General features: G+C 40.7%; 58 protein-coding genes and 1 tRNA gene (1 of these 59 cut by a window edge). 38 read left to right on the top strand and 21 right to left on the bottom strand.

What is annotated here, in order from left to right:
• Positions 1-722, bottom strand: partial view of a tryptophan--tRNA ligase gene (gene trpS, locus ACQKL0_RS15865; protein ID WP_402867789.1) — the 5' portion only. The gene continues 265 nt to the left of window position 1, outside the view; only the first 722 of its 987 coding nucleotides appear in the window; it begins with the start codon at positions 720-722; its stop codon lies beyond the left edge, outside the window.
• A 453-nt stretch (positions 723-1,175) separates the two neighbouring features.
• On the opposite strand from trpS, the gene ACQKL0_RS15860 reads away from it, so the two are divergent.
• Positions 1,176-2,354, top strand: a complete 1,179-nt coding sequence (locus ACQKL0_RS15860; RefSeq protein ID WP_402867790.1) for a putative glycoside hydrolase — start codon at positions 1,176-1,178, stop codon at positions 2,352-2,354.
• A 51-nt stretch (positions 2,355-2,405) separates the two neighbouring features.
• Here ACQKL0_RS15860 and ACQKL0_RS15855 read toward each other — a convergent pair whose 3' ends face one another.
• Complete coding sequence (locus ACQKL0_RS15855) at positions 2,406-2,597, bottom strand: hypothetical protein (protein ID WP_427688544.1); 192 nt, start codon at positions 2,595-2,597, stop codon at positions 2,406-2,408.
• Between the two features lie 93 nt (positions 2,598-2,690).
• Here ACQKL0_RS15855 and ACQKL0_RS15850 point away from each other — a divergent pair, with 93 nt between their 5' ends.
• The 6 genes from ACQKL0_RS15850 to pepF all read left to right on the top strand — a co-directional run bounded on the left by ACQKL0_RS15850 (position 2,691) and on the right by pepF (position 10,224).
• Positions 2,691-3,257, top strand: coding sequence for a GNAT family N-acetyltransferase (locus tag ACQKL0_RS15850; protein WP_427688542.1), 567 nt, complete (start codon positions 2,691-2,693; stop codon positions 3,255-3,257).
• 563 nt (positions 3,258-3,820) lie between these two features.
• A complete protein-coding gene (gene spxA, locus ACQKL0_RS15845) occupies positions 3,821-4,216 on the top strand; it encodes a transcriptional regulator SpxA (RefSeq protein ID WP_402867793.1) in 396 nt (131 codons plus the stop codon).
• A 426-nt stretch (positions 4,217-4,642) separates the two neighbouring features.
• Positions 4,643-5,311 carry an adaptor protein MecA gene (gene mecA, locus ACQKL0_RS15840; RefSeq protein WP_402955874.1) on the top strand — a complete coding sequence of 223 codons (669 nt, stop codon included), beginning with the start codon at positions 4,643-4,645 and terminating at the stop codon, positions 5,309-5,311.
• Positions 5,312-5,421: 110 nt separating this feature from the next.
• Positions 5,422-6,927 (top strand): cardiolipin synthase, encoded by a 1,506-nt coding sequence (gene cls, locus ACQKL0_RS15835; protein WP_427688540.1) that lies wholly within the window; start codon positions 5,422-5,424, stop codon positions 6,925-6,927.
• 91 nt (positions 6,928-7,018) lie between these two features.
• Positions 7,019-8,230 (top strand): competence protein CoiA, encoded by a 1,212-nt coding sequence (locus ACQKL0_RS15830; RefSeq protein ID WP_427688539.1) that lies wholly within the window; start codon positions 7,019-7,021, stop codon positions 8,228-8,230.
• Positions 8,231-8,406: 176 nt separating this feature from the next.
• Entirely contained in the window at positions 8,407-10,224 is a 1,818-nt protein-coding gene (gene pepF, locus ACQKL0_RS15825) for an oligoendopeptidase F (RefSeq protein ID WP_427688537.1), read from the top strand.
• 1,309 nt (positions 10,225-11,533) lie between these two features.
• Here the strand turns inward: pepF and ACQKL0_RS15820 are convergent.
• The 4 genes from ACQKL0_RS15820 to ACQKL0_RS15805 all read right to left on the bottom strand — a co-directional run bounded on the left by ACQKL0_RS15820 (position 11,534) and on the right by ACQKL0_RS15805 (position 14,306).
• A complete protein-coding gene (locus ACQKL0_RS15820) occupies positions 11,534-12,430 on the bottom strand; it encodes a ClpXP adapter SpxH family protein (RefSeq protein ID WP_402867798.1) in 897 nt (298 codons plus the stop codon).
• Positions 12,427-12,831, bottom strand: a complete 405-nt coding sequence (locus tag ACQKL0_RS15815) for a globin (protein ID WP_402867799.1) — start codon at positions 12,829-12,831, stop codon at positions 12,427-12,429. The genes ACQKL0_RS15820 and ACQKL0_RS15815 overlap by 4 nt, the downstream gene beginning before the upstream one ends.
• A 209-nt stretch (positions 12,832-13,040) precedes the next feature.
• Complete coding sequence (locus tag ACQKL0_RS15810; protein ID WP_427688536.1) at positions 13,041-13,703, bottom strand: lytic transglycosylase domain-containing protein; 663 nt, start codon at positions 13,701-13,703, stop codon at positions 13,041-13,043.
• A 24-nt stretch (positions 13,704-13,727) separates the two neighbouring features.
• On the bottom strand, positions 13,728-14,306 hold the full coding sequence (locus ACQKL0_RS15805; protein ID WP_427688534.1) for a CYTH domain-containing protein: 579 nt from the start codon (positions 14,304-14,306) through the stop codon (positions 13,728-13,730).
• A 315-nt stretch (positions 14,307-14,621) separates the two neighbouring features.
• On the opposite strand from ACQKL0_RS15805, the gene ACQKL0_RS15800 reads away from it, so the two are divergent.
• From ACQKL0_RS15800 to ACQKL0_RS15790, 3 genes are read left to right on the top strand one after another with little or no spacing between them, the layout of a single operon-like run.
• Positions 14,622-15,242, top strand: coding sequence for a GTP pyrophosphokinase (locus ACQKL0_RS15800; RefSeq protein ID WP_402867801.1), 621 nt, complete (start codon positions 14,622-14,624; stop codon positions 15,240-15,242).
• A 51-nt stretch (positions 15,243-15,293) separates the two neighbouring features.
• Complete coding sequence (locus ACQKL0_RS15795) at positions 15,294-16,088, top strand: NAD kinase (RefSeq protein WP_402867802.1); 795 nt, start codon at positions 15,294-15,296, stop codon at positions 16,086-16,088.
• 17 nt (positions 16,089-16,105) lie between these two features.
• On the top strand, positions 16,106-17,005 hold the full coding sequence (locus ACQKL0_RS15790) for an RluA family pseudouridine synthase (RefSeq protein WP_427688532.1): 900 nt from the start codon (positions 16,106-16,108) through the stop codon (positions 17,003-17,005).
• A 53-nt stretch (positions 17,006-17,058) separates the two neighbouring features.
• Here the strand turns inward: ACQKL0_RS15790 and prpE are convergent, their stop codons facing one another.
• Positions 17,059-17,802, bottom strand: coding sequence for a bis(5'-nucleosyl)-tetraphosphatase PrpE (gene prpE, locus ACQKL0_RS15785; RefSeq protein ID WP_427688530.1), 744 nt, complete (start codon positions 17,800-17,802; stop codon positions 17,059-17,061).
• A gap of 120 nt (positions 17,803-17,922) precedes the next feature.
• On the opposite strand from prpE, the gene mgtE reads away from it, so the two are divergent.
• Both mgtE and fabI read left to right on the top strand, forming a co-directional pair.
• Positions 17,923-19,284 carry a magnesium transporter gene (gene mgtE / locus ACQKL0_RS15780; RefSeq protein ID WP_402868540.1) on the top strand — a complete coding sequence of 454 codons (1,362 nt, stop codon included), beginning with the start codon at positions 17,923-17,925 and terminating at the stop codon, positions 19,282-19,284.
• A 132-nt stretch (positions 19,285-19,416) separates the two neighbouring features.
• Positions 19,417-20,190, top strand: a complete 774-nt coding sequence (fabI, locus tag ACQKL0_RS15775; protein WP_402867805.1) for an enoyl-ACP reductase FabI — start codon at positions 19,417-19,419, stop codon at positions 20,188-20,190.
• Positions 20,191-20,307: 117 nt separating this feature from the next.
• On the opposite strand, the gene ACQKL0_RS15770 is transcribed toward fabI, so the two are convergent.
• The 3 genes from ACQKL0_RS15770 to ACQKL0_RS15760 are packed head-to-tail and all read right to left on the bottom strand — an operon-like array spanning position 20,308 to position 24,102.
• On the bottom strand, positions 20,308-21,489 hold the full coding sequence (locus ACQKL0_RS15770) for a Ger(x)C family spore germination protein (protein ID WP_427688528.1): 1,182 nt from the start codon (positions 21,487-21,489) through the stop codon (positions 20,308-20,310).
• Positions 21,486-23,009: a spore germination protein gene (locus ACQKL0_RS15765; protein WP_427688526.1), complete on the bottom strand. Its 1,524-nt coding sequence runs from the start codon at positions 23,007-23,009 to the stop codon at positions 21,486-21,488. Before ACQKL0_RS15765 ends, ACQKL0_RS15770 begins: the two co-directional genes overlap by 4 nt.
• Positions 22,969-24,102, bottom strand: coding sequence for a GerAB/ArcD/ProY family transporter (locus ACQKL0_RS15760; protein WP_427688524.1), 1,134 nt, complete (start codon positions 24,100-24,102; stop codon positions 22,969-22,971). The genes ACQKL0_RS15765 and ACQKL0_RS15760 overlap by 41 nt, the downstream gene beginning before the upstream one ends.
• Before the next feature lie 225 nt (positions 24,103-24,327).
• Here ACQKL0_RS15760 and ACQKL0_RS15755 point away from each other — a divergent pair, with 225 nt between their 5' ends.
• The 9 genes from ACQKL0_RS15755 (at position 24,328) to ACQKL0_RS15715 (ending at position 28,926) form a co-directional block, all read left to right on the top strand.
• Positions 24,328-24,639, top strand: a complete 312-nt coding sequence (locus ACQKL0_RS15755) for a hypothetical protein (protein WP_402987464.1) — start codon at positions 24,328-24,330, stop codon at positions 24,637-24,639.
• 10 nt (positions 24,640-24,649) lie between these two features.
• Entirely contained in the window at positions 24,650-25,225 is a 576-nt protein-coding gene (locus ACQKL0_RS15750) for a hypothetical protein (RefSeq protein ID WP_427688522.1), read from the top strand.
• Between the two features lie 18 nt (positions 25,226-25,243).
• Positions 25,244-25,609 (top strand): DUF1360 domain-containing protein, encoded by a 366-nt coding sequence (locus ACQKL0_RS15745; RefSeq protein ID WP_402987470.1) that lies wholly within the window; start codon positions 25,244-25,246, stop codon positions 25,607-25,609.
• A gap of 293 nt (positions 25,610-25,902) precedes the next feature.
• The gene (locus tag ACQKL0_RS15740) at positions 25,903-26,394 is read left to right on the top strand and encodes a YhcN/YlaJ family sporulation lipoprotein (RefSeq protein WP_427688519.1); all 492 of its coding nucleotides are present in this window, start codon (positions 25,903-25,905) and stop codon (positions 26,392-26,394) included.
• Positions 26,395-26,419: 25 nt separating this feature from the next.
• Positions 26,420-26,890 carry a stage V sporulation protein AC gene (gene spoVAC, locus ACQKL0_RS15735; RefSeq protein ID WP_402867813.1) on the top strand — a complete coding sequence of 157 codons (471 nt, stop codon included), beginning with the start codon at positions 26,420-26,422 and terminating at the stop codon, positions 26,888-26,890.
• A gap of 3 nt (positions 26,891-26,893) precedes the next feature.
• Complete coding sequence (gene spoVAD / locus ACQKL0_RS15730; RefSeq protein ID WP_402867814.1) at positions 26,894-27,919, top strand: stage V sporulation protein AD; 1,026 nt, start codon at positions 26,894-26,896, stop codon at positions 27,917-27,919.
• A gap of 16 nt (positions 27,920-27,935) precedes the next feature.
• Positions 27,936-28,292, top strand: a complete 357-nt coding sequence (spoVAE, locus tag ACQKL0_RS15725) for a stage V sporulation protein AE (RefSeq protein WP_402987473.1) — start codon at positions 27,936-27,938, stop codon at positions 28,290-28,292.
• A gap of 108 nt (positions 28,293-28,400) precedes the next feature.
• On the top strand, positions 28,401-28,559 hold the full coding sequence (locus tag ACQKL0_RS15720) for a YjcZ family sporulation protein (protein ID WP_427688517.1): 159 nt from the start codon (positions 28,401-28,403) through the stop codon (positions 28,557-28,559).
• Positions 28,560-28,671: 112 nt separating this feature from the next.
• Entirely contained in the window at positions 28,672-28,926 is a 255-nt protein-coding gene (locus ACQKL0_RS15715) for a stage VI sporulation protein F (RefSeq protein ID WP_402867817.1), read from the top strand.
• Between the two features lie 52 nt (positions 28,927-28,978).
• On the opposite strand, the gene ACQKL0_RS15710 is transcribed toward ACQKL0_RS15715, so the two are convergent.
• The gene (locus tag ACQKL0_RS15710; RefSeq protein ID WP_427688516.1) at positions 28,979-31,252 is read right to left on the bottom strand and encodes an ATP-dependent helicase; all 2,274 of its coding nucleotides are present in this window, start codon (positions 31,250-31,252) and stop codon (positions 28,979-28,981) included.
• Positions 31,253-31,402: 150 nt separating this feature from the next.
• On the opposite strand from ACQKL0_RS15710, the gene ACQKL0_RS15705 reads away from it, so the two are divergent.
• Entirely contained in the window at positions 31,403-31,699 is a 297-nt protein-coding gene (locus tag ACQKL0_RS15705; protein ID WP_427688514.1) for a hypothetical protein, read from the top strand.
• Between the two features lie 54 nt (positions 31,700-31,753).
• Here the strand turns inward: ACQKL0_RS15705 and ACQKL0_RS15700 are convergent, their stop codons facing one another.
• The 5 genes from ACQKL0_RS15700 to ACQKL0_RS15680 form a co-directional block, all read right to left on the bottom strand.
• On the bottom strand, positions 31,754-32,245 hold the full coding sequence (locus ACQKL0_RS15700) for a spore coat protein (RefSeq protein WP_427688512.1): 492 nt from the start codon (positions 32,243-32,245) through the stop codon (positions 31,754-31,756).
• A gap of 210 nt (positions 32,246-32,455) precedes the next feature.
• The gene (locus tag ACQKL0_RS15695) at positions 32,456-32,719 is read right to left on the bottom strand and encodes a hypothetical protein (RefSeq protein ID WP_427688510.1); all 264 of its coding nucleotides are present in this window, start codon (positions 32,717-32,719) and stop codon (positions 32,456-32,458) included.
• Between the two features lie 143 nt (positions 32,720-32,862).
• Positions 32,863-33,291 (bottom strand): GNAT family N-acetyltransferase, encoded by a 429-nt coding sequence (locus ACQKL0_RS15690; protein WP_427688508.1) that lies wholly within the window; start codon positions 33,289-33,291, stop codon positions 32,863-32,865.
• Positions 33,292-33,295: 4 nt separating this feature from the next.
• Positions 33,296-33,811, bottom strand: coding sequence for a YjcG family protein (locus tag ACQKL0_RS15685; RefSeq protein ID WP_427688507.1), 516 nt, complete (start codon positions 33,809-33,811; stop codon positions 33,296-33,298).
• Between the two features lie 79 nt (positions 33,812-33,890).
• On the bottom strand, positions 33,891-34,613 hold the full coding sequence (locus tag ACQKL0_RS15680; protein WP_427688505.1) for an alpha/beta hydrolase: 723 nt from the start codon (positions 34,611-34,613) through the stop codon (positions 33,891-33,893).
• Positions 34,614-34,789: 176 nt separating this feature from the next.
• Here ACQKL0_RS15680 and ACQKL0_RS15675 point away from each other — a divergent pair, with 176 nt between their 5' ends.
• On the top strand, positions 34,790-35,347 hold the full coding sequence (locus tag ACQKL0_RS15675; RefSeq protein WP_427688503.1) for a phosphatidylglycerophosphatase A family protein: 558 nt from the start codon (positions 34,790-34,792) through the stop codon (positions 35,345-35,347).
• A gap of 40 nt (positions 35,348-35,387) precedes the next feature.
• Here the strand turns inward: ACQKL0_RS15675 and ACQKL0_RS15670 are convergent, their stop codons facing one another.
• Positions 35,388-35,609, bottom strand: coding sequence for a hypothetical protein (locus ACQKL0_RS15670; RefSeq protein WP_402867826.1), 222 nt, complete (start codon positions 35,607-35,609; stop codon positions 35,388-35,390).
• 215 nt (positions 35,610-35,824) lie between these two features.
• Here ACQKL0_RS15670 and ACQKL0_RS15665 point away from each other — a divergent pair.
• From ACQKL0_RS15665 to ACQKL0_RS15655, 3 genes are all read left to right on the top strand, one after another.
• Positions 35,825-35,896 (top strand) — tRNA-Val (locus ACQKL0_RS15665).
• A 381-nt stretch (positions 35,897-36,277) separates the two neighbouring features.
• Positions 36,278-37,186, top strand: a complete 909-nt coding sequence (gene murB / locus ACQKL0_RS15660) for a UDP-N-acetylmuramate dehydrogenase (RefSeq protein ID WP_427688501.1) — start codon at positions 36,278-36,280, stop codon at positions 37,184-37,186.
• Between the two features lie 161 nt (positions 37,187-37,347).
• A complete protein-coding gene (locus ACQKL0_RS15655; protein ID WP_427688499.1) occupies positions 37,348-37,872 on the top strand; it encodes a type 1 glutamine amidotransferase domain-containing protein in 525 nt (174 codons plus the stop codon).
• A 56-nt stretch (positions 37,873-37,928) separates the two neighbouring features.
• Here the strand turns inward: ACQKL0_RS15655 and ACQKL0_RS15650 are convergent, their stop codons facing one another.
• Positions 37,929-39,095: an ROK family protein gene (locus tag ACQKL0_RS15650; RefSeq protein ID WP_427688497.1), complete on the bottom strand. Its 1,167-nt coding sequence runs from the start codon at positions 39,093-39,095 to the stop codon at positions 37,929-37,931.
• 170 nt (positions 39,096-39,265) lie between these two features.
• On the opposite strand from ACQKL0_RS15650, the gene xylA reads away from it, so the two are divergent.
• The 7 genes from xylA (at position 39,266) to ACQKL0_RS15615 (ending at position 48,946) form a co-directional block, all read left to right on the top strand.
• Positions 39,266-40,588 (top strand): xylose isomerase, encoded by a 1,323-nt coding sequence (gene xylA / locus ACQKL0_RS15645; RefSeq protein ID WP_427688496.1) that lies wholly within the window; start codon positions 39,266-39,268, stop codon positions 40,586-40,588.
• A gap of 169 nt (positions 40,589-40,757) precedes the next feature.
• Positions 40,758-42,146, top strand: a complete 1,389-nt coding sequence (xylE, locus tag ACQKL0_RS15640; RefSeq protein WP_427688494.1) for a D-xylose transporter XylE — start codon at positions 40,758-40,760, stop codon at positions 42,144-42,146.
• Between the two features lie 88 nt (positions 42,147-42,234).
• A complete protein-coding gene (gene xylB, locus ACQKL0_RS15635; RefSeq protein WP_427688492.1) occupies positions 42,235-43,737 on the top strand; it encodes a xylulokinase in 1,503 nt (500 codons plus the stop codon).
• 205 nt (positions 43,738-43,942) lie between these two features.
• Positions 43,943-46,045, top strand: coding sequence for a YhgE/Pip family protein (locus ACQKL0_RS15630; protein ID WP_427688491.1), 2,103 nt, complete (start codon positions 43,943-43,945; stop codon positions 46,043-46,045).
• 318 nt (positions 46,046-46,363) lie between these two features.
• Entirely contained in the window at positions 46,364-47,206 is an 843-nt protein-coding gene (locus tag ACQKL0_RS15625; RefSeq protein ID WP_427688489.1) for an ABC transporter ATP-binding protein, read from the top strand.
• Complete coding sequence (locus ACQKL0_RS15620) at positions 47,139-47,897, top strand: ABC transporter permease (RefSeq protein ID WP_402867835.1); 759 nt, start codon at positions 47,139-47,141, stop codon at positions 47,895-47,897. Before ACQKL0_RS15625 ends, ACQKL0_RS15620 begins: the two co-directional genes overlap by 68 nt.
• 35 nt (positions 47,898-47,932) lie before the next feature.
• Positions 47,933-48,946 (top strand): aliphatic sulfonate ABC transporter substrate-binding protein, encoded by a 1,014-nt coding sequence (locus tag ACQKL0_RS15615; RefSeq protein ID WP_427688488.1) that lies wholly within the window; start codon positions 47,933-47,935, stop codon positions 48,944-48,946.
• Between the two features lie 62 nt (positions 48,947-49,008).
• Here the strand turns inward: ACQKL0_RS15615 and ACQKL0_RS15610 are convergent, their stop codons facing one another.
• On the bottom strand, positions 49,009-49,947 hold the full coding sequence (locus ACQKL0_RS15610) for a DHH family phosphoesterase (RefSeq protein WP_427688486.1): 939 nt from the start codon (positions 49,945-49,947) through the stop codon (positions 49,009-49,011).
• A gap of 423 nt (positions 49,948-50,370) precedes the next feature.
• On the opposite strand from ACQKL0_RS15610, the gene ACQKL0_RS15605 reads away from it, so the two are divergent.
• From ACQKL0_RS15605 to ACQKL0_RS15595, 3 genes are read left to right on the top strand one after another with little or no spacing between them, the layout of a single operon-like run.
• Complete coding sequence (locus ACQKL0_RS15605) at positions 50,371-51,558, top strand: CaiB/BaiF CoA transferase family protein (RefSeq protein WP_427688484.1); 1,188 nt, start codon at positions 50,371-50,373, stop codon at positions 51,556-51,558.
• A gap of 14 nt (positions 51,559-51,572) precedes the next feature.
• Positions 51,573-52,778, top strand: coding sequence for an acyl-CoA dehydrogenase family protein (locus ACQKL0_RS15600; protein WP_427688575.1), 1,206 nt, complete (start codon positions 51,573-51,575; stop codon positions 52,776-52,778).
• Between the two features lie 22 nt (positions 52,779-52,800).
• A complete protein-coding gene (locus ACQKL0_RS15595) occupies positions 52,801-53,112 on the top strand; it encodes a DUF3870 domain-containing protein (protein ID WP_402867852.1) in 312 nt (103 codons plus the stop codon).
• Here ACQKL0_RS15595 and ACQKL0_RS15590 read toward each other — a convergent pair.
• Entirely contained in the window at positions 53,105-53,866 is a 762-nt protein-coding gene (locus ACQKL0_RS15590; RefSeq protein ID WP_427688577.1) for a hypothetical protein, read from the bottom strand. The two genes, ACQKL0_RS15595 and ACQKL0_RS15590, sit on opposite strands and share 8 nt — an antisense overlap.
• Before the next feature lie 213 nt (positions 53,867-54,079).
• Here ACQKL0_RS15590 and ACQKL0_RS15585 point away from each other — a divergent pair, with 213 nt between their 5' ends.
• Both ACQKL0_RS15585 and ACQKL0_RS15580 read left to right on the top strand, forming a co-directional pair.
• On the top strand, positions 54,080-55,171 hold the full coding sequence (locus ACQKL0_RS15585; protein WP_427688481.1) for a CotH kinase family protein: 1,092 nt from the start codon (positions 54,080-54,082) through the stop codon (positions 55,169-55,171).
• Between the two features lie 203 nt (positions 55,172-55,374).
• The gene (locus tag ACQKL0_RS15580; protein ID WP_427688479.1) at positions 55,375-56,328 is read left to right on the top strand and encodes a TRM11 family SAM-dependent methyltransferase; all 954 of its coding nucleotides are present in this window, start codon (positions 55,375-55,377) and stop codon (positions 56,326-56,328) included.
• A 231-nt stretch (positions 56,329-56,559) separates the two neighbouring features.
• Here ACQKL0_RS15580 and ACQKL0_RS15575 read toward each other — a convergent pair whose 3' ends face one another.
• Positions 56,560-57,531, bottom strand: coding sequence for an MBL fold metallo-hydrolase (locus tag ACQKL0_RS15575; RefSeq protein WP_427688477.1), 972 nt, complete (start codon positions 57,529-57,531; stop codon positions 56,560-56,562).
• Positions 57,532-57,671: the final 140 nt, after the last annotated feature.

The raw sequence follows: 57,671 nt of genomic DNA, 5'->3' as shown, positions 1-57,671 counted from the left end.
AAGTTCGATACGCCCGCTTTATTTTCTTTATCATAACGAACGATGCCTTCAGAATCAGTTACTGCACTCTTAATGTTTTTCTCGATTTGTTTAGGATCGTCAAGTAGAGCAATCGTAGCTTTTTTATTAGGGTCGGATTTACTCATTTTCTTAGTCGGTTCTTGAAGCGACATTATTCGCGCTCCTGCCTTTGGAAGGCTGATTTCTGGTATTTTAAAGATATCGTTGTACCTATTATTGAATCGCTCAGCTAAATCTCGCGTTAATTCCAAGTGTTGTCTTTGATCTTCCCCAACAGGAACAACATCTGTATTGTACAGGAGAATATCTGCAGCCATCAGTGGCGGGTAGGTAAGAAGTGCAGAAGAAACGCCTTCCTTGCCGGCTGATTTATCTTTAAATTGGGTCATTCTCTCAAGTTCGCCAATATAAGCGATGCTTTGCAAAATCCAGCCTGCCTGGGCATGCGCGGGAACCTCTGATTGAATGAAGATCGTATTCTTTTCAGGGTCAATGCCGATTGCCAAATATAAGGCAGCGAGTGTTTTAATGTTTTTTCTTAATTTAAGTCGATCCTGCGGAACTGTAATTGCATGTTGGTCAACGATACAAAAGAAACAGTCATATTCATCCTGTAAGTTAACAAATTGCTTCATTGCTCCGATATAATTTCCTAATGTAACAGAACCAGATGGCTGAATGCCAGAGAAAATCCTTTTCAACTGCTAGTCACTCCTCTAAATACGTTTAATTAACTAATTGGATATTCGCTCTTCATTATTGTAAGGATAAATAGGGAAGTAATCCACTTCCTGTACAGCAAGTGTAAGAGAGCTCATTTATGTCTTGCAAGGCAGTACTCGCCAGGGAATGTCTACCTAGAGATACGAATTTTCCACTATACCTGTATTTTAGCATTTATTCTTAAGAAATGTAATCCAAACAGCATGCCCTTATTACAACTAATATATACGATGGGGTAAAAAAAGAAGGATTCGTAACTTATTGATTTTTAACCATCAATGGGGAATCGATTTTAGGGTAGGATAATGATATAGGAGATTGTTACACACCATTTTTTTAAAAAAAGTTTATTTTATAGGAATAAAGTTTTGCTGTTGTGGTATTAAACAAAAGAGTCTGTTGTAGATTTGAAGGGCGAATGAGGTGAAGATGTGAAATCGTTAAGTAAATGTATAGTGGCAGGAATGTGTTTGTTTTTGGTTCAGCAACCGGTCCATGCTGAGGATTTGGAACAAGCAAGAACTGTGGCGCTTGAGCAGAAAGAACTACCAAAGTTGGCCCCTAGATTCGTATATGATTCTGGATTGAAGTTTGATTATCCTGATGCAGTACGAGGGCTTTATGTTACAGGGCATGTAGCTGGTGGAAATAAGTTAAATGAACTCATACAATATGTGGACGAAACCGATTTGAATGCAATGGTCATTGATATTAAGGATGACAGAGGGAATGTTACCTATAAACCGGAAGACAAGGATTCCCCTTATTCGAATATTGGAAAGGATTACATAAGGAAACCGGTGGACATGTTAAAAAAACTTGAGGATAAAAAGATTTATCCGATTGCCCGTGTCGTCGTTTTCAAGGATACCCTTCTTGCAAAGGAAAAACCACAATGGTCGTTTAAAGATGGCGATAAGGTCTGGAAGAATGGACGTGGTGAATCTTTCGTGAATCCATTCCTGAAAGAGGTATGGGATTATAACGTGGGGATTGCCATAGAAGCTGCGAAGATGGGATTCAAAGAAATTCAATTCGACTATGTCCGTTTTCCTGAAGGGTTCGAGAATAAAGAGGATGACTTAAAATATGATATGGGAGAGTATGAAAAAGGCAATAAGACCCATACTGAAAAACGGGTACAGGCCGTAACCGACTTTGTGGCCTACGCAAAAAAACAATTAGAGCCATATGGTGTGGAAGTATCAGTCGATATTTTCGGCTATGCCGCTACATTACCTGAAGCTCCTGGTATTGGGCAAAATTTCTCCAAGATCTCTGAAAATGTAGATGTCATCTCTTCGATGATTTATCCAAGTCACTGGACATCCTATTTCGGGATCGAAAAGCCGGATTTAAAACCGTATGAACTTGTTCGGGAATATGCAAAATTGGAGAACAAGAAATTGAAGGAACTAGAAACGCCGCCTACCTCTAGACCGTGGATTCAGGACTTCACTGCTTCATACTTGGGTGAGGGGAATTATCAAAAGTATGGTAAGGAACAAGTGGAAGCCCAAATTAAAGCGTTAAATGATAACGGAATTGATGAATATCTATTATGGAATGCTGCAAACCGCTATACAAAAGGGGTAGACTACACCCCATAAACCATCAGATGACCGATATGTACACAATCGGTCATCTGGACTCCCGAAGAATCATCGCTTATGTTTCTTCCCGCCGACTTGATTCCATCCCGACTGAATTCGTTTTGATTGATTGAAAATGTGGGAATGATTTTTACCACCAAACCACTTTTCCCCAATGGCATTCGTCAGGACACCATTTATGGCTGTGATCCCAATTACGCAGACAGCAACTAAAATTAAGTCTATAAGGTAAGTAAGCATGGATACCCCCTTGAGAATTTCAATTTATTTACAGTCTATTGTAAACGATAAGCAAAAGCGTGGAAAGATAAAATTTGAAGAGGAGATGAAATCGTGAATTGGTATGATAAACTAAATCAATATTTTCCAATTGAAGAAATGAAGTCAAAAGAACATATAGAAATTTTATTGAAGGATAAACAAGACATCTATAAAAAGGATGAAGGGCCTGACCATGTTCTACTATATGTGGAAGGTAAGGAATTTATTTTCGTCGATTATTTATTCGTCGGCAAAAATGCCCGGGGTCAAGGCCTTGGAAAGAAATTGATTCATCAATTGCAAGAAAAACAAAAGACCATTTTCCTTGAAGTCGAGCCAGTGCAGGAAAATGACGTGGACACGTCAAAACGATTAAGATTTTATCAAAGAGAAGGCTTTTTACATGCTTCTTCTATCGCCTATAATAGAAAATCGTTGGCTACTGAAGAAGATACGCCGATGGAAATCCTTTATTGGCCGGCACATGATGCTGTTAAAGAAGAAGATGTATTCAATTATATGAAAAAGATTTACTCTGAAATTCACACGCATAAAGATAAGCATCTATATGGAAAATCGTATCAATCAGTAGACGAAGTATTGAATATAGAAACAGAAGTGGGAAGTGATAGGGTTTAAAAAGATATGAAATGACACAGGAGCCGACTAAATTCGTCGGCTCTTTTATCTCGTGGTGCGGAATGCATATTTATTTTCCGTCCCTGTAAATGATCATTTGTATGGAGCATGCATTTAATTTAATTGATTTAAGCAGTCAAAAGGAGGGTTTTTAAGAAGGAAGAAGGAATTAAAGGATACTTAAAGAAATTATAAATGATAATCACTAGTTTATAGCTAAAAAAAGGGGGTAAATAAAAAGTAATGAGCAAATGAAAAGAATAAAGGGAAAATGAGGGGCAATTTGCTACTTAAATGAGAATAATAGGTGCGTATTTTCAATTAGAAAATAGCGTTGTAATGTATTACATAAAAAAACGAAGTGCCTATAGTACAGATGAAATAGGAAGTTATAAAGGATAGTTTCAATTTTGAAAAAGGGTATTCATTTTAAATGAATTAGTGTATAATTAATTAAAAGAAATGCTTATTTAAAATTATTTCAAATTAGAATCGTAGTTGTGAATGATAATAGATTTCCCCTCATAGATCACCGATTCTATATTTAGGGAGTGTGGGTAAACATGGTAACATTATATACATCCCCAAGTTGTACGTCATGCAGAAAAGCAAAAGCATGGTTAGAGGAACATGAGATTGGTTATACAGAAAGAAATATTTTCTCTGAACCTCTTTCAATAGAGGAAATCAAAGAAATTCTACGTATGACGGAAGATGGTACGGATGAAATCATCTCAACCAGATCAAAAACGTTTCAAAAGTTAAATGTTAACTTAGAGAGCTTGCCTCTACAAGAGTTATATAAATTGATTAAAGAAAACCCTGGTTTGCTAAGACGTCCGATTATTCTTGATGAGAAGCGCCTTCAAGTTGGGTATAACGAAGATGAGATTCGTCGTTTCTTACCACGGAAAGTACGTACGTTCCAATTATTAGAAGCACAACGTATGGTAAATTAATGAATAAGTGTTTTCCAAGCTCTGCTGAGAATAGTGCAGAGCTTTTTGTTTATACATATATCTTTTTCTCAGGCCACAAGGCTTTTATGACAATGGTCAGGGCGGGATTGGATAAATAAAGCATGTAATTAACCATTAACTGTATACAATATAGAATATGAATGAAATAAGGCACTGTCTTCGTGAAAGTTGCATATGAACGATTTTTTTTATAAAATGAATGGAATATTAGGCAAACAATTGTTTTTATGATATTGATGTTTTTTATTTCCCTTCTTCAAGGTTTTGTCATAAAATGAGGTAAAATAGTCTGTTTTAACGTAGCATGATTTATAGTATGAACTTTTGGGTAAAGAGCTTTTAAGAGCAATTTTCGCTTGGGGGTTATTATCCCTTCAAAATGAGAAAGGAAGGGAGAGGGGAATCATGGAAATCGAACGTATTAATGATGATACAGTAAAATTTTATATATCCTATATAGATATCGAGGAAAGAGGCTTCGACCGGGAAGAAATTTGGTATAGCCGTGAGAGAAGTGAAGAACTTTTTTGGGAAATGATGGATGAAGTGCATCAGGAAGAGGAATTCATGATTGAAGGTCCGTTATGGATTCAAGTTCAAGCATTGGAAAAAGGCTTGGAAGTCTTGGTCACAAAAGCCCAACTTGCCAAAGATGGTCAGAAACTTGAGTTGCCTCTATCGGATGATAAGTTAAAAGAGTTAAGTGTAACAGACAAAGTAGATACGCTTCTTGATCAACACTTTGAAGGTAAAGATGAAGAGAGCACCATGACATTTGAAGATGGGATGATTGAATTCATTACAATATTCGAGGATTTTGAAGATGTCATTTCTTTAAGCAAGCGTTCTGGTTTGGATACCTGGACAACGAAGCTTTATGCTTATCAAAATAAATATTATCTATATATTGAATTTTCCGAAGCTGAAATTGACGAGGAAGAAATTGATAATGTCTTAAGTCTATTGTTGGAATACAGCGAGGAATCCCCAATAACGGTACACATGCTTGAAGAATACGGAAAAGTAGTCATAGAAAATGATGTACTCTCCACAGTAGATAAATATTTCGCATAATATTTTTAGGCCGATTTCTTAGAAATCGGTTTTTTTTACCCTTGATAAGTCATGCACCTCAACAGAAGCTTTTACGTGCACCTGCGTTTTGTAATTGGAGGTAGTCATAAATGAACGGGAAGGTTGGTTTAAGTTTACTAGTACTTGTACTCATGTTAGGTAGCCCATGGTATCTCCTACTGGAAGAAGTGGGGGTTAGGGGGTATCTAAGTCTGTTGTTGGCCCTTTCGTTGGTAATCATTGGATTTAATATTTTCATCGAAAATCGTCATCCCATTCAAACGATCACATGGATCATTGCATTTGGGGCTTTTCCTGTTATCGGGTTCATCTTTTATTTGTTGTTTGGCGGGAATTTTCGAAAAGAGAGAAAGTTTCGTAGGAAGTATTTTTTGGATAAGCATGAGTTCCTTAAACGCGGCACGGAAGTAGATACCTGGGAAAAACGGGGAGTGAAGTTGCGTCATCGAAGGTTATTTTCCCTCGCTGAAAAGCTTGGAAACAGTTCCATTTCGTTTGCATCGAAAACCCGAATACTAACAAATGGAAAAGAGACGTATGCTAGTATCCTGAAGCAACTGAGGAAAGCTAAACACCATATTCATTTGGAATATTATATTGTACGGGATGATGACAGTGGTGGCACTTTGAAGGATATCTTGATCCAAAAGGCAAAAGAAGGGGTGCGGGTACGCTTTTTATATGATGCGGTGGGATGTTGGTCCCTGGCCCGCCCTTATATTGATGAATTGAGGGATTCAGGCGTAGAGATTGTTCCCTTTGGACCCATCCATCTTCCTTTCATAAATAGTACATTCAATTTTCGGAATCATCGAAAAATGATTATTGTCGATGGGACCATTGGTTTTATCGGTGGCCTTAATATTGGCGATGAATATTTGGGGCTTAATGCGAATTACGGGTCTTGGCGTGATACTCACCTTTTGGTAGAAGGTGAAGCGGTCCGAACGCTACAGCTCATCTTTTCACAGGATTGGTACTATAGTACAAACCAAAGCTATTTGTCGGATGCCTATATTGGTACAAGTCAGCCAGTTTTGCAGGACCTTGGTGGCGTACAAATGATAGCCGGTGGTCCTGATTGTGAATGGACGGTTATTAAGAACCTTTTTTTCACCATGATAAATTCGGCGGAAAAGTCCATCTGGATTGCATCTCCCTATTTCGTCCCTGATGAGGATATTTTTCAGGCATTGAAGGTGGCGGGCCTGAGTGGATTGGATGTGCGAATACTGGTCCCGAGGAACCCAGATAAGTGGATTGTATTCCATGCTTCAAGGACGTACTTTTCTGAGCTCTTGGAAGCAGGGGTCAGGATATTTCAATATAATGAGGGCTTCATGCATAGCAAGATTGTCATAGTGGATAACGAATTGGCTTCAATTGGCAGCGCTAATATCGATATGAGGAGCTTTCATTTGAATTTTGAAGTCAATGCCTTCCTTTACCGTACAGAGAGTACACAGACTCTAGTAGATGATTATTTGAAGGATCTAAAGGTATCACAGGAGATACAGTTGAAAGTATTTTCCAATCGCAACTTAGGTCTGAAAGTATTGGAATCCACTTGCAGACTATTGTCACCGCTTCTATGATGATTCATTTATGCCATCACGGCATTTTTTTTATTTTAAAGGAATTTTCCAGGCCAAGGGAGAATGGATATAGTAGGAGGGGAGGAGAAATATGCTTAGCGCAATGAAAGAGGATGGGACATGGATCACCCTTCCTGAAAAACTGACGGGAAACCAGCTCCTGGCAATGAAGGCATCAAAAGGTTATTTCTGTCCTTGCTGTAAAACAGAAGTGATGATCAAAGCCGGAATGATAAAAATCCCTCATTTTGCCCACAAGAATAATACTTCGTGCCATGCTTCATCGGAACCTGAATCCACTTATCATTTAATGGGAAAAAGAAACCTGTATCAATGGTTGGTATCACATAAGTTTCATGCGAAGTTAGAAGCCTATATTCCCGCAATCAAGAGAAGGACGGATATATTGCTGACAATCGATGATCAGCGCTACGCGATAGAATTCCAGTGCTCCGTCATTTCCGAGGCTGACTTCCATGAAAGGACTAGAGCCTATCAAAGTGTGAAAATCATACCCATTTGGATCATGGGCGCCAAGCAATTGAAACGAAAGAGTAAATATGAATTCAGCCTATCTACCTTTCAGTGGCTATTTGTCAGTGGTACCTATCAGCATCCATTTCTGTGGATGTATTGTCCTGAATCTCATCAACTATCCGCATTGAAAAACATGACCCCTTTCTCAAAAAGAAGCGTTTTGGCAGAACTGACCACAGCACCTTTAAACCTTCTATCCCCCAATCAAATGACACCTCGATATTGTGATGCCTTTCCTTTTTTGATGGCTTGGAGAAAGAAACGGAAAAGCTGGTGCCTCCACCGGGTAAGAACAGCAAAAAGGAGTGATCCATTCTTTTATGACCTCTATACCCATCACCTTTCTCCTGCAACGATTCCCATAGAAATCGGTGTTCCAATTCAAGGCATGCACCTAATCGAGACACCGGCAATCGAATGGCAAGCTTGGCTATACATGGATGTGTTTCAAAAGAAAAAAATCGGGGAAAAAATTGAAATGAATGAAGTGCTCGGTCATTTTAAAAAGCGAATCAAGCTGGGGAATATCAAGCAGCGCCCTTTACCACTTATCAAGGAGAAAGATATGGGAAACCCTGTAAGAAAATATGTTCAGTTATTAGAAAAGCTGGGATATTTAAAAGAGTGGAAAGAAGGAATCTTTACGGTTACCACTCCGTTTACTGTGCCGATTACAAGTGATCAAAGTGAGGCTTTAGAAAGAATTTTCTATCAACAGAGCAAGATTATGATAGAAAAGGCATATATCCATTATAATGGGTTATAACCACTCTATTCCTTTTGACTGGGTTGTAGCAGGATTATGATGGTGAACGCAGAATAGTATGGAGTAAGAGAAGTATCGTTTTGCATGGGAAATGCAAATGGTTCAGGAAGTAAATAAGTTGTACATGCCCTGGTAAAGATAAGGGTAAGTTTTATTAGAATGGAGAGGAATTTATTATGACACAGGAAACTAAAGTGAACACATTACCTTCAAGAAGTGAGATTCCGGCTGAAGATACATGGAGACTTGAGGATATATATGCGACGGAGGAAGATTGGGAAGCAGCCTTCAAAGATGTAAAAGAACAGCTGTTGAAAGCGGAAGCATATAAAGGAACATTGGGTGAAAGCGCTGAAAAGCTATTTGCGGCACTGCAATTCCAAGATGAAGTATTTGAAAAGATGGGTAAAGTGTATGCGTATTCACATATGCGCAACGACCAGGATACAACGAATCCCTTTTATCAAGGAATGGAAGACAGGGCGAAGGCTCTGTATGCTCAGGCTGCCGCAGCCTTCTCATATATCGTTCCAGAACTGTTAAGCATTGATGAAAACAAAGTCCAGGAATTTTTGGAGGAAAAAGAAGAACTAAAGTTATATAAACATTCTTTGGAGGAAATCAACCTACAGAGACCGCATATTTTAAATGCAGAACAGGAGTCATTACTGGCTCAGGCCTCCGAAGTACTCGATAATTCCGGCAATATCTTCAGCATGTTGAATAATGCGGATTTGAAGTTCCCCGTTATTAAAGATGAAGAGGGCAATGAAGTGGAAATCACTCACGGAAGGTATATTCGTTTCCTTGAGAGCGAAGACCGCCGTGTCCGTCAAGACGCATTTAAAGGCATATACAGCAAGTATGGAGAGTTCCGTAATACATTTGCTTCTACCTTATCAGGTGAAGTGAAGAATCATAACTTCAACGCAACAGTACGTAAATATGAATCCGCGCGCCAGGCGGCATTAAGCAATAATAATATTCCAGAAAGTGTATACGATAACCTCATTCAAACGGTCAATGACAATTTGCCATTGTTACATCGTTATCTCGACTTACGCAAAAAGGTTCTCGAGTTAGACGAGCTTCATATGTATGATTTATTCGCTCCGCTCGTAAAAGAAGTGAAGATGGAAGTGACGTATGATGAGGCGAAGGAATATGTACTTAAAGGACTTGCCCCACTTGGAGAAGACTATATAAATGTCTTAAAGGAAGGGTTTGAGAATCGCTGGGTGGATGTACAAGAGAATGTAGGGAAAAGAAGCGGGGCCTATTCCTCTGGAACATATGGAACCAATCCGTATATTTTAATGAATTGGCAGAATAACGTGAATAACCTATTCACCCTTGTTCATGAATTTGGTCATTCGGTCCATAGCTACTATACTCGTAAACACCAACCGTATCCTTATGGGAATTATTCGATTTTTGTAGCGGAGGTTGCTTCTACTTGTAACGAAAACCTGTTGAACGATTACTTGCTGAATACGATAGATGATGAAAAGAAACGTATTTATTTATTGAATCATTACTTAGAAGGCTTCCGTGGTACACTGTTCCGTCAAACGATGTTTGCCGAGTTCGAACATACCATCCATAAAAAGGCACAGAATGGGGAAGCGTTAACCGCTGATATGTTGACGAAGGAATATTATGAACTTAACAAGAAATATTTTGGAGAGAATGTAGTAATTGATGAGGAAATCGGTCTTGAATGGGCACGTATTCCACACTTCTACTATAATTACTATGTTTATCAATATGCGACAGGAATTAGTGCAGCTACTGCTCTAAGTAAACAGATTCTCACAGAAGGAGAACCAGCTGTCAAACGATATTTGGAATTCTTGAAATCAGGAAGTTCAGATTATCCGATTGAGGTATTAAAAAAGGCGGGCGTCGACATGACGAAGGCTGAACCTGTACAAGAAGCGTTAAACGTATTCGAAGAAAAGTTAAATGAATTGGAACAGCTTTTAACAAAATAAATGGCAAAAGAGCCAACCGCCTACAGAAAAAGTCGGTTGGCTCTTTTATGTATGTTGCTATAGACCTTTAAATCGATTTCTCTGATTGAAGCTATGAAGAATAATGAAAAAAACAAAAAACAAGATGGGGGAAGTGACATACAAAGGAATGAGCTGCATGATTCCAAGTAGTTGGATGAATAAGGAGCTGATCAGGAGGATAAGTAAAATCGTACTTCTCAAAACTAGCACCTCCGCTAAATGGAATGGAAAGATGTCGGTACACTTTCTTTAAATAATATGTTTTGAAGAAAGAGGTTATTCGGAGAATATGACAATAATGTGAAATGAAACACAATCTACTTGCACTGTTTAGATGAAATCTGATATAGTACAGATATAGAAGTTATCACATCCAACTTATACCCCTTTGTTGATTCGTGAAATTTCTCCCATCCCCTTATTCGTATAAATAGATAAAAGCCCGGCAAATTTCGCGATTTGCCGGGCTTTTATCTATTTATCAAACTCTAGAAAAGTGAGTAAGGAAAAATAAAAGAAAATGAACTTGACTATAGAATGAAGCGAGATTCATTCTCGAAAAATTTGAATTATTCACTTGTGAACAATTTGTGAAATAAGACACAAAGTAGTTGAAAGTGGGTCGCTCACCTGGTATATTACTGACATGAAGTAATTCACATCTAAACTTATACCCCTTTGTTTGATCGTGAAGATTTCTCCCATCCCCTATTGTTCGTATTAATAGATAAGAAAACCCGGTAAATTCCCCAATTTACCGGGTTTTCTTGTTGTTGGATGACTTCATCCGGTAATTTGGAAAATGGTGGATGAAAGACCAACGGAAAAAAAGTGAACAAAATGTGAATTTATGCACAAAGTGATTGAAATATGGTCTAGCTATCTGTTATATTACTAACATGAAGTAATCACACCAAACTTATACCCCTTTGTTTGATCGTGAAATTTCTCCATCCCCTTTGTTCGTATAAATATACAGAAAACCGGTGAATTCCCCAATTCACCGGTTTTCTTGTATTTAAATGGAGGAAGAAGCTATTTCTTCCGAATTCATAAAAGAAAAAGTGAACATATTGTGAACTTATACACAAATCAGTTGATGAAATGATGGGAAATCTGTTATAGTACTAAATGAAGTGAATCACATCTAAACTTATACCCCTTTGTTTGATCGTGTAAATTTCCCATCCCCTTTTGTTCAAATATATGAATAAAAAGAAAAAGCCCGGCAAATTCCCCAATTTGCCGGGCTTTTTGTGTAGATGAGAGGGGGCGTTCGATAAGACCGTCATTTCGTCGGCTTTTCGGTGTACCTCCAAAATGTTCCGTACTTAGCAGGTATTTTTTCTGCCACTTGTTTTAAAACGAGCTTTTTCATTTCCAGCTCCACGGTACTTTTACTCATATTATAGACCGTTTCAATTTCTTTGGTGGCCACTAGTTTAAAACAACGTATAAACTCCTCAAGAGAAGGTGGCTCAGCTGGGTCTGGGAGACCATTTAAGATGTCCCTCAATATCTGAACGTATACCTCATAGGAATATACCCCAGAAACCTTAATTCCTTCTTCCTCAATATTTTGATTGAAGAATACGAGTGAAGGAATTTCAGTGACCTCCATTTCACTTGTGATTTTCAAGTCACATTGAAAGCCTTTGGATGCACTGGAGGAGTTTATGTCATGAAGAAATTCTTCTACATCCAACCCTACGCTTTGAGCACATTCGGTCAGTACCTTGATATTGGAAATATCCTTTTTTCCAATGAATACGTATTCTTGAAGCTGCCTTAAGAAACGAATGGCTAGTTTTCTACCCTGTAATTCGGCCGCTTTAATGGCTATGGATGCAGCGTAGGGAGAGGAAATGGGATTTTCGGTCCATAAGCTTCCATCACAAGACATTCCAGAACGGCTGGCTGTCTTTTCCCAAACTTGGGCGATGTTTTCAAAGTTTTTATGATTGCCGATATTTAGTGAATTAATCTTTCCACTTAAAACATGACGTAGGCTGAATAACTGGCCATATTCCACCTGCAATTTTCTTATGATTGGTTCAAGGCCCCAGCATTCAGGGCAAAGTGGATCAACAAAAACATAGATTTCTAATGGTTTCTTTCCTACATCATAACAATGTTGTGTTTTTATCCAATCGGAAATATTGAAAACTGGTTTTTGTGTGCTCAACTGTCTTCTCCTTTCCCGTCTATACCGGATGTATTGATCATATGCTGTGCTGTCAAATAGAGGCGATGGTAGAAAAATTCGCGAATTTCACCTTCAAGACCAATTTCGTCCATAGCGTGATACATGCAGGAAAGCCATGCTTTTGCACGATCTGGTGTAATTTCAAAAGGTATATGTCGAGCCCGCAACATAGGGTGACCGTGTTCCGAGGTGTATAAGGATGGCCCACCTAAATATTGCGTCATGAATTGTTTTTGTTTACGGACTGTCTCTGATAAATCGTCAGGAAAAATCGGTTTCAGTTCCGGATGTTGACTAACGTTGGAGTAAAATGCATCAATTAACTTGTGTAATTGTCCCTCTCCAATTAATTCATATGGTGTAGGGTTCTCTTTCGTCATGTTGATTACTCCTTTAAAAGAAAGATGTTTGATATTTAATCATATTTTAACAATCGCTTACTCATATAACAAATATCTAGCTTCAATAATACTTCCCCATAATGTTTTTTCACAAATGGAGGAGGGGAATTTTGTAGTCGTTCAAGCTGTTTTCGAAAAGATATCAACGATAAAAATAGCCGACCCAGAAGAAGGGTCGGCTAATGATTTCAGCTCATAAAGTTATTGAACACTTTCTGAACATAATTTTGCGTTTCGGAAAAAGGCGGTATGCCGTTGTATTTATCGACGTTACCAGGTCCGGCATTATAGGCTGCAAGGGCCATTCGGACATCCCCGTTATAACGGGAGAGCATCTGGCTTAAGTATTTACTCCCACCCATGATATTTTGCTTGGGATCGGTTATGTCTTCTACTCCCAGACTTCTTGCGGTCGCAGGCATCAACTGCATGAGCCCTGCTGCCCCAGCGTAGCTTGTCGCTGATGGGTTAAAATTGGATTCCTGTTTTATCACTGACTTAATCAATTTTTCCGGAAGGTTATATAGAGTCGCGGCCTCGCTGATCATATCATCAAAGTTCGTGACCGTCTCGCTTGTCTTTTTTTCTGGGAGAGCGGTTGTCAACGGGTTGTTGAGTGAATGTATCGTGTTGGATTGAAGGATGGACTTTGCCTCAGTTTCTACGTTAGACAGAAGGGACCCCAATGATTGCGATGTGTTTTCCAAAGTATCGCTTGACATGAGTCCCGTCAGCATTTCCTGAAACATTGATCGCGACGAGGATGTATTCGTGATAGTGCCTGTCGAGAATTGTTGTATGGCTTGCAAATCCATCAATGTCCTAAAGTCCTGAACTTTCAAATGTACCACCTCCATATCTATTTTTGGTCGGATTTAATCACTGAATTTCGCCCGATAGAATCTCTTTACTTTATTTTCGGTTTTCCGTACCGGAATTTGAAGTGATTCTAGAAGTTTAAAAAACTTTTTTTGCCCATCGGCCCGATCCGTCACTTCATATTCGAGCTCGTAATCCTCATGTCCCAAATATGAGCTATGATCTAAAACAAGCAAACCTCCCTGGAATGGGAATTCTGAACGGTCCGTTTGTAAAGTGCCAAAACATGTGAAATCCTCTGGAATTAGATTATTTTCTATAATCAGGTCATGAACAGGGCCTTCAGGGAAAATTCCTTCTTTTAAGAAGGAATTTGCGATATCCTTCGTGATCGCTTGATTGGTTTCCAATAGACCCTCGCTTGCGGGTTGCTTCAAGGTTAACTCGTACTGGCCATTTTTCTCCCGTATACGGAGGGCTGAGTTCTGACTTTTCAACTGAAATTTCGCTGTATCAAAATAGTGATTTTGCTGAGTTTTGAAGGTTGATGAATGTACTTGAAAATGGTCCAAAAGCTGTTTGAATTCTTTTTCATTCAAAAGGTTCTTAAATTCAATTTCGATATGTTGATCCATGATTTATCCCTCTCTAAGCTGTTATTTTAGTTTAATCATATAAGAACCATTCGAGCTGTCAAATCGAATGAATATTTTTTCATTATCATACTTGAATATTTAGGAATCAATTGCCGAATATGATAAAATATAAACATTGAGCATATAAATTAGTTCAGTATACAGCAACATCAAAATTATACATATTTTTCACTATACATATCCTTGGGGAGAAGCAGTGGTAAGAACTGCTGGAGGAACTCATACAGATGATTCGAATCGTTCTGCCCATACCAGATTTGAACAGGCGTTTCGAAAGAAGTGGGTGGTGTGGCAATGGAAAGTTGGGATGATTTCTTAGCACCTTATATACAGGCCGTTGAGGAATTAAAAGTTAAATTAAAAGGCTTAAGAAAACAATTTGAGAGAGAGAATATTCATTCTCCCATAGAGTTCGTAACGGGTAGGGTGAAGCCGATTGACAGCATCTTGAACAAGGCTAGTCAGAAGGGTATTCCCATCGATAAGTTTGGGGCTGAGATACAAGATATCGCCGGACTTCGGATGATGTGTCAGTTCGTCGATGATATTGAACAGGTCGTAGGACTCCTGAGGAGCCGGAATGATTTTGAGATTGTAGAGGAAAGAAATTATATTTCCCATAAAAAAGCAAGTGGCTACCGTTCCTATCATGTTGTCATTCGCTATCCTGTCCAGACCATTCATGGTGAGAAAAACATATTGGCCGAGATTCAAATCAGAACCTTGGCTATGAACTTTTGGGCAACCATTGAACACTCTTTAAATTATAAATATCAAGGGGCTTTCCCCGAAGATATCCAATTACGATTGAAACGTGCTGCAGAGGCTGCGTTCCTGCTTGATGCGGAAATGTCACAAATCCGTACTGAAATACAGGAGGCACAGCGTCTTTTTTCAAGGAAAAAGGATTCCTGAAAGTGGTAAGGATAAAGACGGAAGAATTCAAACAGAGTTAGGTGGTATTGTATGAAATTTGCGATTACTTCAAAGGGAGATGCAAAATCGAATACGTTAATGCAAAGGATGAGGACGTATCTCCAAGACTTTCAATTGGAATATGATGAAGATCAGCCGGATATCGTCATTTCGGTCGGCGGTGACGGTACGCTGTTATATGCTTTTCATCGATATAAGAATCGGCTCGATAAGACGGCCTTTGTCGGTGTGCATACGGGGCACCTCGGATTTTATGCGGATTGGACTCCCGATGAAATAGAGAAACTAGTGATTGCTTTAGCAAAGACTCCTTTTCAAGTCGTCGAATATCCTCTGTTGGAAACGATTGTGCGCTATCAGCATGGTGGACGGGAAGCAAGATTCTTATCATTAAATGAATCAACGGTCAAAAGCGTCGAAGGGACATTGGTCATGGATGTAGAGATACGTGGTCAGCACTTCGAAACATTCCGTGGGGATGGACTATGCATTGCCACTCCTTCTGGAAGCACCGCTTATAATAAAGCGCTGGGAGGGGCCATCGTCCACCCTTCGATAGATGCAATTCAAATAACGGAATTGGCGTCGATTAATAACCGGGTGTTCAGGACGGTTGGATCTCCACTTTTACTGCCTGCGCATCATACGTGCATGTTCAGGCCAGTCAATGCTGTCAATTTTCAAATCACGATCGATCATCTGACTCTACTACAAGAAGATGTGAAATCCATTCAATGTCGGGTGGCGGATGAAAAGATTCGTTTTGCAAGATTCCGGCCGTTTCCTTTCTGGAAAAGGGTCCATGATTCATTCATTGCCAATTAAGGAGATTATATTACCTCATGTCTAATCAAAAATTTTCTTTAAGTTGGGCGGTTTCTGAAGAGGATTCTGGCTCTTTATTGAGAGATTTTCTCGGCAAATGCGATATCTCAAAACGGGCGTTAACGGATATTAAATTTAAAGGCGGTTCCATCATGGTCAATGGTCTTGAGGTGACAGTGAGGGAGCGCATAAAAACTGGTGATGGCATCACCGTCATTTTTCCACCGGAAGAGGGAAGCGAGGGGCTATTACCTGAAGATATTCCCCTTCAAATCCGTTATGAAGACGATTATGTATTAGTCGTAGTCAAGCCTCAATCCATGAACACCATCCCTTCCCGTGAACATCCGAATGGGAGCCTTGCAAATGGATTAGCTGGTTACTATAAAAAGAGGGATATACAGGCAACGATCCATATCGTTACTAGACTTGACCGCGATACCTCGGGATTGGTCTTGATTGCGAAGCATAGGCATATCCACCATCTTTTAAGTGAACAGCAAAAGTTGGGGCAAGTTAAACGGCGCTATCAAGCGGTAGCTGAGGGTCAAATCGAGGGCCCCGTTGGAAAAGTAGAGGTACCCATCGGTCGGAAATCGACAAGTATTATTGAACGTGAAGTACGGGAAGACGGCCGTTATGCTTGTACACTCTTTGAAGTACAAGCCCACACTGAAGATCATACGTTCCTTAAGCTGGAACTTCTGACAGGCAGGACACATCAAATAAGGGTGCACATGGCCCATATTGGACACCCGCTTGCAGGAGATGATCTATATGGCGGCCACAGGGATAGGATTGACCGTCAGGCTCTCCATTGCTATGAATTGAAGTTCCTGCATCCCTTTACAAAAAAGGCGTTGAAGTTCCAGGAAAACCTACCCCTGGATATGTTGGTTCTTTTAGAAAAGAATTAGTATGAAAAAACTCAAACCCAAAAAAACTCACCAAAACCGGCGAGTTTTTTTGGTTATTTAGAAGAGGACCTGAATTTATCTGCTACATAGGGTAAAGAAGAGGGAACGCTCTGCAATTCCATTTCCGGGTAGCGAAGGGCAGTGAGCTTCCCACCGAAAACGCACCCGGTATCAATGTTGTAGGTGCGATTGACACAGATGGCTTCAGGAACGGGAGTATGGCCATACACAATCCACGCTTTCCCTTTATAGGATTGGGCCCAGTCCCTTCTGACAGGGGAACCGTCTGGATGCTTGGCCCCATTGATATCGCCATAAAGGACAAAGGTTTTTGCCTTGCTGCCATATTGACCGATTAAATCGTGACGGATGCCTGCATGAGCTATAATTAAACGGCCTTCATTGATTAATTGATATAGGGGAGATTGTTCATATAAATCCATGAACTGTTTACGGATTTTCTTCTGTTCACGGTTATTCAATGCCTGGTACTCCGCTAGAGTTGTCTCCAGTCCGTGAGATACCTGTACCTTATTTCCTGAAAAATACCGATACAGTTTATTGCAGTGATTTCCTGGTGCATAAAGCGCAATTTTTTTGTTGATGACCAATTCGTAAACGACTTCAATAACACGGAGTGATTCTGGACCACGGTCAGTCAAATCACCCACAAAGCCTAAGATTCTCCCGTGGGGATGGACTGGAATTCCGCTTTCCCAGCCATAGCCCATATTCAACGTCAATTCCTTAAATTCAGTGAAGCAACCGTGTATGTCTCCGATGATATCAATCTTCATACTACACGTCCTTTGTTTGTTTTATTTATATTTATGGTATTAGTATAGTATTATTTCAAAAAATAATATATTAAGTACAAAATAAAAAAATGTTTGGGAGGTGTAACCTTGGAAGAGAAGATGGAAAGAGAAATCAATAAACAGAATAGAGACCTTTTGGTTAATGCACTTAAACATGAAAATCTGGATCAGTTCCGTATAGAGTTCCTTGATATGCATCCTTATGATCAGGCCCAATTTTATACGAGTTTAAAGGAAGAGTACCGGCCAGTATTGTATCGCTACTTATCACCGGAAGAAATGGCGGACCTTTTTGAAAATATAGAAATAGATGAAGAAGAATACGAAAACCTTCTAGCTGAAATGGATCCTTCGTATGCAGCCGATATGCTTTCCCATATGTACGCAGATGATGCGGCCGATGTCCTGAACGAAATCAACGATGAGCAAGCCGTTAGCTATTTGACGATCATGGATGATGAAGCGGCCAGTGAGATTCAAGAACTGCTGCATTATGAAGAGTCGACTGCCGGAAGTATAATGACCACCGAGTTCATTGCAATTGAAGCAAACGAAACGGCGCGTTCGGCCATGCAGATTTTAAAACGGGAAGCCCCGCAAGCAGAGACGATTTATTATGTGTTTGTTACGGACCAAGATAAAAAGTTACTTGGCGTGTTATCACTGCGGACATTAATCATTGCGGATGAAGATGCTTTGATTGGTGATTTGATGGATGAACGGGTCGTTTCCGTCCCTGTCTCAGAGGACCAGGAAGAAGTGGCGCGTAAAATTAGGGATTATAATTTTCTAGCCGTGCCGGTTGTGGATTTTCAGAACCATCTATTAGGGATCATAACCGTCGATGATATCATTGATGTCATGGACGAAGAAGCATCGGATGATTACTCCAAATTAGCAGGTGTATCCGACCTTGACCATGTAGATAAAAGTGCTTTTTCAGCTGCGAAAAAGCGATTGCCGTGGTTGGTCATCCTTTTATTTCTAGGTTTATTGACTGCGAGTCTGATCGGGAGGTTTGAAGAGACGCTTAGCCAAAAAGCCATCCTTGCCGTTTTCATCCCCTTGATTGGCGGGATGGCCGGAAATACGGGGACACAGGCTCTTGCTGTCGCGATTCGAGGAATTGCGACAGGTGATTTGGAAGAGGAAAGTAAATGGAAACTGATCATCCGAGAGGCTGGGACGGGGTTTATTACCGGTTTGACTTGTGGAATCGTTATAACGGGTATTGTCTACTTTTGGAAACACGATTTCATGTTAGGGTTATTGGTCGGCATTTCGATCTTCATTACCTTGATTGTGGCGACGCTAGCCGGATCGTTGGTCCCGTTGCTCATGCATAAAATGAAAATTGACCCTGCCGTTGCATCTGGTCCTTTCATTACAACCATTAATGATATCATCAGTATTCTCATCTATTTCGGATTGGCCACTTTATTGATGGGGTATTTATTGTAAGCGAAGGATTCGACTTTCGCTTACATTTTCAGTAGGTTAGAAAACGGTATTTTTCTTTCTTATTATTTGTTATAATGGAAATTAGTATCAGGTACTAATAACTTGTATTGATTTTAGGAGGATCATATACACATGACTTTTTCATTAGAAGGAAAAACGTTCGTCATCATGGGTGTCGCCAACAAAAGAAGCATCGCTTGGGGAGTGGCCCGTTCCTTACATAAAGCGGGTGCCAAGCTGATTTTTACATATGGAAAAGAACGTACAGAAAAAAGTGTCAAGGAGTTGTCTTCCACTTTGGAGGGCGAACCTTCAATCATCCTGCAATGCGATGTAACAAAGGATGAAGATATCGAGAAGTGCTTTGCTTCCATTAAGGAGAAGGTGGGAGTCATTCATGGTGTCGCTCATTGTGTGGCATTTGCTAATAAAGAAGAGCTAGATGGTGATTTTGTCAACACTAGCCGTGAAGGATTCTTGCTTGCACACAACATTAGTTCCTTCTCATTAACGGCTGTGGCTAAGGCGGCGAAAGAAATCATGCCAGAAGGTGGAAGCATTGTCACCATGACCTATCTTGGTGGCGAAAGAGTCATGCCGAATTATAATGTGATGGGTGTGGCTAAGGCGTCACTTGAAGCCAACGTACGGTATTTATCAAGTGATCTTGGTAAGGATAATATTCGTGTCAATGCCATATCTGCAGGGCCAATTCGCACCCTTTCCGCCAAAGGCGTTCGTGACTTCAACACCATCTTGAAGAAAATCGAAGAAGAAGCACCGCTCCGTCGTACAACTACTCCGGAGGAAGTCGGGGATACTGCCGTTTTCCTTTTCAGTGACATGTCACGCGGAATCACAGGGGAAAATATCCATGTGGATTCAGGTTACCATATTATTGGATGAGGAATAGGGGGCTTCAATAGACAATCTCGTCATTGATGCCCCCCATATTGCCAGGATGCTTTCATGTATAAGCATTCTGGCTTTTTATTTTCTTATGTTTTCGACAACGATAACCTTTTATCGGTCCATATGCCCCTTATCCTTTTGGTCTTCAAAAATTGGAGTCAATTTATCCTTCCCGGTATTTTGTAGGTTCACTTCGATCTTTATCGATTTAATCGTGTCATCTTCTAATGGAATTTCTCCGTCTTTTTGAATTTCCTTCCACTTTTTAATGTCTTTTCGATAAAGGGTTTCAGAAAGTCTGAATAGATCGACTTTCTTTTCTTTTGCATATTTATAGGTGTATTTGATTTCCTTTTTGAGAATACGCTTTAATTCTCTTTCATATTCCTTAGGTGATGAATCCACCTTCATCGTCTCGATGCTCGATTTCAGTTTCATCTTGATGTGAAACCGTACCTTTCCATCCTTCTCTATAACCGGTTTCATTTTAACCTTTTTTTCGTAAACAATGACAGAAGTGTCCTGCCTGGTCCCCGGGAAAAGTGTAACACTATCGCGAACAAAGTTCTTATTTACCAGTCTTGCCCCTTTCATTGCACGAGTAGGAAAAATGGTTTTAATCTTATTTTCTGAAATGACTGCAATGCTATCCAACAGCAAGTCTTTCTTTTTTTCTTTCTGGCCGCTCCATTGTTTTGTCACTTTCATTCGGGGAATGGAAACAAAATAAGCTGGTTCGTCCATTTCAATGATAAGTTCCCTCAAGTTTATGGGTGGTATAAATGAGCTTTGCTTATAGTTCCCCTCGGGATCGCTTAATTTAGAAAAAGCCAGGGGAATATTTTCGATAGGACCAACCAGCATTGCTTCTTTAACTGATTCCTTGGTCATATAAAAGAAAATGCGGTAACGCGTTTCACGATAGCGGTCCAGAAAATCCACTGTCTTTTTGAATCCCCCTGCATTAAGGGCTTCATCAGAAAAAATGACAAACGAAAGATGACCCCAATAAATGCGACGATCTGACGTATGATATAAATCGAAAATGGCTTCTTCCAGTGTATCCCCGGTTCCAGTTCCAACATCACTCGCATTTTGTGAACTTGGATCGCCACCCGCTTCGGTTTTAGCCAATCCCTGTAAGTTGATGATTTGAAGGTAAACGACGACCTTGCCGTCCTTATAATCGACTCCAACCCCATGGGCATATACAAGCCGTTCCGGTTCATTCGAATCCCAACACCCAGAAAGAAAGATGATAAGCACCAGTAATGGGATGAACTTGTACTTCATTTTTTTTCATCATCCCCTTTCCTCGTGGAGTCTTTTGGCGCAATGACGGTAGGCCTTCTTTTATCGAAAGTGGGGGGAACTCTAAAAAGGGTTTTAAATATATTGGTTGGACTTAAGTTAGCGGTCACTTCCAAGTAAGGGACCCCTAATATTCGGATATTACTCACGTATGCACATAAAAATAGAGCAAGAAGGAAAAAAGCGAACAGACCTAAAAAGGACGCAGAAGCAATCGAGAGAAGCCGGACCAAACTGATGACCCCTATGATGGATTGGTTAACGAGCGTGAAGGTAGCTACCGCTGAGCCTGCAATCACGACCAGCATGGCGGGGCTTGTCAATCCAGATCGGATTGCAGCATCTCCGATAATTAAGGCGCCGAGGACACTTAATGTTGGACCAATCGAACTTGGAAGGCGCATGCCGGCTTCCTTGAAGATTTCAAATACGATGACCATGGTTATGGCTTCGAGTGCAGTGGGAAGCGGTAATCCCCGCCTCGATTCAACGACAGTGGCAAGAAGGATCAAGGGAAGCTGATCTTGATGAAACGTAGTTAAGGCAACCCAAAAACCCGGTAAAAGCGCAGCAACAAAGATTCCGAAGATACGAAGTCCTCTTTCAAAGGTGGCGTAGGTTGATGTATATTCATTATCTTCTGAGGTCTTTAAGATAATAAAAAGGTTGATAGGAGTGATCATGGTATAAGCAATCCCATCGATGAGCAACAATATCCTCCCCTTTAATAGGCACTGTACCGCAAAATCAGGCTTTCCTGAGTAGTGATGCCTCGGAAAAAGGATAGCAGGTTTTTCCTCGATTAATTCCATGAATTGATTCCCACTATAAATTCCGTCGACATCAAGTGATTCGATTTTCTTGGAAAGTTGATCCACCATCTCGGGATTTGAAATATCATCCATATATAAAAGAGCTACTTTGGTCAAGGTACGTCTGCCTACTTCAAAATGCTTCACACTTAAGGAATTGGTGCGCATCCGCTTCCTGATCAAAGCGACATTGACTGATAAATCTTCTATGAAATTATCCCGAGGTCCTTTAATTGTAACTTCAGCTGATGTCTCCTCGGGACTACGTTGTGGACGGTTCGCTATATTGGAAGATAATAATCGATTCGTACCTAATACATGGATGATCAATTTCCCTGAGTATATCTCGGCAAATAGTTGTTCCGTTGTTGTCAGTTCTGTTAACTGTGGGAGGTGAAGGGAGGATTTTAAGTCCTCGACCGTAATCTTTCCTTTTTTATATTTCTGGAAAAAAAGAGTTAACCTCTCGAACACAAGATTATTCAATAATTCATTGTCGATCAACCCTTCACAGCCAATTAATGTGACTTTAACAGGGGCATCATCACGATAGAAAGCGTTTTGAAAAAAAACATCCTCAGAATTTCGGAAAACCTCTTTCAAATATTCTTCATCTGTACGAAGAGGCTCTTTGGAAATCGAGTCGTGCTTAATCGGTTTGGATGCTTGCTTTTCCTTTTTGTTGAACATCGCATTTGGTCCTCCTTTTTCGGCGATTTTTGAAAAAAACGAAAAGGCTCAATAGAATGGATACCGCTAAGAAGTAATAGAAAGTTCCAGGCATAATAAATGTTTTAATGATGAAATATAAATCGATATCACTGATTCTATATAAATTAGAAATGATTAAGACTAGGGAAAAGATGATGAGTAGAATCGTCTTATTCCGCTTCTTTTTTATGGAAAGGACTTCAAGGGATAGAAACAATAAAAAGGAGACCCTTATAAAAGCACCGGTTAACCATTGATAAATCGACAGAAAGTCAAGGTGCTCGATGAAGCGGCCCAATGTGACCAACCCCCATTGCTCAAATGCAGGATACTTTTGTCTGGCAGCTTCCTTCGGTCCAAACTCAGTAATGGAACCGATGAGCGGTCCCAGTATGAGTAAAGTAAGGATTAAGGCATTGAAGAAAAACACCTTATATTTTAACGGTCCATGAACTTTTTGCTGCATGAACAGAAGCGCCATCAATTCTATCAATCCGGATAAAGGATAGATGATACCGGAAAAAACGGGTTTCCACCCATGTTCCAGCACCGGTCTCAAAAGTGTATAGTCCTTGAATTGAATATTGGTGAAGGCGACAAACAATCCGAATGCAATGACTGCAGTCAATACGAAGGTATTCACGATGGCGATCGTTTGTATGTTTGTATTTGCGAGAAAAAAACATAATCCCGTGAATAGTATGATTTCAATGAAGGGAGGGGTAACCGGTAAGTAGGATACCTTGGTCCATACCACCATCTCTTTCAATGAGACTGCCGCTAATATGACGAAGAGCATGCTTAGGGAAATCGCTAGTACCTTCCCAGGCAGCTTGCCAATGTTCATTTCGACCCATTTGAAAACATTTTCATGTGCCGTGGCTTTGTGAATAAAGTACAAAAGCACACACCAACCCACAATGAGAAAAAAGGAAATAAGGACAGTGATCCACCCATCCCGTTTTGCAGCCGGTAATAAATGAGGGAGGATTGTCACATGATTCTTTAAACCGACAGCAGTCATTATGATCAAAGATAGTTGTACAGTTGAAATTTTCCCGTTTTTTCTCATCTTTGTTTACTCCTTTACTATCATTCTTCGTTTAGTTATCTCCATTTCATTCCGGAATATCCAATAGTGGACGTTTCTCCTTTTTTGGAAGAAGGTTACTTACCGAGCATAAAAAACGGAGTGCTTCATATAGATGATACATAGAGCAGATAAAAGCCTGTAGTGTGAAAAATCGGTGGGAACCCCTTTGAAATCCATTGTTGAATGAGTGAAGGAGGGAAAGTTATGGACGTGAAAAAGCGTCTGTCTTTTACCAATGGGGTGCAAACAGTATGTGAGCATCCGGTCAAACAGATAAACCCTACCAGTAAGAGACTAGATGGTTCCTATAATACGGAGGAATTGCTGGAATTATTGGGGAGACTGCCTGCTTTTGCACCTAAACCTGTTTGTAAGTTCACCATTAATGGCCGCACTCTATTCGGAAAGTTGGAACAAAAACAGGAATCCAGTCTTTTTATCAGGCATCATTTTGGTAAAAAGGTCGTCAAATACCATATAGAGCAGCTTCAATCCGTGGTTATCTTGAAATATTAGGAGGATTTGCATGTCAGAAAATAAAAATGATAAAAAATCAAAACCTTTACTATATGTCGATCAAGTAGAAGTGAAGGCCCAAAGAGGGAACATGCAAAGTGATTACCGGACAAAAAGAAAAAAGAAAGAAGTGTCAGCAGAGCCTGAAGTAGTCGAAGATGACCGAAAGACTCAAAAAATAGAAAAGATAAAACAGGAGTTCGGTGTGTACGAGGCAATGAAGGAAATTGAATCGGAACTGAGTGAAATAAAAAAAATAACGGACCAATACGTACCTGAACCAGAACAAGAACATGCGCCCGTAGAAACTAATGAGGAAATTCCTATAGATCTTGAACCAGAAAAGAAAAAAACCAAAAGGAAGAAAAGGGTGGAGAAGGTTTCGACAACTGACCTCATAACACGCCTTTCCCAACATAAAGGATACCCAAAACCAGTTTGTGAAGCAGTTATCCATGGTGAAACGGTTAGGTTTCAAGTCATGGGGATGAGGGGGGAGTCGGTAAAGATCAAAAGGGGGAACCATATCCGGTTCGTCAGATTGTCGGATATAATGAATGCTACTATTATCGAAGAGTCCAATTAGTGAAGGAGCAAAATATACATGTTTCTCTCGCAGTCTGATTTGACAATCGTGCTTCTATTAGGTCTGGCTTCATTTAGGCTTACTCGATTAATCGTTTTTGATAAAATAACCGAACCTTTGCGTCGTCCATTCTTTAAAGAAATTGAAGAAAAAGGTGAAGATGGGACGGCTGAAGTTTACCTAGTTCCAAAAGAAAAGGGATTGAGAGGTTGGATTGGCCAATTGCTTAGTTGTTTTTGGTGTGTAGGTGTGTGGTCCAGCCTCTTTCTGGTCATCCTTTATCTTGAGCATGTGTTCATGGGGCAAGTATTGATCTTGGTCCTTGCCGTTGCTGCAGTCGGTTCCATAATTGAAGTGATTATCAGTAAAATTATGGATATTTGATGGAGTACAACTTGTCTTTTTTATCATATAGTATGGTATAGATGATAAAGGAGGGTCACAAATGAATTATAAACAGAATCCTTGGCAGTATGCTGCGAAACCAATCAAAAAAGATCAGCCTGTCAAAATTAAAAAAGATTGTGGCTGTAATAAAAGCAAAAAAAACAAAGCCTATTAAATAAACGGAACCCTTCCTCTTTGGAAGGGTTTCTTTTATTTCCTAATCCTACCATTCATAAAAAATGGGATAAACAAGAAGATAATAATAGAACGTTAAATTAGGATGTGATTCTATGTTCAGAAAACGGAGAATTTTATATGTTAGCTGGATGTCTCTAGCAGTCATTATGCTCCTATTAACTGGCTGCAGCAGTAAAGATGATGGGAAAACAGAAGGATTGGCTTTAATCAAGCGAACGAATCCGGAACCGATGGATATCATTCACGGAGAAGATGAAGAAGATGAAAAAGGACTCATTACGAAAGTTAAGGAGATGGTAAGTGATGAAGACGAAATTTATGATGTGATCGTTGTGAAAAATGGTAAGAAAATCCTCGTGGCCTATAAAGTAAAGCATCTACAGCGTTTTCATATGAAAAAAATCGATAAAAACGTGACAAAAAAATTGGAAGACAAGTATCCAAAGTATAAATTTATCATTTCCAGCGATTATAAAATCTTTTTGGAGTCAGTAAGGTTGGATGAATTGCTTAAGGAAAAAGATGTACCAGAAAAGAAAGCGAAAAAGAAATTCAAAGAAATAGTTGAGCTTCATAAGGAATAAATATAAGAAGGCGAGGTTTCAAAGTATGAGCGGAAAGGAAAAGACGACCCCACAGCAAGATGAATATAAACAGCTTCAAGGCAAGCACGAGATTAAAAGGCCTGTCTTGACCAATTGTCTAAAGGCTTTTTTGGTAGGCGGTATTTTCTGCATAGTGGGACAAGCCATTTCTTATTTCTATATTTACTTCTTTAATTTCACGGAGCAGACGGCCGGGAGCCCAACCACTGCAACCATGGTATTTCTTGCTCTTTTAATGACGGGCTTCGGATTTTATGACCGGATTGGGCAATTTGCTGGAGCTGGTAGTGCCGTACCTGTTACTGGCTTCGGTAACGCGGTCATCTCAGCGGCCATCGAGCATCGTACGGAAGGATTCGTCCTTGGTGTGGGTTCCAATATGTTTAAATTGGCGGGATCGGTCATTCTATTTGGTGTATTTTCCGCTTTCGTCGTGGCTTTAATCAAAACGATTATTCAGATGATAGGGGGTTAATCGATGCTAAAGGGGAGACAAACTTGGACGTTCGCTAATAAACCAATCATTTTAAGTACGGGTGTAACGGGTGGCCCTTTTGAAGCAAATGGTGAAATTCCGGGTGACTTTGACATTCTGTACAGCGACCTGTGGATGGAGCAGGATTCGTATGAAAAGGCCCATCGTCATTTGATGGAAAAATCAGTGGAGATTGCCCTGCAAAAAGGGGGAATTGAAAAGGAACAAGTGCAATTTTTTCTGGCAGGGGATTTAATCAACCAGATTACACCCACCAGTCTGGCAGCTAGAACCAATGGGATTCCGTACTTCGGTTTGTTCGGTGCTTGTTCAACATCGATGGAAGGTCTTGCCCTGGCAGCCTTCATCACCAATTACGGTGGGGCTAACTATGTGCTGACAGGGGCGTCCAGTCATAATGCAGCCGTCGAAAAACAATTCCGTTATCCAACAGAGTATGGGGGACAGAAACCACCTACTGCTCAGTGGACGATAACCGGTGCGGGGGTAGCTTTGGTGACTCCAAATGGTACGAGGCAGGAGGCATACCCTCATGTTGTTTCCGCTACCATTGGAAGAGTCATTGACATGGGGTTGAAGGATCCTTTCAATATGGGGGGGGCAATGGCACCCGCTGCCGTAGATACGATTATCGCTCATTTCAGAGACACGGGTCTTACCCCTGACCATTATGACTTGATTGTCACTGGTGATTTAGGGCAGATAGGAAGGTCCACGGCGTTGGATCTTTTGAAGGAAAAAGGATGTAGGATCAACCAGGAAAAATTCAAAGACTGTGGATTGATCATTTATAAAAAGGATCAGCCTGTTTTAGCTGGTGGAAGTGGTGCCGGTTGTTCCGCAGCCGTGTTATACGGTCATTTATTAAATGAAATGAGTCAGGGGAAATATAAACGGATATTATTGATTGCAACAGGGGCATTATTGTCACCGTTAACGTATCAGCAAAAAGAATCGATTCCGTGTATTGCCCATGCGGTGGCCATTGAGTATGGGACAAATACATGAAAAAGGAGAGATCAGGATGTTAGCAATGTTTTTTTGGGCCTTTGTCATCGGAGGCTTGATTTGTGTAATCGGCCAGCTTTTATTCGACTTGGCTAAGCTAACCCCGGCACATACACTAAGCTTATTCGTTGTAATAGGAGCCATACTGGGAGGCTTCGAATTATATGAACCGCTTATAGACTTTGCAGGAGCAGGAGCAACCATTCCCATTGTTTCCTTTGGGAATTCCTTGGTGAACGGAGCCATGTTAGAAGCAGAAAAGCATGGGATTGTCGGCGTCCTTACCGGCATGTTTGAAATCACGAGTTCAGGAATCTCTGCAGCTATCATCTTTGGATTTATCGGAGCTTTGGTCTTCAGACCGAAAGGATGATCCATACATAGCGGAAATGGGCATGATGTTTAGGGCATGGCCTATACATATTGTCCCATCCTACATATATTATCAGTGAGCTCAATTTGAGAGCGAGGTGATTGTAATATGTTTGGTTATGGTGGCTACGGATGTGGCGGTTGCAATGAAGGCTATGGCTATGGAGGCGAAGCATACGGTGGCGGCGGATTTGGCGCTGGATCCACGTTCGTCTTGATCGTAGTATTGTTTATCCTATTAGTGATTGTCGGGGCTTCTTTCTGTTAGTGTAATTGGAATAGGCTGTATGAGCCTATTCCTTTTTTTATTGATTTTTATGGTCCTTGCACATATCCTACATCCTTCCATAAGATAGATACAGAAAAGGAGGGGCTTAGGCATGGATAACAATTTATTTAAAAACATAGAAGGAAAAACGGGTGTGAATATGAAAGATGTGATGGAATTGGCAAATTCACTTCAGGGTGCGAATTTCAAAGATGAAACGACTGTAAGGAACGTGATCAAAAGGGTATCTCAAATAGCCAATAAACCAGTCAACAAGGAAATGGAAGACAAAATCGTACATTCTATCGTTGCTGAGGGAAATAAACTGGATTTCGGGACGATTTCCAATATGATGAATAAAAAATAGTAAGCGAAACAGGAGTCTGCAGCATTGCAGGCTCCTGTTTCCATGGATATTCTTAAAGATTAAGGAACCGTGATGGATGGGCCGTCCTTCCACGCCTGGTTTGCGGGATAGAGATATAAAGATCCTTTTTGGCCCGGGTCGCAGCCACATAAAGCAATCTCCTTTCCTCTTCGAGCGGGCCTAGTTCACCCTTACGATACGAATCCAATGCAAAATCATGGGGAAGGCTGCCATCAACCGCCGCCAGGATATAAACAGATTGATATTCAAGGCCTTTAGAGCGGTGAATCGTCGTGAGCTGTATGGCATCTTTAAAGTGCTTGGACAGCTGTTTTACTTCCTGCACCATGGCAGTCATATGATCGACATGGTCGAGGAAGGAAGCAACTGTAGGAAACCGGTTAGCAGCCACTTTCAAATCACGGATATCGTCCGAACCCTTTTCCAGGTTGGCCTCATTTCCCCTCTTCTTTACATACTCTTGATAACCCAAATCCTTCTCGATGATTTCTAAAGCCACGAGCGGGGACATGGTCTTTATAGAACGGATTTGACCCGGTATTGCTTTTAATTTACGTTCTTGAAACGCATGTCCCGTTTTTACAAAGGCAAATGCATCAATAAAGTCACAATCTTGCAGGATCGTCTGGGCCTTTAGCTCTTGTAGGACGCTCTGCTTTAAAAATAAAGAAGAAAGGACGTCGGAAGCTGCTTTGCTATCATGAGGGTGCAGGCTCAAGCGCATGAATGCAAGCATGCCATGGATGACTCGCCGTTGATAAAACGAATCCGCATCCTTTTCGATCACGAAGGGAAGGTTAGAAGATGCCAGTCTTTCAAAAATGGCCCGCGACATCGTATGGGTCCTGTAAAGGATGGCGAAGTCACCAGGATTGGCACCTTTGGATATCTTCTCTTGTATGTCGGTCACGATCATCGTCGCTTCGAGCTCTTCATCATGCGGATAGAATAATACAGCCGGATTCCCTTGATCATGTTGTGCCCGCATCGTTTTATCCATCCGATGCTGATTTCGTTTTATCATTCTGTTTGCCGTAGCGACAATCTCATGGGAGGAGCGGTAATTTTCGGTCAACTTCACGACTTGGGAACCAGGGAAATCCCGGTTAAAATTCAGGATATACTTTGGATCACTCCCTCGGAATGAATAGATGGCTTGATCGTCATCACCAACAGCACAAACATTTTTTGTATCCGCTGAAAGGAGTTTTATCAACTCATATTGAACTTTATTAATATCCTGAAACTCGTCCACTAAGAAATAGCGGAACCGTCGTTGATATTTCAGTAACAATTCAGGATGGTTCTTCAAAAACACGTAACAACCTACCAGCATATCATCGAAATCATATTTACTTGTTTGCTCTTTATACGCTTCATACTTTTTATATAAGAATAAACAGGATTTCTCCCAATCATCATTCGGTTTGACATCGTCAGGAAAAATCAACGAGTTTTTCCATAGGCCAATTTGCTGAAGTGCCTGATCGTAGGCGAATTCCTTTTCATCAAGCTCTAACTCCCGACCGGCCTGCTTCAATATTTTTTCTTTTTCCCAATTCCACTTCAACAGGAAGTCCCGTTGCCATTTTTCCGGCTCATGAAAAATCAGGATTTTATAAAAGATGCTGTGGAAGGTACCACTAACAATTTGAGAGACGAGGGAAGGGGACATATAAGGATAGCTGATTAGCCGTTGCTGCATCTCCTTAGCGGATTTCGCTGTAAAGGTTACAAGCATGATGCTTTTAGGATCTACTTTTTCTACAGTGAGCATATAGGCAGTCCTGACCGTCAATACTCTCGTTTTACCGCTTCCAGCTCCGGATAAAACAAGGACGGGACCTTCTATCGTTTTAACTGCCTTTAACTGTTCGGCATCAAGCATGATCCCTTTTTCAGATAGTTCCTGAAAGTAAGGGTCCAAAAGTTCAGTGCGGACGGATGGTTTATCCAAATAGGGAGGATTGCCTGTAATGGTCCGGCTTTTCAAAAATGGTTCGATAACTGGCTTCGTTTCGGTAATGGTGCGGGATTTAGGAATTCTGAATCCGTTTTGTTCCATGTATTCTAAAGGTTTAGTTTCTGGTTTTGATATAGGATTTGGCATTTCACAAGCAGGTCGTGAAGGGTCACTGTGATAAAAATAGGGTGTTTCATGAATGCCAATGAATAATTTCACTGGCTTATCACATATGACACAAGAGAGCTGATCACGTTTTCCTTTTTCAAAGAGTGTCTGCAGCTCACTAGCCGAAACAGTAAGTAGATGTATGATTTCATTTCCCGATTTGGCTTGATTCATATAAATGGATACCTCAAATCTATTAAAAATATCGGCAATCTCCATTTTACCAGAGAAATAGAAAAAAAGAATCCGGGAAAAGATGTTTCGTTTCATTTTGATTTGGGTATGTAAATGACAAGAGAAACTATATAGTGAGGAGGGTTAATGATGGGATACATAGCGCCAGTAACGCAATTCGAATACATTCAATACGCAAACCGGACAATAGAAGCGGAGAGAAAACCAAGAATCGTTGATGGAACGACACCCATTCAGCCAATTCGTTTTGACCAAGTACTGGAAGACGAAACGAAGCGGTCGGAAAAATTTGACCATGTCACGAATATGAATCAAGACCGATCACCAAGAGCAGGTGCGTATAAGAACCATTTACTAATGAGGGCTCATGAGGAAATCACGGCTGAAATGACAGGGAAAGGCGGATATGTAAACGAAATGGTCTGAACATTCGGTAGAAATACAAAAGGACACATTTATGTGTCCTTTTTGTGTTCACTCTTAAAGAACGTCTAATTCTACAATTAGAGCTAATAGCAATTGAAGTAACAATTGGATGTTAACCGCAATTTGAGCATCGGTTGTAGTAATTTCGATATCACGGCTATTTTCAACAATTGTTTTTTGACGTGTAATTTGTTTAACATTAGAAGATTGGATCAATTCTTGAGTTATGCGGTCGGCTTGGTCAGTGTCTGCAATGGAAATGCTGACGATGACAGCGATGGCTGCTTGGATGGCCGTCTGTAAAGAAAGGGCCGCTTTAACATCTGTAGAGATTACTCTTACATTACAAGAATCTTTAATGTAAACAAGTTCTTCAGAAAGTTGGAGTTGCGAGTTTTCCTGTTTAGCTTCTTGTTCAATTTCGTTTGCAGATTCTTCACAGAATGATGTTAGGGGATGGTTGGTATTATTGTCTAGAGCCGACCATGATCTTTCAGAATGCTTGGTTGTATTGCAATTGTTGCTATGATATACATTTTGGTTCATGTCGTTTTTTCCTCCTTAGGGTTTAATTCCCTATTAAAATATGCTATGCATGTAAATTTGGTTGGACGAATAAATCAATTCATTCGTTTATTTTTAAATATTTTTTTGAAGAGAGTTTGTGCGAACGGATATGAAGCATCATAGAATGCCTTGTAAGCAAGGTCTACGCTTCATACCGAAAAAAGTGTAATTGAATAGGAGGAATGTTAGTTATTTGTCTTTTGTATCGGAATAACTAGTGTGGTGAGAATTTGTGACGGGATTCACATCGTTTTCTGTAATGCTTTTTTCTTGATTGATAAGCATTTCAGATTGTTTCTGTAAAAACTGTATGGTCTCTTTTAAGTGATTTCTTTCTTTCTCACTCAAATCAACTTTATCCTTTTTGACACCATGCTTTCTCAAGGTCCTTGAAACGAGTAGTTCCATTAATCTTTTTTGAGATTCATCCATGTTAAATTCATTGTTACTCATGAAATTTCCCTCCTTCTTGCTTTCTATATATAGACTATGTTTATTTGTAGAATTTGACATAGAATGGGAAGGGATTTTTATGAGAATGGTATATAGAAAAAAACGCTGTCCCCTGTGGAAAACCCAAGGGAACAGCGTTTTTATTAGGAAATCTTTTTTTTCATCGTTTTATGGGGAATGCCTGCATCCATAAATTCTTCGGAAATGATTTCATACCCTAACTTCGAGTAAAAGGGGATGGCGTGCAATTGAGCATCAAGCTTCAATTGAGTGACGTCATGAGAAACCGCAAACTCTTCAATGGCATTCATGATCATGGCCCCAGCCCCAGTCTTACGGGAGTCAGAGAGTACACAGATGCGCTGGACCTTACCAATCCCATCAATGATTCGAAATCTCCCCGCGCCAATAGGCTGATCTTCATCGTTATATAAGACAAAGTGTGTGGAATCTTCTTCATATTGGTCAATCTCTTCTTCAAGTGGGACATGTTGTTCCTCTACAAACACTTTTTTTCTTATGGTGTAGGCATATCCACGTTCTTGCTCGTTCTCAACAATTTTTACAAACACGAAATTATTCAGCTCCTAAACGAAATGTTTCATATACAGTCCAAGTTCCATCTTCTAATTGATACAATAAATGAATTCTTTTGACTTCTTCTTCGTGGCTTACATCAAGCATGCTTAATTGGCCTAACACATCTGAATGTTCGTTATCAGATAAATCTTGTGCAATCGTTATATGTGGCACAAAAGCATGTTCTGTTTCGTTTTTGAAGAAGTTCTCATCATGAAGCATTTCGTGTAAGTCTTCCAATTCCTTTGACAGCTCCACTTTAAAATAAATGGTGTTGCTGACGGGTTGGAAGGATTTCGCTTTCGTCACATTTAAGGAGAAAGGCTGGAACTTCCGTGCAATGTCTTTCAAGCGTTCTGCAACTGCTGAAATTTCCGTTTCAGTCGCTTCAAACGGTTGTTTAAGTGTAAGATGTGGTGGAATGAATGCGTACTTTGTATCATACCGTTTCCGGTAGGAGTTAGCTAAATCTTGAAGTTTTTTTGAAGGGAAAATTGCAACACCATATTTCATATTGTTACCTCCTAAGATTATAATTTAATTTTGCGAAAACTCTAATCCAAATGCATCATTTCTACCATTCCAATCGAGATTAAAACATTTCAAGAAGGGCCCTTTTTAAATCTGCCTGCCAAAACTTCCATGTATGATTCCCTTCAAATTCTTCATAGAAGCAAGGGAATCCTTTTTGTGTTAACAATTGATGAAGTTCCCGATTGGGTTCTATGAAATTTGCCCGGTTCCCGTCTGTAGTGGGTACATCGGTCTCTTCCGTTCCAATCACATGATACAGTTCGAGGAGATGAGGATTCTCAAAACTACGGACAGCATCCATCACTTCTTCATTGGCAAGCGGAGATTGCATGATACATTTACCGAATGTATGTGGATATTTAAGTGCAGCGAGCAGGGAGACCGTGCCACCAAGGGAATCCCCCATTAACGCCCGGCCATGTCCCATTTGATAGGTCGGGAATTCCTCATCTAAAAATGGAACGAGTTCATGGGCCAGAAATCGTATGTAGGCTTCGTGCTGTTCACCATCAGGATGATATTTCCGTCTGCGGTCAAACCGATCTTTATATGGAATGCCGACGATTATAATATTCTCTATCTCGCCATTTCCCAGAAGTTCATCAGTCACACGGCCTATTCGACCCATTTGGAAATAATCTCGACCATCTTGAGCTATGACAAGCGTATATTTATAAAGTGGTGAAAAATTAGCCGGTAAATATACAAGTAGCTCTAATTCCTCAGATAATGCCTCACTTTTAAACATATATTCTTTTATCGTGCCTTTGCGTAAACTCATTTACCCGCACCTCTATGAATTTATAATGAAAATAATGTTCTTAGTTATTTTAGCATAGCCATCCTTCTTTTTCCTGTCTGAAGGATACAGAAAAGTAATTTTTCTATTATTTTCTAAATATTTAGAATACTTAATGGTATAATGGAAAGATATCAATAAAAGGGGAGGCAGATAAAATGGCAGATGTACGCGTCCATAGTAGGGAAGTCACAAGAGCGGCTAAACAAGCATTACTAGATCGTGGTGTAAGTGTGGAAGATATTGCTGAGATTGTCTTTGAATTACAATTCCCTTATAAAGCTGATTTGAAAGTAGAGGAATGCATTAGAAGTGTTGAAAGGGTGCTTTTAAAGAGAGAAATCCAACATGCCATTTTAGTTGGCGTTGAACTTGATCGACTTGCAGAACAAAAGAAGCTATCGGAACCGCTCCAATCCATTGTCGAATCGGATGAAGGTCTGTTTGGAGTGGATGAAACGATTGCCTTTGGTGCCGTACTTGGTTATGGAAGCATTGCCGTGACAACCTTTGGGCATTTGGATAAAAATAAAATAGGCGTCATTCACGAATTGGATAAGAAGCAAGAGGGAGTCGTACACACCTTCCTTGATGATATTGTTGCAAGCATTGCAGCAAGCGCTGCCTCAAGATTGGCACACCGTCTAAGAGATGATGAAGAATCCTTGACGGAACAAGAAAAGGATATACAGGAGGAAGAGGAGATAATCGGATAAGTTTGGATCTTTTAAACGATGCGTTAGGCACTCATCGGCATTATCCTGACCTATCATACCTGGACTTAATAAGGCGGGCCGAGAGGATGTTTTCTATTTTGAACGTTCGCTTTGTCCGCCGAAGAAAACAAAAGGCACGGATGTAACCTGAATATACTTCAAGAACTTCAATTCTCCGCTGTGTAATCTTTCCATTTTCAGATAGGTAAATGATTTCTAAAGGAACCTTTTCATCCATATGTTTCCTAATGATATATTTCATTCCGGTGGCCTCCGTTTCTATCTTTATTGGTTATATTATATGCGAACATTTGTTTGTTATGCAAGAAAATAAAGAACATTTGTTCTGAATTTGTTCATGCCCTTTATTTAAAAGCTAACAGTAAACTTTTTTTAAAATAATTCGTTGACTTTTGTCGAAAAAAACTTATAATAAATTATGTACTTAAGTAACAGAGCAAGCCAACTTTTACATACGACTTGTTAGCTCAGTGGGAGAGCACTTCCTTGACAGGGAAGGGGTCGTGGGTTCGAATCCCTCACAGGTCATCCAACGGCGTAAGCATTGTACAATCAATGTTTTCGCCGTTTTTTATTATGGTTTTACTGGATTTGATCCTAAGAAACATATAGGATTACTCCATTTTGATCATTTATCATTAACCCCTTTCATTGATATCCACCCTTTTTTCTTTTTTGGGGTAATGGTTTTTGCCGTAGAACAAAAAAGACTTCCTTATAGAGTCGGACCGTAGGCATCACTAAATATTGAAAATGTGGGTAATGGAATAAATGGCAGGTCATAATTAAGTGTAAATCGTTGTTTTTCACTTATATCAAGCATAGAATGAAACATCTAACGATTAATGTGTACAAAAAGAAATGAAATGTTTGTTCTTTTTCTAAAATATTTAATGGGAGTTTGTATAAATGAGTAAACAAATTTTTTTAGATCTTCAGGGAATTGTACATCCAAGTAATGTAAGAATGAATGAACCGCTACACCAATATACGTTTACGAAAACAGGCGGCAAGGCAGATTTCTTCGTAATGCCTAAAAATTATCAAGAAGTCCAAGCGATATATATTTATGCGCTCAACAATCATTTACCCTTAACGATCGTGGGGAATGGTTCTAACATGATTATTAAAGATGGGGGCATACGTGGTATCGTCATGACCCTTATTGATATAGCAAGCATGGAATTGGACGGTAACAAGCTCACCGTACAAAGTGGTGCCGCTATCATTCAAGCCTCTCGATTCGCGTTACAAAATAGTCTGACTGGCTTAGAGTTTGCTTGCGGGATCCCCGGCTCTGTTGGAGGGGCTTTATATATGAATGCAGGGGCATATGGTGGAGAAGTTTCAGATGTACTACAGGAAGCCCTTGTCATCACCCGTTCAGGAGAATTACAGACTTTGAAGAAGGATGAATTAGATCTGGGCTATCGTTCTAGCCGTTTTTCAAAAGAAAAACTATTGGTATTAGAAGCTACCTTCTTATTAAGAAAGGGAGAATACGAAGAAATCAAAAGTAAGATGGATGATTTTACTTTCCAGAGGGAATCTAAACAACCGCTTGAGTTCCCGTCTTGTGGAAGTGTCTTCAAACGTCCCCCTGGACATTTTGCAGGTAAACTAATCCAGGATAGCGGCTTACAAGGGAAGCAAATCGGTGGAGCTCAAGTTTCCACTAAACATGCCGGATTTATCGTAAATGTTGATTCCGCGACGGCCACCGATTATTTGGAACTCATTCAATATGTTCAAGATACCGTTAAAAGGAAATTTGACGTGGAGCTTGAAACCGAAGTGAAAATAATTGGAGAAGACTAATATCCTACAAAAGAGACTTTCGTTCATTAGAAAGTCTTTTTTTTTATCAGATTGCGGATGAAATTTGAATATGGCACGTAAAGATAAAAGTGTACGTGTTACCAAAACGGGGAAGTATACCTTTAAGTTACGGGGAACAAGTGATAGAAGGAGAGGGATATATGCGCTTAGAAGGAAAGAAAATAATCAGTCTTGTGCATCATGATTTCGAAGATTTGGAGCTTTGGTATCCAATTTTAAGATTGAGGGAAGAAGGGGCCATCGTTCATCTTGCCGGAGAAAAGGAAAATGAGACGTATATTGGTAAATATGGTGTGCCAGCCGTTTCAGATTTTGATTATGGCAGCATCAAAGCGGAAGACTATGATGCGATCCTAGTTCCGGGAGGTTGGGCACCCGATAAGATTCGCCGGTTTCCTGAAGTGATTTCTCTGATTCAGGGCATGGACGAAAACAAGAAGCCGATTGGCCAAATATGTCATGCGGGTTGGGTCCTGGTTTCAGCAGGGATTTTGCAAGGTAAGAATGTGACAAGTACGCCTGGCATCAAAGATGATATGGAGAATGCCGGGGCACATTGGATGGATGAGCCTGTTGTGGTGGACGGAAACTTGGTATCGAGCAGACGTCCACCGGATCTTCCCGATTATCTACGGGAATTGATTCGGGTGATTGAACAGAAATGAACACAAAAAAAGTGGTTTTTCCAAACGGAGAAATCACTTTTTTTGTTTCCTGTTCCCTATTGAATTTTTTTCTCTAAATTGTTCTTCAGGAAGTTTTCGATTACATGAGCCGAGACCCCTAAGGAAGGGGAATAGGAAGATAAATCAGAAAAGCTGATATGCAATTTTTCTTGGTTGAACGGGAGGGCATGGCTTTCAACAGTCTTGACGATGGGGTCCCTTAACCATTCCTTGGCCAAGGCCAAACGATTTCCAATGATAATCTGCTGCGGGTTGAAGGTATTGGAAATATTGCTAATGCCAATGCCTAGATAATGCCCGATATCTTTGAAAAGCTCACGGATTTCTTCTCTATGGCTTGCCTGGTCAACTAGGGATTTGAGCGTGATTTCTTTTGGCTGGAAAAGTACTGATGCCCGTTCAATCAAAGCTTTTTCGGATGCGTATAATTCCCAACACCCCTTGCTTCCACACTTACAGGGCTTTCCATGAACGTCAATGATCATGTGGCCCATTTCTCCGGAAAATCCATTCGCCCCGCGATACAGTTCGTTTTCCAGGATAATGCCTACACCAATCCCCATACCTGCGCTAACGTAAACAAGATGTTCATGGTCTTTGCCGGCCCCAAATTTCTTTTCTCCATAGGCCCCGGCATTTGCTTCGTTCTCTACGATGACAGGGAGACCAAACTCTTCTTCCATGTCTTTTTTTAGGTCAACATTCTTCCAACCTAAATTCGGAGCAAGCAGAATTTCCCCTTTATTATTAACGACTCCAGGAATGCCCAACCCGATTCCTACCACTCCATAATGGCTTTCGGGAGCAGTTTTTATTAAAGATTGAATCATTTCTTTCATGCGCTCAAACGTTTCTTCGTAGTTCCCATTATTCGTATTTCTACTAATTTCACTTACGATGTCACCATTGAGATCAGTAAGGATCCCTAATATATAATTTACTCCAAGATCTATCCCAATTGAGTAACCGGCTTTTTCTTGAAACAATAATAGAACGGGGCGCCTTCCACCGCTGGATTCTCCGGGACCTGATTCAAAGGTTAGATTAGCTTCCAACAGTTCATTGACGAGAGAAGATACAGTTCCCTTCGTGAGTCCGAGATGCTGCGAAATGTCTGCCCGAGATATAGGTGCACGTTTCAGGATGGTTTCTAAAATGGCCTGCTTGTTATTCACTTTCATCAGTTGCTGGTTCCAGGTCATCTTTCTACCTCCTTTTAATAATAATGGATTTTAGGTAAGTTTTATTATAACAAAAAAAATTCAAAAAACTTAGTATATTCATTAGACAAACTAAGTTATTGCTGTTATTATTATTTTCATAAGTAATGAAAGCGATTTCAAATTCATTTTATCTTAGGAGGAATACTAATATGAGTTATTTTGAAACTATCAATCAAGTAAAATATGAAGGTTCAGAATCTTCAAACCCTTTATCCTTTAAATATTATAACCCGAAAGAAATGATTAACGGACAGACAATGGAAGAGTTTTTGCGCTTCGCCGTTTCTTACTGGCATACATTCACTGCAGATGGCACAGACCCATTTGGACAACCAACAATGCTTCGTCCATATAATAAATTTACGGGAATGGACCTTGCCAAAGCACGTGTGGAAGCTTCCTTTGAATTTTTTGAAAAAATGAATGTTCCATTCTTTTGTTTCCATGATGTCGACGTCGCTCCTGAAGGAGACACATTGAGAGAGACAAATAAGAACATGGATGAAATTGTGGCCTTGATCAAGGAATACTTGAAGACTAGCAAGACGAAATTACTTTGGAATACGGCGAATATGTTCTCTAATCCCCGTTGGGTTCATGGTGCAGCCACTTCACCGAATGCGGATGTATTTGCCTATGCGGCAGCGAAAGTGAAAAAGGGATTGGAAGTAGGGAAGGAATTAGGTTCGGAAAACTATGTATTCTGGGGCGGACGTGAAGGCTACGATACCCTTCTTAATACGAATATGAAGTTAGAACTGGATAACTTGGCCCGATTCTTCCATATGGCCCTCGATTACTCTAAAGAAATTGGTTTTGATGCGCAGTTCTTGATTGAACCAAAACCAAAGGAACCGACGAAGCACCAATATGACTTTGATGTCGCGACGGGTCTTGCCTTTTTACAGACGTATGGCTTGAAGGATCATTTTAAATTCAATATCGAGGCGAACCATGCAATTTTGGCAGGACATACATTCGAACATGAATTGCATGTTGCCCGTACTCATGGCATGCTTGGTTCCGTCGATGCGAACCAAGGGGACTCGCTACTTGGATGGGATACCGATGAATTCCCGACTGACCTCTACGCAACGACGTTGGCGATGTATGAAATCCTGAAAAATGATGGTCTTGGAACGGGTGGCCTGAACTTTGACGCGAAAGTGAGACGTGGTTCCTTCGAGTATGAAGATTTATTCCACGCTCATATTGCGGGGATGGATAGCTTTGCAATTGGTACTAAGGTCGCTAAAAAGTTACTCGAAGACAAAGTGTTGGAAGACTTCATCGCGGACCGTTACAGCAGCTATACAGCTGGAATCGGCTTGGAGATCGTTGAGGGGAAAACGGATTTCCGCAAGTTGGAAGACTATGCACTTGGTCTTGGTGAAATCCAAAATAAATCGGGCAGACAAGAATACTTAAAAGGCATTTTGAACAAATACATCCTTAAGGCAATTGCAGAATAAAAGATGAATGGGAAGGAAGGAACTAGCATACGATTTAGATTCCTTTATGGTCATATATTCTAATTCAACTAGAGGGGAGTAAGGAGAAGGAGTATATGGTGGAAAGAAAAGAAACAGCTGGATACCTTGGCACTTTTCTTTTGCGGGCTTATTCTGACTCTATAAAACTATGAAAAAAAATCGTAACTCACTTTATATTTTTTCACTTACACTAGTAGCGGCACTTGGTGGATTGCTATTTGGGTATGATACGGCTGTAATATCAGGGGCGGAAAAGTCCCTGGAAGCCTATTTCATTACGAGTTTAGGCATGGGGTCTTTAGCCCACGGGGCGACGACTTCAAGCGCATTGATTGGTTGCATCATTGGAGGGTTGCTGTCCGGGATGATCTCATCTAAACTCGGGCGTAAGAATTCATTGATCCTTGCTTCTCTTTTATTCTTTTTTTCTGCTTTAGGGTCCGCTTATCCGGAGTTTTTATTTTTCACAAAAGGCGAACCGACGTTAGGGTTATTACTCACTTTTAACGTATACCGGATTATAGGCGGCATCGGAGTGGGTCTGGCTTCAGCAATCGTCCCTATGTATATAGGGGAGATTGCTCCAGCAGATATCCGAGGTAAATTGGTATCGTTTAATCAATTTGCGATCATTCTTGGGATGTTAGTCGTGTACTTCGTAAACTGGAGCATCGCAAATGGCCAGTCAGTGGAATGGATTAACGATATTGGTTGGAGATATATGTTCGCTTCAGAAGCGATTCCGGCTCTATTGTTTGGTCTGCTCCTGCTGTTTGTTCCAGAAACGCCACGATATTTAGCGTTGAAACATCAAAACGATAAAGCGCTGGCGATATTAACGAAGATTAATGGGGCTGCTGAGGCCAAATCCATCTTTAATGAAATTAAACAAACGGTGAATGTATCCAGTGGGAGATTATTATCTTACGGTAAACTGGTAATCGTCATTGGGATCCTTCTATCCGTATTCCAACAATTTGTCGGGATTAACGTTGCATTGTATTATGCACCGCGCATTTTTGAAAGCATGGGGGCAGGAAAAGATGCGTCGATGATGCAAACCATCATCATGGGAATTGTAAACGTTATCTTTACTGTGATTGCTATCATGACCGTGGATAAATGGGGACGAAAACCATTACTCGTAGTCGGTTCCATAGGAATGGCGATAGGCATGTTCGGGGTAGCGGGAATGGCGTACGCCAATGTGATTGGAATTAGCACGTTAGTATTCATCATTATATATACGGCTTCATTCATGATGTCGTGGGGACCTATTTGCTGGGTATTGATTTCAGAAATATTCCCGAACAAAATTCGAGGCCAGGCGGTTGCCATTGCTGTAGCAGCCCAATGGATCGCCAATTATTTAATATCAGCCACATATCCTATGATGATGGAGTACAGTGGTGCCTTAACATATGGGTTCTATGGTTTAATGAGTGTCCTTTCGGCAATTTTCGTATGGAAATTCATACCGGAAACGAAAGGAAAGACGCTGGAGGACATGGAAAAAGTCTGGATGAAATCGGCTTGACCCATAAAAGAATACGTAACATGATTATGTGCTGGGTCCTAAAGGACTTCCAGCACATTTTTCTAAATTGAATAAAGGATGGTGGAACATGAAATATGTCATCGGCGTGGATTTAGGGACGAGTGCGGTAAAGGTTTTATTGATGAATCAACAAGGAAAGGTGTGCGACGAGATTTCAAAGTCATACCCCCTCATACAGGTACAACCAGGGTTCAATGAACAAGATCCCAAGGGATGGATTGATAAGACGACAGAAGCGCTCAGAGAGTTAGTCAGGAAATTCGATGGGGACACAAATGACATTGAAGGAATTAGTTTTTCCGGGCAAATGCACGGTCTTGTTTTATTGGACCGAGAAGGGAATGTCCTTCGAAATGCGATTCTATGGAATGATACAAGAACAACGGAACAATGCCGTCAAACTTATGAATGTATTGGCGAGAAAAGGCTATTGGAAATCACAAAAAATCAGGCGCTTGAAGGATTTACCCTACCGAAATTGCTTTGGGTCAAGCAATATGAACCGGAAATCTATCATCAAGCAGATGTCTTCCTGCTGCCAAAAGACTATGTTCGTTATGCGATGACAGGAACAATACATAGTGAATATTCCGATGCTGCCGGAACTCTTCTAATGGATGTGGCAAAAAAACAATGGAGCGGTGAAATGTGTGAACTTGTCGGTGTCGACGTAACACTATGTCCGCCTTTGGTAGAATCGAGTGAGTGTGTCGGAGAAATCACAGCAGACTTTTCAGTCCAAACGGGTTTGGCGAAAAAAACAAAAGTGTTTGCTGGGGGAGCCGACAATGCATGTGGTGCAATCGGGTCGGGTATCCTTTCCGAAGGGAAAACGCTTTGCAGTATCGGCACTTCCGGTGTGGTCCTCTCCTATGAAGAAAAGAATGACCGCGATTTTGGTGGAAAAGTTCATTATTTTAATCATGGTGAAGAAAATACTTATTATACAATGGGTGTGACCTTATCTGCAGGGCATAGCTTAAGCTGGTTTAAGGATACTTTTGCAAGTGGGGAAGAATTCGATACGGTTCTGGAGGGGATTGCTAACGTTCCGATAGGGGCAAATGGTCTCCTATTCACTCCATATATATCGGGCGAGAGGACACCGTATCCGGATGCGACCATTCGTGGAAGCTTTATAGGCATGGATTCTTCTCATAAGCGGATTGATTTTGCCAGGGCCGTCCTTGAAGGCATTACCTTCTCATTGAATGAATCGATCGACATATTCAGAAAAAGCGGGAAGTCAATTGATACGGTCATATCCATTGGCGGAGGGGCCAAAAATGAAACATGGCTACAAATGCAGGCAGATGTTTTCAATGCGACGATCGTTAAATTATCAAGCGAACAGGGCCCGGCAGTTGGCGCTGCAATGCTTGCTGCATATGGTAGCGGCTGGTATGATTCCTTGCAAGCATGTGCAGAGGTATTCACTTCAGAAGAAAAATCCTATAAGCCAATACAGGCTAATGTCGAAAAGTATGCCTTGCTATTTGATGTGTATAAAAAGGTATATAATCAGACAAAGGAACTGAATGAAGAACTGAAGATTTTCCGCAATCATTAATCGAGAATGGGCGACCGAGGTTTATCCTTCCGGGAAGAAATATTCTTTCGCTTTAATAGAAGAAAAAATGAATAATCTCTGAAAGAAGTAGCTGTCATTTCGATGGCTGCTTCTTTTTTATATAAAGGGATGGATATGTTTACATGGTATTGAAGCATCTTCCTACCCTCATACTATTATGGAAAATGAATACCGGAGGTCTATCTTGAGAAAGATTTGGGGAATATTCATAGAGGATTTAAACAGTATTTATAAGAATTTATTTGTGTGTGTCGTTATCTTTTTTCTCATGTTGATCCCTTCCATTTATGCGTGGTTTAATATCGTTGCTTCCTGGGACCCATACTCCAATACGGGAGGAATCCTCGTTGGGGTTGCCAATAACGATAGGGGAGCGGAGTTGAATGGTGAATCGATAAATATAGGAGAAGAAGTGGTGCAAGGGTTAAAGGGAAATTCAGACCTTGGCTGGAGATTCACGACGGAGGAAGAAGCCATTTCAAAAGTGAAGAATGGCGATTACTACGCATCAATCATCATTCCGGGAAACTTCTCTGAGCATATAGCGACCATCATGACGGAAGATCCCATCAAGGCCGAAATCGATTATTACGTAAATGAAAAAATCAATAGCATCGCACCGAAAATGACGGCTGCAGGGGCCAATAGCATTGTAGACAATGTCAGTAAAAGCTTCGTTAAAACGGCCAGTGGAAGTATACTCTCCATCTTTAATGAACTGGGAATCACATTGCAAAACGAGCTTCCGACGATACAAAAAATGAAGAATATGGTGTACGTTTTAGAAGGAGAGTTGCCCGAACTTGAACAAAGTATGAACACAGTCCATAAGCATGTGACTAAAGCCGAAGACTTAATTGTAAAGGTCAACGATAGTCTGAAAGCGGTAGAAAATATTTCATCACAAAAAGAACAATTGGTATCCAATATTGCCGTTTATATTGATTCAGCCCAAGCGGCTTTTCATGCCATTAATCCACTCCTGGAAGATGATCTTGCAATAGTAAGGAGTGATAATGAATCGGTTATTGGAATAGCCGGCCGATTGAAGGAGCAAGGTTTAACCGACGATGAAGTATATGGACTGACAGAGCAAGGAATAAGCAGGCTGAAAAAGGATAGGTACTTATTGGATAGTATGTATAATCTATTGGTAAGGGTCAATCAGTTCAATGGGAAAAACGTGTTGCAACCAGAAATATATTCTATTAATGAGTTGCGCGAAAATACGAGAAAACAAATGCAGTCATTGAATGAACAAGACACGGATTCACTTACCGGTCGTGGAGAAAGAAACCTTAGTGTATTGAACGAAATGCAAAGCGATTATCAAGACCATACAGGGGTGAAATTTGAAAAACTAGGGGATGAAGGGCATGCACTTTTAGAAAAAGTGCAAATGACGCTAGAGGAAGGGGGACAAGCCCTTCCTGAGGTTAAAGCACTATTGGGAGAGAGCAATCAAACCATTTTAGACCGGAGAGAGGAAATCGATAGGTTACAGAGTAACTTTCCAGAGGTCGAGAACAAGATTCGAGGGCTTGCAAATAAAATGAGAGAGATAGACAAGAGTTATAATATCGAGGATGTCATTCGCTTTTTGCGAAATGATATTGAGAAAGAAAGCGACTTTTTTTCAGAACCGGTCCTTCTTAATCAACATAGCCTTTTCCCAATTCCTAATTACGGTTCGGCAATGTCTCCATTCTTCACAGCGCTTTCGCTTTGGGTAGGGGGGACAGTATTAATCTCGATACTGAGCGTGGATATTTCTCAACAAGGGTATAGTCCATATCAGATCTATATAGGAAGGTACCTGATTTTCTTAATCATCGGATGCATGCAGGCATTAATCGTATCCATAGGGAATATACTTCTTCTTGATGTATATGTTGCGGATAAATGGGAGTATATCTTGTTTTCGGTATTGATTAGTGCAGGATTTACACTACTTGTCTACACATTTGTATCCGTTCTCGGAAATGTAGGCAAGGGGATCAGCGTGATTTTGATGGTCCTTCAAATTTCAAGTTCCGGTGGGACCTTCCCCATTCAAGTGACGCCACCTTTTTTTCAACATATCAATCCTTTCTTGCCATTTACCTATGCCGTTAGCTTACTTCGTGAAGCTGTCGGTGGAATCACTTGGACCACTGCCACTAAGGATATTCTGGTGTTGTTACTCTTTATTTTGCTCACCCTTTTGTTGGGGGTGATTTTGAAGAAACCTTTCCACCGTCGAACACAAAAAATGAAAGATAAATTATATCGAAGCAGATTATTTTAAATCAGACGTTGATATGAAATATAGAAAAAGTTTCCGGATCCCAGGAAACTTTTTTTGTATGCAGAGATTGGAGATTATTATTTCGAAATAGTCGATTAAGCTATAGGAAAAACGGATTTTCCTTTCTCATCATACAAAAGAATACATTTTACTAAAATATGTAGTATTGTAGTATATCTCCATTATTCGGTGGGAAGTAGAAAAACACAAAAAAGTTAGAATTCTCGCATTTTTATAGTTGACAAAAACGATTGGATTAATCATTATTAAGGAATAATGTCTAGTCAATTAGTGTGATTTAAAAGTGGGGTGTCTTCAGTGTATTTAACAGTAGACGGAATTGAAAAAAGCTTTATGAATGAAAAGAAAGAAAGTATAAAGGTACTTGATGATATCAATATAGAGGTCGAAAAGGGAAGCTTCGTTTCAATCGTTGGGCCGTCAGGTTGTGGCAAATCGACCCTACTTTATTTAATAGCCGGACTCGATAAAGCAGATTCAGGCGACATCCGGGTGGCTGGGAAAAAGGTTTCGAAGCCGGGACCCGAACGAGTGGTTGTGTTTCAAGAAGCAGGCTTATTCCCCTGGTTGACGGTACTTGAAAACGTCACGTACGGGTTGAAGTTGAAGAAAATGCCTAAAGAAAAAGCGAAAGAAAAGGCGTTGGATATTCTAAAAATGGTTCATCTTAGCCGCTATGTAGATTCCTATCCACATCAGCTTTCAGGAGGGATGAAACAGAGAGTCGCCATTGCCAGAGCCCTTGTAATGGAACCGGATATTCTATTGATGGATGAGCCATTTTCTGCACTTGATGAGCAGACGAGAATGGTATTGCATAAAGAGTTACTTGAAATCTGGAGAAAAACTAAAGTGACGATCTTTTTTGTCACGCATAATATTCGTGAAGCCGTTCAGCTTTCGGAGAAAATCGTGGTTTTTGCAACCCGACCGGGAAAGATCAAAGAGACGATTTCCGTACCGTCCATGAAAGATGGGGTCATGCCGGATAGTGTGACGCTGCACACCGAACAAAGGGTATTATCGATTTTACAGGAGGAAATTGAAAAAGTGCTGAAGGAGGAAATGGGGAATGATTACAGCTTTAAGACGAATCATATTCATCGCGATGATAGCGGGGATATGGGAAGTCACATCTAGATTATCAAGCCTTCCGGATTTCATGTTTCCTAGCCTGACTCAGGTCCTTGAAACCCTGTTTAATGGAATAGTGAGTGGACAAATCACGGAAGCTGTCGGAAAGAGCATGGGACGCATCTTGATCGGGTTCACCATCGCCATCATTATCGGTCTGATTTTAGGATACTTCATCTGGCGTTATAAGCTTGTAGAAGACACGCTTGGTTTTGTGGTAACAGCCTTACAATCCATACCAAGTATCGTATGGTTTCCGTTAGCGATCATCTGGTTTGGCTTGAATGATTTTTCCATCCTTTTCATCGTTACCATCGGCGCGACCTGGACAATGACAGTCAATGCAACGAGCGGGTTCAAAAATGTGCCCCAGCTCTATCAAAGGGTGGCTAAAACTTATGGGTCAAGCGGATTCCATTTCTTAAGGACCGTGATTCTGCCTGCATCTGTCCCACAAATCATTTCTGGTCTCCGAATCGCTTGGGCTTTCTCTTGGCGTGCTTTAATGGCAGGTGAGTTACTCGGAGGAGGCGGAGGTCTCGGGCAACTTCTGGAAATGGGAAGATCGCTCGGTCAAATGGACCTTGTTATTTCCGTCATGATCATCATTGCGATTATTGGAACCATTGTAGATAACGTCGTTTTCTCCCGCCTGGAACGTAATGTTCAAGTTAAATGGGGAGTGAACCAACGATAAGTTCATATAATAATAGATTAAGAGGAGAGAGACAAATGCTGAAAAAAACATTATTTACTCTTATTATGTCCGTATTGTTAATTGGAATAGTAAGTGGTTGCACAGAATCTTCGACTAACGAAGAAGGAAAAGATTCAGAAAAACAAACCGTGAATATCGGGTATTTCCCTAACCTGACTCATAGTGCAACAATCATTGCGCTTGAAAAGGGCTACTTTAAAGAAGAATTTGGTGAAGACGTAACCATTAAAACGAAAACAGTGGCCAACGGTGGGCTATTTATGGAAGCGATGGCTACGAAGGCTATCGATGTCGGAACAACCGGTCCTGGTCCGTTACTTAACTTTTACGTGAAAAATCCGGAATACCACTTAATTTCCGGGGCTGTAAACGGTGGAGCAGTTCTTGTGTCAGGTGAAAGCAGTAAAATTTCGGATTTAAAAGATTTGGACGGTAAAAAAGTTGCGATCCCTGTCATCGGAAGCACTCAGGACGTCATGCTTAGAAAGGCCCTTAAAGACGTTGGGCTTAAACCGACTACAAATGGTGGTACAGTGGAGTTATTTGCTTCAGCACCTGCTGACACAGCAGCACTTTTTGTCCAAAAAACAGTCGATGCAGCTGCTACTCAGGAACCTTGGGGATATGTGTTGGAAAATCAGGCCAACGGGAAGCTATTGCTTAACTGGGATGAATTCGCTTGGGGCAAAGATTCACCGAACACAGTGGTGGCTGCAAGCCAGAAGTTCTTAGATAAAAAAGGTCTCTCCACTGCCTATTTGAAAGCTCACAAAAAAGCGGTTGATTTCATCCAAAACAATCCGGAAGAAAGCCAAGAGCTAGTCATTAAGCATCTTAAGGACTTGACTGGAAAAGAATTAAGCAAGGAAGAGGTGGCCGCTGCCTTTTCACGCTTGGAAGTGACAACGAATGTTAATGAGGACGTCATTCAGGAAATGGCTGATATTAGTAAAGAGGCTGGATACATTCCTAGCGCGGATATTAAAGGGATGATTGATTTATCCTCTCTTGAAGAAGTATCGAAATAAGAACATAACGCCCGGGCCATATGGCTCGGGCGTTTCTCTTACGCTCCTTTCATCCAACCAGCTCAGGGACAAACTTGGTTCAAAGCGTGTATGACCTGATCGACTGCCTCCCATGAAGGGATGTTCGCTCCGGAAGCGAAGGGGTGCCCTCCCCCGTTAAACATGCGTGCAACTGAATCAATCGGGATGTTTCTGGAACGGATCCTGACTCGGATTTCTTCGGGATATTCAATGAAGAACACCCAAATTCTCACCCCTTTTAACCCAGAAAGCGTATTAATTAAATTCGCGGCTTCGGTCCGGTCCATATCATACTTGCTTAACATCTCCTCGGTCATGACGAAGTAGGCCACCCCTTTATCGGTCCTTTTATAGCTCATCATGATATCCCTTTGAAGATGGGAAGCATGCTTGGTTTTTATATTCAACAAGTTGTGGATTCTTTCTGGCTGAATATTATACGACCGTAAAATCGATGCAATTTCTAAGGTCCCGGGAGATATTTTGCCTTTTTGGAAATTTCCTGTATCACCAATGATGCCGGTATAAAAGGCACGGGCAGCTTCTTTGTTTAATTTAAGGTCATCAGGGAAACCCAAACACAGTTCAACAAGCATCTCACTTGCAGAGCTGAAAGAAGGATCCACCCATGAAAGATCACCGAAGGACTCTTGAACGGGATGATGATCGATCTTAATCAACCTTTTTCCCATTTTGTATCGTGAATCACTAATGCGTGAAAGATTAGCGGTATCGCACACAACCACTAATGCATCTCTATACACATCATCGGGGATAACATCCATCCTTCCAATAAATTGGAGCCGACCTACTTCTTCTCCCACTGCATGAACAACCTTGGATGGATATGAGTGCTTTATCACGTGTTGAAGTCCGCTTTGAGACCCCAGTGCATCCGGATCTGGATTAAGATGGCGGTGAATGATGATCGTAGAATATTGCTTGATGGCTTCAACGATTTCTTTCTTTATGTCGTCCACTCTTAAATCCCCCTTACCATTAATGGACTTGTCGAACTATAGCGTTTATATCTTTGAATTTTATAGACAGAAGGGGAAAGAAGCAAGGCGAGAGCTTCATTCTCCATACCTTTAGTGTAAAGGGGGAGGAGAACAACAATCATGATAAATTTGCGAACGATCAATATCCATAAAGTGAATTTAATTATTGCAAAATTCAAATAACTATTTTATACTTAATTTACCAAACCGATGACAGCGACTTACCTTGCTGCATGGCCGGCTTGTTTTAAATGAGTATTCATAAAATTGACTTTGTTCACTTGATCTTCCTTTGTCGGGAGACAAGCCATGGATAAGAGTCAGTGAAACCTACAATGTAATCACATTGTTTGTTTTACTGGCTCTTTTTGTATATTTCAACAATGGAAAAGGGGTGAACGGATGAATGGGGCCTTGGAAGGAATAAGGATCATTGACGTCTCCCGTGTATTGGCGGGACCGTTTTGTTCAATGATTCTTGGTGATTTGGGAGCCGAAGTTATTAAAGTGGAACATCATGAATCAGGAGATGAAACGAGAGGATGGGGTCCGCCTTTCGCCAAAGGGGAAAGCGCTTACTATTTATGTGCCAATCGCAACAAAGAAAGTATAACATTGAATTTAAAGTCAGAACAGGGAAAAGAAATATTTCGTAAGCTAGTGTCGACAGGTGATATTGTCGTCCAAAACTTCAAGGCAGGCACACTGGAAAAAATGAGTGTGGGATATGAACAATTAAAAGAAGTGAATCCGCATTTGATTATGGCGTCAATCACCGGATTCGGATTAACCGGTCCTAATAAAGATCTACCAGGCTATGATTATATCATTCAAGCGATGAGCGGCCTGATGAGCATCACGGGCGAGAGTGATGGAAGCCCCATGAAAGTGGGGGTGGCGATAGCTGATGTCCTGACAGGGTTATATACCTGCATTGGAATTTTGTCAGCCCTGCATCATCGGAACAATACGGGGGAAGGTCAGGAGATTGACATTGCATTGATGGATTGTCAAGTCGCTTCCTTAGTGAATGTCGCAAGCAATTATTTGTTCAGCGGGGTAGCTCCTAAGCGGATGGGAAACCAACATCCGAATATCGTCCCCTATCAAGTTTTCCATGCAAGTGATGGGGAACTGGTCGTCGCTGTTGGGAATGATGAGCAATTTAAGAGATTCACGACAGTTTTAGGAAGGCCGGAATTGGCGGATCATGAGCCTTTTATGCACAATAAAGATCGTTTGCAGAATAAAAAGGAGTTAATACCGATTATAGAAGCTTTATTAAAAAGCAAGACGAAGAAAGAGTGGAAAACGCAACTGGATATCGCCGGGATTCCTAATGGCCCTATTCAAACCATTGCCGAAATGTTCGAGGATCCCCAAATACACGCAAGGGAAATGTTAGTGGAGATGGACCACCCAAAGATTGACAACCTTAGAATGACTGGGTCGCCTTTAAAACTCTCAAAAACACCGGTCACGATGAGAAAGCATCCACCGCTTTATGGAGAGCATACAGAATCCACTTTAGCCGAATTGGGGTATAGCCCGGAAGACATAACCAAATTCAAACAAAATAAAATTATTTAGGAGGAATTTAGATGATGAATTTCGAATTAACAGAAGAACAGAAAAGTGTAAAAAAAGTGGTTAGGAAATTTGTTGATAAGGAAATCATTCCATATATACAAGAGTGGGACCGACAAGGAGAGTTTCAGCCACATATCCTAAAGAGATTGGCCGAATTGCAATTGATGGGTGTGTGCATTCCTGAAGAATATGGCGGAGTCGGCATGGATTATAATACACTGGCCATCGTGTGTGAGGAATTGGAGCGCGGCGACACGGCTTACCGGACGGCGGTGTCCGTACATACCGGGTTAAATAGCATGACACTGTTGCAGTGGGGAACCGAAGAACAAAAACAGAAGTATTTAGTGCCACAAGCAAAAGGCATGAAGATTGGTGCTTTCGGCCTCACTGAGCCTAATGCTGGGTCAGACGTTGCAGCCATGAAATCAACGGCTAAACGAGATGGTGATTATTACATTTTAAATGGATCGAAAACATGGATTTCTCTTTGCGATTATGCGGACCATTTCCTCATTTTTGCGAAAACGGATCATGACCTAGGCTCCAAAGGAATTACGGCATTTATCGTTGAGCGTACGTTTGATGGCGTTGAATCGAAAGCAATCAAAGGAAAGCTAGGGATTCGTGCCGGTAATACAGGGGAAGTCTTTTTAACGGATGTTAAAGTTCCGGTTGCCAATAGATTGGGCGAAGAAGGGGAAGGGTTTAAAATTTCCATGTCTGCCTTGGACAATGGACGGTTTACGGTAGCTGCCGGCGCAGTAGGCCTAATTGGAGCAAGTCTGGAAGCGAGCTTAAAGTATTGCCATGAGCGCAGTACATTTGGTAAAGAGATTGGCAGACATCAGCTTGTACAACAGATGATAGCCAAAATGTCGGCGAATTTAGAGATTGCAAGATTGTTGGTCTTTAAAGCAGGGACTTTAAAAAATCAAGGAAAACGAAATACACAAGAAACGTCACTTGCTAAATGGATTTCATGTGATGCAGCAAATGAAGCGGCGAATGATGCGGTGCAGATCCATGGAGCCTATGGTTATTCAGATGAATATCCGGTGGAACGGTTCCTAAGGAATTCAAAAGCTCCGGTCATTTATGAAGGAACACGAGAAATCCATACGGTCATGCAAGGAGAATATGCATTGGGGTACAGGCAGGATAAAGAACTTCGCAAGCAATTGCCTGCATGGCCATTTGAGCAGGTGTCTGTCCATTAATTACAAATAAGGAGATCAGATGATGAACACATATTTTATTGCAGGGCATGCTAAACTCCCACAAGGTATGGCGGCAAGAAATCTCTATGACTCCATCACGATCACGGTAGAACTGGACCTTAAATACGGCGTAATTGTCGATGCCTCCTGTACGCTTGCTACAGAACATGGTAGGGAATTCATCCGCCAGTTACTTCGTGGTTATTGTTTAAATGATGGAATTGACGAATTGATTGAACGCGTGCAATTGTATTATCGAGGGAAGGCAGGTCAAGCCATTCAAGCAGGTCTGAAAGATGTCTATGGTCAGTTCGAATTGATCTCCATTAAATAAGAGATGAGGTGGGTTTTCCAGGGTAATAATCTGGTGAATCCATCTTTTTTAATGTAAGGGTTTGGCATTCAATGTTTAGGTTTATGCTTTCACTGCTAGATATAACACGTTCAGGGAGCTCTATGATTATGTAAAAAGAGGTGATAATAAATCTATCACCTTTCAAAATGGGTCTTGATGATCCTATATTAATTCTGTTTATTTGCCTGTAATCAGAAATTCCATTTCCAGTTCTTGTGGAAGCCGAAAGAACCTTTTCCATGGAATCTGTGGTTTCTTGAAGTTCTGCGGTTCCTAGTGGAACGACGATTTCTGCTAGTACGACGTTGAGTGCTGCAAGTAGAACGGTTTCGGCTAGTGCGACGACGAGTGCTGCAAGTAGAACGATTCCGGCTAGTACGACGTTGAGTGCTGCAAGTAGAGCGGTTCCGGCTAGTACGACGTTGAGTGCTGCAAGTAGAACGGTTCCGGCTAGTACGACGTTGAGTGCTGCAAGTAGAGCGGTTCCGGCTAGTACGACGACGAGTACTGCAAGTAGAACGGTTCCGGCTAGTACGACGACGAGTGCTGCAAGTAGAGCGATTCCGGCTAGTACGACGACGAGTACCACAAGTAGAGCGGTTCCGGCTAGTACGGCGTTGGGTACCACGTGTTGAACGTCTAGTACTACGCTTTTTATTATTTTTCTTGTTTTTCTTATTCTTCTTCCGTGATGACCGGTTTTTTGAACGTGGGTCTTGGAATAGGAATTCATCTAACCCAAACGAATTTACCATTTCCACCGCTTTTTGAATTTCTTTAAATTTAGTTGACATACATTCATTCCCCCTTTTCACTAGCTAAAATATGCGGCTTGTACACAAAGTGATAATGGTAAACGCACATACTTTCAAAATAAATTGATGGCTTAGTGGCAGCCTTCGTTTTTTTTTCATAAAGTAAAATGAAAATGAAAGGGAAGGTTTTTATGAATACTGACAAGAATCTACCGATTTATCACCTTTTTATTCCCCCTGTAAACTTGATCGAGCTTCGTAGGGATATTTGGAGTAATGATCCCGTCCCTGCAAAATTATCGATAGAAAAGAAAAAATTGGATGTCGATATCGTTTATCGGGGCTCCCATATCCGGGGTTTCCGGAAAAAGTCCTATCATGTGGCCTTTTATAAACCGAGTATGTACCGAAAGGCTAAAGAAGTTCATCTGAATGCTGAATATAAGGATAAATCTCTGCTGAGGAATAAACTGTCTTTAGATTTTTTCGCAGATATCGGAACTTTATCCCCGAGATCCCAATTCGTTTTCCTTAATCTTAATGGAAAGGACGAAGGGATTTATTTAGAATTGGAATCTGTGGATGAGCATTACTTGAGGAACTGCCATTTGCCTGAAGGATCCATTTTTTATGCGGTGGATGGAGATGCTAATTTCTCATTGATGAGTGATCTGGATAAGGAAGTTAAGAAATCCCTGGAATTCGGGTATGAAAGAAAATGTGGGACAGCTCAGGATGAGTTGTACTTACACGAGCTGATCATAAAAATCAATACGATACCAAGAGTGGATTTCGAGAAGGAAATTGGAAAGCTGGTCAATGTGGAAAAATATCTCCGCTGGTTGGCAGGTGTCGTATTTACACAGAATTATGATGGATTTGTCCATAATTATGCTTTATACCGGAATGGAGAAACGGGACTTTTCGAAATCATCCCTTGGGATTATGATGCGACATGGGGCAGGGATGTAAATGGTAAAGTGATGGAAGAAGATTATGTTGGAATCAGAGGCTTCAATACATTGACCGCAAGGATTCTTGATATAGCTACATTCCGCAAACGGTATCAAAGTCTTCTTAAAGAGATTATGAATAACCAATTCAACGTGAGGTATATGGAACCCATCATTCATGAAATGCATAGCCTGATCAAACCGTATATTCCAAGAGATCGATATGTCAGGGACAATATCGAGACATTTGAAAATGAACCTGACTTTATTCTAAAATATATAGATGCCCGGGCACAATATATTCGTAGTCAATTGCATAAGTTGGATTAAATGGATCGTGTGAATTCATTGGGGTGGGCCAAGTATTTTCTACCTTCATTTCTTAAAGCAAGTGGAAGGGTGACGTATTTATTAAAATAGCAGGAACACTGAAAAATCAGTATTCCTGCTATTTTTTTCATTTGCATTTCCATCCACTTACGGCTATGTTTGATAGAAAGATATAATCTAAAGTGGTGAAGGATGGGAATAGTTTGAACAATGAAAGCCGTATACCGGCGTATATATATACTTTTACGTGCACTCCAGACGAACGTTCTTTATGTAATATGGAAACGCGCTCGCTTTTTGGTTGTAAGACCGAAGTCAATATTTTAAAAAGTGACATCAAAATTGATCCGAGCAGAAGCCCTTTTATCAAGGGACGTGTCGATATTATGTACGAAGGGGAAAGCATATCTGAAATCGTTGAACAGGTAAAGCAACTTCCGATTACCGATTCAACATTTAAAGTCCTATTCATTAAAATAAATGATTTGAATATAGAAGAAAAAATTGATTATGATGGACAACGTGCCATTGAGAGGGAAATTGGCTGGCATATCCAGAGTAAGGCAGATGTGCGCAATCCAGATCAAACTTATGGGATTGTGCCATTCGAAGGACGTTGGTACTTTGGGGAATTCGTCAAACCCGAACCGGTTTGGTTACATCATTTGAAGAAACCCCGTGAGTATTCAACGGCACTTAGTACCCGGGTCGCAAGAGCGATTGCCAATATTGCCGTACCACATCCAGAGGGGGTAAAAGCCATTGATCCATGTTGCGGAATAGGGACGGTATTGGTGGAAGCATTATCCATGGGAATCGATATTGTTGGTCGTGACATCAACCCTCTAGTTACGGATGGGTCTAGGGAAAATATTGCTTACTTCGGGCTGGAAGGCGATGTAACAACAGGACCGATTTCAGAGGTTACGGAACACTATGACGCAGCCATCATAGATATGCCGTATAATCTTTATACACATGCTACGCCGGAAGACCAACTTTCGATTCTTAAACATGCTCGTCGTTTTGCGGACAAGGTGGTTGTAGTAACCATCGATACGATGGATGATATGATTCATGAAGCGGGCTTTGAAATTGCGGATCGTTGTCTAGCGAAAAAAGGTGTATTTTCTAGGCAAATTGTGGTGTGTGTATAAAAGCCTCGTTGGATATGTAGAAGTATCCCTAATCAAGTTGTCTATTAAAGTTAATAGATAAGAAAGGAAGAGTGGTGCATACTCTTCCTTTTTTATATGTCTGTTATTCCTTAGCATCAATCGAAAACGACCGAAATCATCGTGCTTATCGGCTGTTTTGTGTGAAGCAAATCCTTGCGTTCGATGGCATAGCCTCTAGGTTGCCAAGACCGGATGACCAGGATATTACCCTTATCTAGCGGTATAGTGAATCACATTTCCACTAGAGTATTTGTCGATTTTTCCTTGGTACTCCAAGTAATCTAAATGTCCGATGATCTCCGACATGACAAGTGGGAACTCTTTTAAATATTTTTCTTTGTAATAGTTTTTTGCTAACTCATTCCCTGTTGTTATTCCAGCTTCAATTAAAGCGAGGATTTTCTTGGATTTTGTTTCAATGTTACGGAGCCTTTTTTCTATTAATGGACCTGCTTGATAGATGATGTTTCCGTGTCCAGGGTAAAGGCTGTCCACCCCTAATGCCAAACAGCGCTCCAACGATTCAATATGGTCTACTAGAGTCCGCATCCTTTGGCCGTTTTCATCGGGCTCCACCAATGCATTACTAGAGATATGTTCAATTAATAAGTCTCCAGCAAGAAGTCGGTTCTCGCTTTTATCAAGAAAGGCAATCTGGTCTGGTGCATGACCGGGAAAATGAATCACTTCAAAATTTAATAATTGGCTTTCCTTAATCTCGATGATTTCACTATTGATTTTTTGATCTTTGTTATTATTGACGGCATTGAATAAATAGGCCACTTGTTTATCTCCAAGTTCCCCACAGCCCATCTGAAGGTAAAGTCGTTTATAGAACTCAATCCTCATGCTAAGAAAATCCGGATCTCGCTTTAACCTTGGTATGGATTTAGAGTGAGCATAAACAGGAATCGGGTGAAGCTCAGTGATACGGTTAACGAGTCCCACGTGATCCCCGTGATGATGGGTCAAGAGAATCTCTGTAATATTTTCAAGCTTTAGGCTATTTTCCTCTAATGTGTGTTGTAAAGCGTCCCAACAAACATCATCATTCATGCCAGCATCCACCAGCGTAAGGGACTCATTCTGTTCCACTAAATAAAAGTTTATACTTTTCAATGCGAGTGCACTTGGCGCTATAACTGGGTGAATCTTAAGTGTTGACCGGTTTTTCATGAGCATCCCTTGTTCCCCCTGAAATGAATGAACTTTTGGTAGGAAGGTTTATTCATTTATGCTGTATCAATGAATCGCTCAAGCTTATAAATGAATGAACGATCCTTAAAGTTCAATTTATTAATAAACGATAGTTATACCTTTAG

It is taken from the genome of Peribacillus sp. NPDC097264 (genome assembly GCF_050277925.1).
Taxonomy (GTDB): domain Bacteria; phylum Bacillota; class Bacilli; order Bacillales; family DSM-1321; genus Peribacillus.
This window is presented reverse-complemented; position numbering and strand designations above follow the sequence as displayed.

Bases quoted from the DNA above. Each gene is read 5' to 3' on its own strand.
- ACQKL0_RS15715 (WP_402867817.1), top strand. From the start codon at position 28,672: ATGGATAACAATTTATTTAAAAACATAGAAGGAAAAACGGGTGTGAAT.
- xylB (WP_427688492.1), top strand. From the start codon at position 42,235: ATGAAATATGTCATCGGCGTGGATTTAGGGACGAGTGCGGTAAAGGTT.
- pepF (WP_427688537.1), top strand. From the start codon at position 8,407: ATGACACAGGAAACTAAAGTGAACACATTACCTTCAAGAAGTGAGATT.
- mgtE (WP_402868540.1), top strand. From the start codon at position 17,923: ATGGAAAGAGAAATCAATAAACAGAATAGAGACCTTTTGGTTAATGCA.
- ACQKL0_RS15795 (WP_402867802.1), top strand. From the start codon at position 15,294: ATGAAATTTGCGATTACTTCAAAGGGAGATGCAAAATCGAATACGTTA.
- ACQKL0_RS15800 (WP_402867801.1), top strand. From the start codon at position 14,622: ATGGAAAGTTGGGATGATTTCTTAGCACCTTATATACAGGCCGTTGAG.
- ACQKL0_RS15755 (WP_402987464.1), top strand. From the start codon at position 24,328: ATGGACGTGAAAAAGCGTCTGTCTTTTACCAATGGGGTGCAAACAGTA.
- xylA (WP_427688496.1), top strand. From the start codon at position 39,266: ATGAGTTATTTTGAAACTATCAATCAAGTAAAATATGAAGGTTCAGAA.
- ACQKL0_RS15805 (WP_427688534.1), bottom strand. From the start codon at position 14,306: ATGGATCAACATATCGAAATTGAATTTAAGAACCTTTTGAATGAAAAA.
- ACQKL0_RS15680 (WP_427688505.1), bottom strand. From the start codon at position 34,613: ATGAGTTTACGCAAAGGCACGATAAAAGAATATATGTTTAAAAGTGAG.
- ACQKL0_RS15650 (WP_427688497.1), bottom strand. From the start codon at position 39,095: ATGACCTGGAACCAGCAACTGATGAAAGTGAATAACAAGCAGGCCATT.
- ACQKL0_RS15790 (WP_427688532.1), top strand. From the start codon at position 16,106: ATGTCTAATCAAAAATTTTCTTTAAGTTGGGCGGTTTCTGAAGAGGAT.
- ACQKL0_RS15770 (WP_427688528.1), bottom strand. From the start codon at position 21,489: ATGAAGTACAAGTTCATCCCATTACTGGTGCTTATCATCTTTCTTTCT.
- ACQKL0_RS15595 (WP_402867852.1), top strand. From the start codon at position 52,801: ATGAACACATATTTTATTGCAGGGCATGCTAAACTCCCACAAGGTATG.
- ACQKL0_RS15575 (WP_427688477.1), bottom strand. From the start codon at position 57,531: ATGCTCATGAAAAACCGGTCAACACTTAAGATTCACCCAGTTATAGCG.
- ACQKL0_RS15815 (WP_402867799.1), bottom strand. From the start codon at position 12,831: ATGACGAAAGAGAACCCTACACCATATGAATTAATTGGAGAGGGACAA.
- ACQKL0_RS15745 (WP_402987470.1), top strand. From the start codon at position 25,244: ATGTTTCTCTCGCAGTCTGATTTGACAATCGTGCTTCTATTAGGTCTG.
- ACQKL0_RS15765 (WP_427688526.1), bottom strand. From the start codon at position 23,009: ATGTTCAACAAAAAGGAAAAGCAAGCATCCAAACCGATTAAGCACGAC.
- ACQKL0_RS15700 (WP_427688512.1), bottom strand. From the start codon at position 32,245: ATGAACCAAAATGTATATCATAGCAACAATTGCAATACAACCAAGCAT.
- ACQKL0_RS15605 (WP_427688484.1), top strand. From the start codon at position 50,371: ATGAATGGGGCCTTGGAAGGAATAAGGATCATTGACGTCTCCCGTGTA.
- xylE (WP_427688494.1), top strand. From the start codon at position 40,758: ATGAAAAAAAATCGTAACTCACTTTATATTTTTTCACTTACACTAGTA.
- spoVAD (WP_402867814.1), top strand. From the start codon at position 26,894: ATGCTAAAGGGGAGACAAACTTGGACGTTCGCTAATAAACCAATCATT.
- ACQKL0_RS15750 (WP_427688522.1), top strand. From the start codon at position 24,650: ATGTCAGAAAATAAAAATGATAAAAAATCAAAACCTTTACTATATGTC.
- ACQKL0_RS15705 (WP_427688514.1), top strand. From the start codon at position 31,403: ATGGGATACATAGCGCCAGTAACGCAATTCGAATACATTCAATACGCA.
- ACQKL0_RS15600 (WP_427688575.1), top strand. From the start codon at position 51,573: ATGAATTTCGAATTAACAGAAGAACAGAAAAGTGTAAAAAAAGTGGTT.
- fabI (WP_402867805.1), top strand. From the start codon at position 19,417: ATGACTTTTTCATTAGAAGGAAAAACGTTCGTCATCATGGGTGTCGCC.
- ACQKL0_RS15655 (WP_427688499.1), top strand. From the start codon at position 37,348: ATGCGCTTAGAAGGAAAGAAAATAATCAGTCTTGTGCATCATGATTTC.
- ACQKL0_RS15760 (WP_427688524.1), bottom strand. From the start codon at position 24,102: ATGAGAAAAAACGGGAAAATTTCAACTGTACAACTATCTTTGATCATA.
- ACQKL0_RS15670 (WP_402867826.1), bottom strand. From the start codon at position 35,609: ATGAAATATATCATTAGGAAACATATGGATGAAAAGGTTCCTTTAGAA.
- cls (WP_427688540.1), top strand. From the start codon at position 5,422: ATGAACGGGAAGGTTGGTTTAAGTTTACTAGTACTTGTACTCATGTTA.
- ACQKL0_RS15695 (WP_427688510.1), bottom strand. From the start codon at position 32,719: ATGAGTAACAATGAATTTAACATGGATGAATCTCAAAAAAGATTAATG.
- ACQKL0_RS15855 (WP_427688544.1), bottom strand. From the start codon at position 2,597: ATGCTTACTTACCTTATAGACTTAATTTTAGTTGCTGTCTGCGTAATT.
- spoVAE (WP_402987473.1), top strand. From the start codon at position 27,936: ATGTTAGCAATGTTTTTTTGGGCCTTTGTCATCGGAGGCTTGATTTGT.
- ACQKL0_RS15685 (WP_427688507.1), bottom strand. From the start codon at position 33,811: ATGAAATATGGTGTTGCAATTTTCCCTTCAAAAAAACTTCAAGATTTA.
- prpE (WP_427688530.1), bottom strand. From the start codon at position 17,802: ATGAAGATTGATATCATCGGAGACATACACGGTTGCTTCACTGAATTT.
- murB (WP_427688501.1), top strand. From the start codon at position 36,278: ATGAGTAAACAAATTTTTTTAGATCTTCAGGGAATTGTACATCCAAGT.
- ACQKL0_RS15740 (WP_427688519.1), top strand. From the start codon at position 25,903: ATGTTCAGAAAACGGAGAATTTTATATGTTAGCTGGATGTCTCTAGCA.
- mecA (WP_402955874.1), top strand. From the start codon at position 4,643: ATGGAAATCGAACGTATTAATGATGATACAGTAAAATTTTATATATCC.
- ACQKL0_RS15720 (WP_427688517.1), top strand. From the start codon at position 28,401: ATGTTTGGTTATGGTGGCTACGGATGTGGCGGTTGCAATGAAGGCTAT.
- ACQKL0_RS15620 (WP_402867835.1), top strand. From the start codon at position 47,139: ATGATTACAGCTTTAAGACGAATCATATTCATCGCGATGATAGCGGGG.
- ACQKL0_RS15675 (WP_427688503.1), top strand. From the start codon at position 34,790: ATGGCAGATGTACGCGTCCATAGTAGGGAAGTCACAAGAGCGGCTAAA.
- spxA (WP_402867793.1), top strand. From the start codon at position 3,821: ATGGTAACATTATATACATCCCCAAGTTGTACGTCATGCAGAAAAGCA.
- ACQKL0_RS15615 (WP_427688488.1), top strand. From the start codon at position 47,933: ATGCTGAAAAAAACATTATTTACTCTTATTATGTCCGTATTGTTAATT.
- spoVAC (WP_402867813.1), top strand. From the start codon at position 26,420: ATGAGCGGAAAGGAAAAGACGACCCCACAGCAAGATGAATATAAACAG.
- ACQKL0_RS15710 (WP_427688516.1), bottom strand. From the start codon at position 31,252: ATGAATCAAGCCAAATCGGGAAATGAAATCATACATCTACTTACTGTT.
- ACQKL0_RS15590 (WP_427688577.1), bottom strand. From the start codon at position 53,866: ATGAATTCCTATTCCAAGACCCACGTTCAAAAAACCGGTCATCACGGA.
- ACQKL0_RS15585 (WP_427688481.1), top strand. From the start codon at position 54,080: ATGAATACTGACAAGAATCTACCGATTTATCACCTTTTTATTCCCCCT.
- ACQKL0_RS15830 (WP_427688539.1), top strand. From the start codon at position 7,019: ATGCTTAGCGCAATGAAAGAGGATGGGACATGGATCACCCTTCCTGAA.